Annotated in this window: 34 protein-coding genes and 1 pseudogene (2 of these 35 running past the window's edge); 12 read left to right on the forward strand and 23 right to left on the reverse strand. The window is 45.4% G+C overall.

Features of this window, described 5'->3' with window-relative positions:
• From yegS to J4N43_RS20580, 11 genes are all read right to left on the reverse strand, one after another.
• Positions 1-368, reverse strand: partial view of a lipid kinase YegS gene (gene yegS / locus J4N43_RS20530; RefSeq protein ID WP_053349168.1) — the 5' end (the start) only. It extends 535 nt beyond the left edge of the window; 368 of the gene's 903 nt are visible here — the first part of the coding sequence; it begins with the start codon at positions 366-368; the stop codon falls past the left edge of the window.
• A gap of 8 nt (positions 369-376) precedes the next feature.
• Positions 377-1,282, reverse strand: a complete 906-nt coding sequence (locus J4N43_RS20535) for a LysR family transcriptional regulator (RefSeq protein WP_053349403.1) — start codon at positions 1,280-1,282, stop codon at positions 377-379.
• Positions 1,283-1,454: 172 nt separating this feature from the next.
• Positions 1,455-1,880, reverse strand: coding sequence for a bifunctional diaminohydroxyphosphoribosylaminopyrimidine deaminase/5-amino-6-(5-phosphoribosylamino)uracil reductase RibD (locus J4N43_RS20540; protein ID WP_053349169.1), 426 nt, complete (start codon positions 1,878-1,880; stop codon positions 1,455-1,457).
• A 49-nt stretch (positions 1,881-1,929) separates the two neighbouring features.
• On the reverse strand, positions 1,930-3,231 hold the full coding sequence (locus J4N43_RS20545; protein ID WP_053349170.1) for a BatD family protein: 1,302 nt from the start codon (positions 3,229-3,231) through the stop codon (positions 1,930-1,932).
• Entirely contained in the window at positions 3,228-4,958 is a 1,731-nt protein-coding gene (locus tag J4N43_RS20550; RefSeq protein WP_033906483.1) for a vWA domain-containing protein, read from the reverse strand. Before J4N43_RS20550 ends, J4N43_RS20545 begins: the two co-directional genes overlap by 4 nt.
• A complete protein-coding gene (locus J4N43_RS20555; RefSeq protein WP_062731012.1) occupies positions 4,951-6,021 on the reverse strand; it encodes a vWA domain-containing protein in 1,071 nt (356 codons plus the stop codon). Before J4N43_RS20555 ends, J4N43_RS20550 begins: the two co-directional genes overlap by 8 nt.
• Complete coding sequence (locus tag J4N43_RS20560) at positions 6,014-6,592, reverse strand: DUF4381 domain-containing protein (RefSeq protein ID WP_053349172.1); 579 nt, start codon at positions 6,590-6,592, stop codon at positions 6,014-6,016. The genes J4N43_RS20555 and J4N43_RS20560 overlap by 8 nt, the downstream gene beginning before the upstream one ends.
• Positions 6,593-7,555 (reverse strand): DUF58 domain-containing protein, encoded by a 963-nt coding sequence (locus tag J4N43_RS20565; RefSeq protein WP_053349173.1) that lies wholly within the window; start codon positions 7,553-7,555, stop codon positions 6,593-6,595.
• A 12-nt stretch (positions 7,556-7,567) separates the two neighbouring features.
• Positions 7,568-8,551 (reverse strand): AAA family ATPase, encoded by a 984-nt coding sequence (locus tag J4N43_RS20570; RefSeq protein ID WP_005376549.1) that lies wholly within the window; start codon positions 8,549-8,551, stop codon positions 7,568-7,570.
• Positions 8,552-8,636: 85 nt separating this feature from the next.
• On the reverse strand, positions 8,637-9,938 hold the full coding sequence (locus J4N43_RS20575) for an anaerobic sulfatase maturase (protein ID WP_062731013.1): 1,302 nt from the start codon (positions 9,936-9,938) through the stop codon (positions 8,637-8,639).
• A 106-nt stretch (positions 9,939-10,044) separates the two neighbouring features.
• Complete coding sequence (locus J4N43_RS20580; protein WP_017635363.1) at positions 10,045-11,571, reverse strand: arylsulfatase; 1,527 nt, start codon at positions 11,569-11,571, stop codon at positions 10,045-10,047.
• Between the two features lie 140 nt (positions 11,572-11,711).
• On the opposite strand from J4N43_RS20580, the gene J4N43_RS20585 reads away from it, so the two are divergent.
• On the forward strand, positions 11,712-12,569 hold the full coding sequence (locus J4N43_RS20585; RefSeq protein ID WP_017635364.1) for a LysR family transcriptional regulator: 858 nt from the start codon (positions 11,712-11,714) through the stop codon (positions 12,567-12,569).
• A 134-nt stretch (positions 12,570-12,703) separates the two neighbouring features.
• On the opposite strand, the gene J4N43_RS20590 is transcribed toward J4N43_RS20585, so the two are convergent.
• The gene (locus tag J4N43_RS20590; protein WP_005376560.1) at positions 12,704-14,251 is read right to left on the reverse strand and encodes an arylsulfatase; all 1,548 of its coding nucleotides are present in this window, start codon (positions 14,249-14,251) and stop codon (positions 12,704-12,706) included.
• 306 nt (positions 14,252-14,557) lie between these two features.
• On the opposite strand from J4N43_RS20590, the gene J4N43_RS20595 reads away from it, so the two are divergent.
• From J4N43_RS20595 to J4N43_RS20605, 3 genes are all read left to right on the forward strand, one after another.
• A complete protein-coding gene (locus tag J4N43_RS20595) occupies positions 14,558-14,944 on the forward strand; it encodes a winged helix-turn-helix domain-containing protein (protein WP_053349174.1) in 387 nt (128 codons plus the stop codon).
• An 80-nt stretch (positions 14,945-15,024) separates the two neighbouring features.
• Positions 15,025-17,379, forward strand: a complete 2,355-nt coding sequence (locus tag J4N43_RS20600; RefSeq protein ID WP_005388128.1) for a fatty acid cis/trans isomerase — start codon at positions 15,025-15,027, stop codon at positions 17,377-17,379.
• Positions 17,380-17,397: 18 nt separating this feature from the next.
• Complete coding sequence (locus J4N43_RS20605) at positions 17,398-17,589, forward strand: hypothetical protein (RefSeq protein ID WP_005376565.1); 192 nt, start codon at positions 17,398-17,400, stop codon at positions 17,587-17,589.
• Positions 17,590-17,639: 50 nt separating this feature from the next.
• On the opposite strand, the gene torS is transcribed toward J4N43_RS20605, so the two are convergent.
• Positions 17,640-20,603: a TMAO reductase system sensor histidine kinase/response regulator TorS gene (torS, locus tag J4N43_RS20610; RefSeq protein ID WP_053349175.1), complete on the reverse strand. Its 2,964-nt coding sequence runs from the start codon at positions 20,601-20,603 to the stop codon at positions 17,640-17,642.
• Positions 20,604-20,646: 43 nt separating this feature from the next.
• Between torS and torT the strand changes: the two genes are divergently transcribed.
• Complete coding sequence (gene torT, locus J4N43_RS20615; protein ID WP_080960073.1) at positions 20,647-21,696, forward strand: TMAO reductase system periplasmic protein TorT; 1,050 nt, start codon at positions 20,647-20,649, stop codon at positions 21,694-21,696.
• 64 nt (positions 21,697-21,760) lie between these two features.
• Positions 21,761-22,216, forward strand: a complete 456-nt coding sequence (locus J4N43_RS20620) for a methylglyoxal synthase (protein WP_005376571.1) — start codon at positions 21,761-21,763, stop codon at positions 22,214-22,216.
• A 77-nt stretch (positions 22,217-22,293) separates the two neighbouring features.
• Here J4N43_RS20620 and helD read toward each other — a convergent pair whose 3' ends face one another.
• A complete protein-coding gene (helD, locus tag J4N43_RS20625) occupies positions 22,294-24,363 on the reverse strand; it encodes a DNA helicase IV (RefSeq protein WP_053349176.1) in 2,070 nt (689 codons plus the stop codon).
• Positions 24,364-24,687: 324 nt separating this feature from the next.
• Here helD and yccS point away from each other — a divergent pair, with 324 nt between their 5' ends.
• The 3 genes from yccS (at position 24,688) to J4N43_RS20640 (ending at position 27,644) form a co-directional block, all read left to right on the forward strand.
• On the forward strand, positions 24,688-26,841 hold the full coding sequence (gene yccS, locus J4N43_RS20630; RefSeq protein ID WP_005376573.1) for a YccS family putative transporter: 2,154 nt from the start codon (positions 24,688-24,690) through the stop codon (positions 26,839-26,841).
• A gap of 189 nt (positions 26,842-27,030) precedes the next feature.
• The gene (locus tag J4N43_RS20635; RefSeq protein WP_005376575.1) at positions 27,031-27,261 is read left to right on the forward strand and encodes a hypothetical protein; all 231 of its coding nucleotides are present in this window, start codon (positions 27,031-27,033) and stop codon (positions 27,259-27,261) included.
• Between the two features lie 80 nt (positions 27,262-27,341).
• Complete coding sequence (locus tag J4N43_RS20640) at positions 27,342-27,644, forward strand: hypothetical protein (protein ID WP_017635368.1); 303 nt, start codon at positions 27,342-27,344, stop codon at positions 27,642-27,644.
• Between the two features lie 184 nt (positions 27,645-27,828).
• Here the strand turns inward: J4N43_RS20640 and J4N43_RS20645 are convergent.
• From J4N43_RS20645 to J4N43_RS24680, 3 genes and pseudogenes are all read right to left on the reverse strand, one after another.
• Positions 27,829-42,146: pseudogene (locus tag J4N43_RS20645) on the reverse strand (T1SS-143 repeat domain-containing protein).
• A gap of 90 nt (positions 42,147-42,236) precedes the next feature.
• Entirely contained in the window at positions 42,237-42,608 is a 372-nt protein-coding gene (locus tag J4N43_RS24675) for a T1SS-143 repeat domain-containing protein (protein ID WP_503064187.1), read from the reverse strand.
• A 67-nt stretch (positions 42,609-42,675) separates the two neighbouring features.
• The gene (locus J4N43_RS24680) at positions 42,676-49,008 is read right to left on the reverse strand and encodes a retention module-containing protein (protein WP_503064188.1); all 6,333 of its coding nucleotides are present in this window, start codon (positions 49,006-49,008) and stop codon (positions 42,676-42,678) included.
• Between the two features lie 861 nt (positions 49,009-49,869).
• Between J4N43_RS24680 and J4N43_RS20650 the strand changes: the two genes are divergently transcribed.
• Positions 49,870-50,121, forward strand: a complete 252-nt coding sequence (locus J4N43_RS20650) for a YgjV family protein (protein ID WP_005376619.1) — start codon at positions 49,870-49,872, stop codon at positions 50,119-50,121.
• Positions 50,122-50,209: 88 nt separating this feature from the next.
• Here the strand turns inward: J4N43_RS20650 and J4N43_RS20655 are convergent, their stop codons facing one another.
• Entirely contained in the window at positions 50,210-50,491 is a 282-nt protein-coding gene (locus J4N43_RS20655; protein WP_005376622.1) for a DUF2218 domain-containing protein, read from the reverse strand.
• A gap of 41 nt (positions 50,492-50,532) precedes the next feature.
• Complete coding sequence (locus J4N43_RS20660; RefSeq protein WP_005382608.1) at positions 50,533-52,539, reverse strand: TonB-dependent siderophore receptor; 2,007 nt, start codon at positions 52,537-52,539, stop codon at positions 50,533-50,535.
• A 116-nt stretch (positions 52,540-52,655) separates the two neighbouring features.
• Here J4N43_RS20660 and J4N43_RS20665 point away from each other — a divergent pair, with 116 nt between their 5' ends.
• On the forward strand, positions 52,656-53,624 hold the full coding sequence (locus J4N43_RS20665; RefSeq protein WP_005382609.1) for a helix-turn-helix domain-containing protein: 969 nt from the start codon (positions 52,656-52,658) through the stop codon (positions 53,622-53,624).
• 87 nt (positions 53,625-53,711) lie between these two features.
• Positions 53,712-54,098, forward strand: coding sequence for a Cu(I)-responsive transcriptional regulator (cueR, locus tag J4N43_RS20670; protein WP_252094174.1), 387 nt, complete (start codon positions 53,712-53,714; stop codon positions 54,096-54,098).
• A 42-nt stretch (positions 54,099-54,140) separates the two neighbouring features.
• Here cueR and vctC read toward each other — a convergent pair whose 3' ends face one another.
• The 4 genes in view from vctC to J4N43_RS20690 are tightly spaced (at most 22 nt apart) and all read right to left on the reverse strand, a layout consistent with a single transcriptional unit that may run on beyond the window.
• Positions 54,141-54,896, reverse strand: coding sequence for an iron chelate ABC transporter ATP-binding protein VctC (gene vctC, locus J4N43_RS20675; protein ID WP_005376629.1), 756 nt, complete (start codon positions 54,894-54,896; stop codon positions 54,141-54,143).
• A 2-nt stretch (positions 54,897-54,898) separates the two neighbouring features.
• On the reverse strand, positions 54,899-55,849 hold the full coding sequence (gene vctG, locus J4N43_RS20680) for an iron chelate uptake ABC transporter permease subunit VctG (RefSeq protein ID WP_005376631.1): 951 nt from the start codon (positions 55,847-55,849) through the stop codon (positions 54,899-54,901).
• Positions 55,842-56,777: an iron chelate uptake ABC transporter permease subunit VctD gene (vctD, locus tag J4N43_RS20685; RefSeq protein WP_017820306.1), complete on the reverse strand. Its 936-nt coding sequence runs from the start codon at positions 56,775-56,777 to the stop codon at positions 55,842-55,844. The genes vctG and vctD overlap by 8 nt, the downstream gene beginning before the upstream one ends.
• Positions 56,778-56,799: 22 nt before the next feature.
• Positions 56,800-57,671 carry the 3' portion of a siderophore ABC transporter substrate-binding protein gene (locus tag J4N43_RS20690; RefSeq protein ID WP_005376635.1) on the reverse strand. 37 nt of this gene lie beyond the right edge of the window, so 872 of the gene's 909 nt are visible here — the last part of the coding sequence; the start codon falls outside the window, past its right edge; the stop codon is at positions 56,800-56,802.

Below are 57,671 nucleotides of genomic sequence, written 5' to 3' on the forward strand. Positions count from 1 at the left end.
TCGACCAAAGCGGACTGCCCCTCAACAGCAAGAGATAAAGACGCCTTAATGGAATTAGGTACTTGAATAGCGGTAGCAAAGTCATTGGCGGTACCAAGGGGAATAATGGCTAACTCAGGGCGTTTTTCTTCGTCAATTTGAATAATCGCAGAAGCCGCCTCATTGACGGTCCCATCGCCACCAGCGACAACAATACGTTCAATGCCTTCATCAACCGCTTCTTTCACTAGCCGCGGCATGTCTTGAGATTCCCACGTCACACGCACCTGTACGTCGATGCCTTTTTCTCTCATTTTCATGATTGCATCTCTTAACTCTGGATTCCCAGCTTTTTTTCCGTTAAGGATGGCACGTATTGTCTTTTTCATTGCACTTCCTATTGGTTGATGACTTTTCCTGCTTGCTTAATCTGTGAACGCAACCATTGATGGGCGCTGTCGTTTGTGCGACTAGGATGCCAGATTGTGCAAAGCTCATACATTTGTTCATCAAATGGCATTGATAAAGATTTAACATGATAGGTGTTATTGAACAAGTTGATCATCGACTCTGGCATTAAACCAATGTATTCACTACCACAAATAATTGGGAGCATTTCTAGTACGCCTGAGGCTCGATACTTAATCTTTCTCTTATCCAAGTCGACAATGTCATCGGCGTTTAACAAGCTCTTACGACTCTGCCACTGCGAAACCACTACGTGTTCTTCTTCAAAAAATTGTTCAGCCGTAATCTCGTCATTCAGGCGTGGATGCGTTTCGCTACATACCACCACCAAACGCTCTGTAAGTACAGTTTCCAGTTTTAGCACCGTTCTTGCTCTTGGTGTGATATCAATGATCAAATCGTATCGTTGTAACCGCAGATCACTTTCAAAATCTTCCGTAAAAAGCGGATGTACTTCTAATGCAACATTTGGCGCCGACACACGGATTTGTTTCATGACTTGAGGTAGCAACTCAAAGCTCGCAACGGACACACAGGCAATAGAAAACACTCTATTCGACACTTTAGGGTCAAACTCACTAGAGGCCGATAATGTCGAAGTGAAATTTTGTACTGAAGCTAGAAGAGCAGGATAAATATCCATCGCAAACGAGGTAGGCTCGACACCTTTAACGCAACGATGAAACAATGGATCATCGTAGATATCACGTAGCCTTGCTAGCGCTTTACTCACCGCAGGCTGGGTGATGTTTAAACGCGCCGCCGCCCGAGACAAGTTACGCTCTTCATAGATGGCAGTGAAAATGGGAATAAGATTAAGGTCGGTCGGTTTCATACTATTAAATTTTTCAAAAGTCACTTTCTCTATTTTAATCTAACAGCATGATCCTTCACGTAGCCAAGTGCAATAAATGGGCGGTATCGCTTGTTTTAATGAGTTTTAACTCAATTTTGACGCACTTCATTCACTACATAAACTGGCACCGTAGTGCAACGTAAAGCTTGACTTAGGCTTTGCCTAGGTAAGGGGTAAGAAACTCGCTGACTTCCTCGCCGCACAAACCAGTTTCTACCTCTACACCTGCTTGTTTTAGAATCTCGATACCTCGACCACTGTTGCGCGGGTCGGGGTCCAATATGGCTACGACGACTTTGCTTATGCCGGATTTGACTAATGTCACCGCGCAAGCTGGCGTGCGACCAACAAACGAACACGGTTCCAGCGTAACGTATGCCGTCACCGATTCTAACGAGCCTTGATACGCATTCAGCGCTTCCACTTCCGCGTGATTGCCACCAATCGCTTGAGTATGACCTTCAGAAACGATTTGATTGTCTTTCACTAACACGCAGCCAACCGGCGGGTTGGGTTGACATTCAGGAAGCGCATTTTTGGACACTTCCAATGCGCGGCGCATAAACTCTTGGCTCATTTGAACTCTATTCTCTAATAAAAACGAGGCGCTATATTAGCGCCCCGTTTTATTCATTGCCATCTCTTCCAATGACTTTGTCCAGTTCTGGTAACGCTCGCGGAATACGGAATTTAAAGCGTTTTTGTTTGGTCTGGATTTTGCGCCACATCGACTTCAGTAAATGAGCGCTATTTTCACCATTTTGCATTCGCGACGCACTTTTTTGCCACGATTCACTCGTATCGGCTTTGGTCATTTCTAGCTCGGCCGTATTTAAACGCAATTGTTTGTACAATATGGTCCTTGCTTCAGACCAACGTTTAGCCTTTAACAAACGGTGGAACGTCAGCCATGCTGGTGTCGGTCTGTTGCGGTAGTAACGTTTAATGGCTACCAATGAAATAATCACAAAACCCAGCAACACAAGCGTGGAAACAATCCATTCAAAGTACGTTCTGATGAAGGACTTCAACGTGTGCTTCGCGGCAAAAGTTTTGCCCTCTAACATCACCGTTTCCACTTGCTGAGTCTTACTGTTCCACCAACGGAACTCATAATCCGGCAGGGTTAATTCACCACCTTGTTGAATCACGTACACGCTCTGTTCTGTGCGTGTTGACTGGTAATCACCACGTGTTTGCGTATCTGTAAGACGATGTGGTTGAGGGTACGCTTGGTAACGGGTTGTTGATTCTCCTTTCAACAAGTCTGGTAGCAACACAGATAGTGAATCTTGAGCCGAAATGGTGATTTTACGCGTGATTGCATCCCCAACTTTGAGTGACTCAGTGGAGGTATCCCACTCTTGCTTTACCTCTACATCTGTTGCAGCAAACCAAGGTGTCTCACCACTCAGCAGGCCCGATGGCAAGACGGTTTTGAACTTAATCGGCTGCGTGTAAAGTGTGCCTGATACCTTCTCGCCGTCCGGCGCAGACACCTGAACGCCCACTGCGACAGGTGGAACCACAAAATCACCAGAAGCTTGAGGATACAAAGTCACTTCCCAGCGTTGACGCGACCAAGTTTGCCCCTCTTTTTGCTCAGTAAAGTTGGTTGCTAGTTGATTACGCTGTTTGGCGATAACATTGGGTATTTCAATATTGCCAATTCTCGTACCACCCGTAAACCAACGCGGCGTTGCCACTTCGATGGTTAAAATAACTTGCTCATTGACGCTAAAACTTGGTGTTTTACGCTTCTCTCCAGCCGTTGGTTGTTTACCAACCCACGCTTGTAACTCAACTCCATGCTTTCGTTGAACGTCACGAATATCTTGAGCCAACACACTACTGCTCAGGAGGAAGCCGAAACAGATAACTAACCACAAGGGTAAAGCAAAGTGCGTAAAACGGTGGCTTTTCATCATTGCACCGCCTCCTCTGTATTTTCGTTCGCAGTAGAGGTTGATTCTCCGGTTTCTATTGAACGCAATTGAATCTGAAACTTCGCATTTAAGAAGTATTTAGGATCCGCTTCGACTCGCTTTAACCATTTGTCGGCTAATTCTTGGCTACCTAAGATGTCGTCTGCACTTAACGTCTCTTTAATCATCAACTCCGCTGACGTTTTTTCATCCGCCCCTTCTGCGGTTTGAGGGTTATCGCCTAGCTCGGTTGATGCTTCTTGCTCCGTTCCTGCCTGACTCTCACTCATCCGGTTGATGTCCTCTACAATACCACCAATCACTTTCAAGTTATGCTCAACATCCGGTCTTAGCCTCTCGCTCAACGTTGGCTTGTTGGCTAGGGATTTTAACAAGTCACGTGCAGCCAAATATTCACGCTGACGCGCCAATGCACTCGCCGCATTATAAAGACCGTAATCTCGAACCTCTTCGGACGGGTCGTTTTGCATTTCCAAAAACGCGCTGTGCGCGAGCTCAAACTCGCTAGCGTAGTAGTACGCCGTGCCTTTGCGTAATGGATCGACAAAGTGTTTTGCAGCTTCTAAATACGCTTGTTGGTTGAACAAACGCTGTCCTTGTTGGTCTGGCGTCAGCCACAAATCCCACCACCATTGCGCCACCTTGTCGAAGGTCGTCACTTTTTGCACAACTTGTGGCTGCTCGGCTTTAACAGAAATGTTCTCCGCCATTGCACTGGTCGGCATCAACAGTGTACCGCTCATCATTACAATCACGCACCACTGCACTAACCACCCTTTTCTAAACCACAGCATCATGATCAACGCGATTGGAAACAGAAGTTGATAACCCATGTCTTTCCAAGGCATTGAAGATTCGCCATTAAGCTGCATATTGCGCTCAACGTATCGGTTCAGTTGCTCGATATCACTATTATCGACAGTCACTTCCACCAATCGACCGTTAGTCTGACTAGCCAGTTTTTGTAGAGAATCCAAATCCATTGGGTTGTTACTCACAATGTCAGCATTCCCTGCCGCAAGAATTAACAGTTGATAAGGTTTGCCCGAGAAATACGCTTGGTATTGCTCAATCGTGGCTGGATTAACGCCATCACTCACCAACAGAACGGTGGAGCCTGGTTGACCTTGCAATTGTTGATCAATTAACGGCAAGGCTTTTTCGGCAAGCTTACCTTGCACGGGCATAATTTCTGGCGTAATGGCCGCCAAAAATGGGTCAAATACTTTGCTGTCTTGAGTTATAGGCATTGCGACATGAGCACTGCCCGCGAACACGACTAAACCCGTTTTTCCGCCTTTTCGCACGGCTAGCAAATCGCGTACTTTCTGTTTGGAACGCTCAAGGCGGCTTGGTGGGAGATCTTTTTGCAGCATCGAGTCGCTGTTATCAAGCACCACAAGCATAGAGGCTTTATCTTCGCCAAAGGGAGAAGGTTCTCGTTGCCACGTTGGGCCTGCACAAATCACAATGGCGATGAACACAATCAGCATCAAGAGCTTAAGCGGCAGTTGCTTACGCCAGCCTCGCTCACCTATCGTCAAAGCATTGCGTAAATGTTCGGGCAGAATATCCTTCCAGCTTGGCTCGCTCTCTTCTCGCCAGCGTAACCACACCAAGAAAAACATGGGGATCAAAGCCAGTAACCACAGTGGTCGAATAAAATGAAACTGCGTAAAGAATTGCGTCCAACTAAGAGAATCAAACATCGCTCTCTCCTAATGATGATCGTGTAACAGCCCTTCTTTTAAGTGTTGCGACGCTGAACGCGAGCAAATGCATGACGACCACTAACGCCATCAAGTAATGGTGAAGGCTTTGTTTTGGGCGGTATGTGGTGCTTTCGTAAAGTTGAGGTTCCAGTTTGCCAATTTCGTCGTAGGCAGCCGATAGTTCATCACGGTTGAGTGCTTCAAACGCTTCACCGCCGGATTCTTTCGCAATGCGATGAATCGTGTCCATATCCAACGCGGTTTCACCTATCGTTTCCGGATCGCCCATCGCAATGACGTGTACTCTCACGCCTTTGGCTTTCGCAACTTTCGCCGCATCAATCGGTTCAACAAAACTGCCCGTGTCGTTACCATCGGTTAATACAATCGCGACTTTTTCACGGTTTTGGTCTTGTTCTAAAGCACTACGCGACTTATCGCTTTGCTCAAAAACTTTAATCGCTAAGCCAATCGCATCACCAAGATGGGTACTCTGCCCTGCCATTGCCACATCGGTTTGGTTAAGCAGTTCGAGCCACACTTTTTGGTCTGCGGTAAATGGCGTTTGCACGAAAGCAGCATCACCAAAAAGCACCAAGCCTAATCGGTCACCTTTACGAGACTGAACAAACTCCGACAGCACTTCTTTTGCCGCATCAAGACGAGAAATTTTTTCGCCTGTACGTGAGGTGAAATCTGGCTCGGCCATGGAGCCCGAAAGATCCACCACCACCATCACATCGCGGCCTAAACTCTCGCGAACTTGAGGCTCGCCTAACACGGTGGGTTTTGCCATCGCACACACCACCAAAAGCCATGAAAGAATTAACGTTGCTCGTTGCCACCAACTCGGGGTCAACTGGCTTGCACCTTCTGATGGCGTCTCGCCAATCGCTTCCACCAGCTGACTAAAAAACGGCACTTTGATCGCAATTTGCTTAGTGCGATATGCAGGCACCAAGTAGTACACCACCAACGGCAAGGGCAAAACCAGAAACCACATTGGGTGAGCAAATTCAAAACCAGACAAACCAGTTATCGATGCAAGAAGATCATTCATGTTGACCTCCCTGATGTGATTTGCGTTTCAATCGTGGTGATTTCTTTGCCGCGCTTTTTTGAGCATCACCACGGTGTTCACTCACCCAGTTTTTCGCACGAGCAATTAGCGTTACACGATCTTCGTTGGTTAGCATAACGCTTGGGTCGACAATACTTTGTAGCCAGCGCTTTGAAAGCTCATCGTTAAAGACCACAAGCGAGTTTGCTTGAGAATCTTCGGTTTGCGGATACAGCGCATCGAGCTTGCGCAGAAAGGCGGTATCAAACAATTTCGCGTTGCGGCTATCAATATGAATCAGCACTACTTTAAGCACAGAGAACAATACTTTTGGCATGTCTTTGTCGCTCGATTTGATTTGCGAAATCGCCAGTAGAGCTTCTTTTCGGTAACGATTATGCCACCATTGCCGAGCCAATCGATATACGACATACACCAATGCAATGAGCACAACCGCCGCTAAAATTTTCCAGCCAATAGTTTGCGGGTACCAACTCACGCTGGGTGGTACAGCCACATCATGCAGCTCTCTGAGTATGTAGGTACTTGGAGGTGCAGGAAGATCACTCATTTAACGCCCTCCTACCAGTTTTTGGAATTGTTTAATGTGCTCACCTGTCGTATCGAGTTCGATGTGCGGAAGGTGTTTCATCGCCATAAGTTGAGAGAGTGATTGACGCTGTAAGCTAGTTCGAGCCTCAAGCTTTGCGCTCGCAGCTTCTACCTTTGCTTTGCTGTCTAAATTGAGTTGATACTGCCCGTCACCAACCACCCATTTCGATTTTGCCAAATCGTCTGGTAGCGCTTGTTCTAATGGGTCACTGACCATCACTGCAAGAACATCGTTGTGCTGTTGTAGCTGTTTAAGGTGATCAAGGTGGTGCTCCTCGCAGTCGCTCCAGTCGCTGATAAAAATCAAAGTGGATTGCTTGAGCTTCATGCGTTTAATAAGCTCAATCCATTTACTGAACGTTACTTTTTCGGAATTGCAGGAGTCCACATTGAGCGATTGATTGGCTTTAGCGAGACGTTTAAGTTGCGCCAGAAGATCGTTTTGCGAACGCTGTGCCTTGCTGTGAAACAACGCCTGCGGGGATGCGATGACAAAACCGACTCGGTCGCCATCTTTTAATACTCGCCACCCACACATCGCTGCGATCTCTGCCGCGACAACTGATTTCATTACTTGCGTCGAAGCAAAAAACATTGTGCTTCTCTGGTCGACACACACGATTACGTTGCGATCTTTTTCTTCTGTATAGCTGCGCACGTGCGGCTTACCTGTACGCATCGTAACTTTCCAATCAAGGTTACGAATATCGTCACCCAATTGGTAATGGCGCAGCTCTTCGAAGTTCAATCCACGACCGCGAAACAACGAATTGTGTCGGCCAGAGAGTACGCTACCCGCTTTTAGATGAGGAAGTAAACTGAATGATTCTGCTTGTGCTTGCAGACGTACTAAACGAGCATAATCGCAGTACAAACGGGGATCCATCCCCTGTGATTTTGGCGCAAGAGTTGGCTTAGCCATAATGCCTCCCACTTACCCAATTTCTACACAATCTAGCAGCTCTTGTACGACTCGTTGATGATCGACCCCATCTGCCAGTGCATCGTAGGTCAAAGAAAAACGGTGGCCCAATACAGACGGAACCATGGCACGCACATCGTCAGGAGTCACATGGTCACGTCCTTGCATCCACGCATACGCACGAGCGCATTTGTCGAGTGCAATGGAAGCACGAGGACTAGAGCCAATCTCAATCCATTTTGCTAAGTTTGAATCGGCATAACGCTCTGGCTTACGAGTCGCCATCACTAACGCAACGATGTAGTTTTCCACTAGGTCCGATACCACGATGTTTGGTAACTGACGGCGCGCTTCTAGCACCACGTCTGGCTCAATGTGTTTTGGCGTAATAATTTCGCTGCTGGTTTCCGCACCCAATTCTTCACTGCGCACCAAACGAATGATGTCACGTTCGGCGTCATCTTCTGGATAATCGACGGTAACCTTCATGATAAAGCGGTCCATTTGCGCTTCTGGCAGTGGGTACGTGCCCTCTTGCTCTACTGGGTTTTGCGTTGCAAGCACCATAAATAAGTCCGGCAATACGTGAGTTTTATCGCCTACCGTGATTGTGCCTTCGGCCATGGCTTCAAGCAGTGCCGCTTGTACTTTGGCTGGTGCACGGTTGACCTCATCAGCAAGTACAATGCTGTTAAAAATGGGCCCAGGTTGAAAGTGGAGTTGCGGCTTACCATCCAGCTCTTGATAAACCTCAGTACCCGTCACGTCAGATGGTAAAAGGTCCGGCGTAAACTGGATTCGACCAAAACTGGTGTTTAACAAGTTCGCCAACGATTTTACGGAACGTGTTTTTGCCGTTCCCGGTAAACCTTCTAGCAGAATATGCCCATTTGTTAATAACCCGATGACTAAAGCTCGAACCACGTGGCTTTGTCCAATGACGCTTTTTTCTGTTTGTTCGATGAGTTCTTTTATCGCTTGTTGTGCGTGGTTCATAGGATACCTTTTCAATGGTTTAAGCCGTCTTTTCGATAGTTAAGTATAAGAACAAATGAAATAACTTAAGGTTATATTCACTATGTTATCTTTGCGGTTCTTGAGATTGGAGAAGTTGTGCAAGACCAACCAACATCGGTAACGCATAATCAAAGAACATTTTGATTCCCGAACACAAATAGTTTAGACCACTCTCACCATTCGGCGTTTTGATCAAACGGTTTTTTGGGCACTCACCCCAACAATAAGGCAAGTAAGGGCATTGCTTACAATACGTCGGCAATGAATCGCGTTTTGCCATGCCAAAAGTATATTGTCTTGTAGAGAAGGCCATTTCATTCAGTGAGTGTTCATGAGTGTTGGCGAGTTTGTATTCTGGATACACATAGTGGTCGCAACTGAACACGTCGCCATTGTGCTCAATCGCCAACCCTTTGCCACAAAACTCCGCCGTCACGCAAAGCTGAGACGGTTTCCCCATTACTTGCGCCACCGCGGTTTCAAACAGATTAACCAGCACACGGCCAAGATCGTTATTCACCCACTCTTCAAAGGTCGCCATTAAAAAGCGTCCCCAGTCTTCAGGATCGACTGACCAATCCGTTACAATCGACATTGGATGCCCCGGTTTAGCCAGATCACTGCCTTTAGTTGGGATCATCTGTTCGTTCCAAAACTGCGGCGCGGTTGTTTGGAAGTTGTTGGCTTCTACCACCGGCGCAAACTGAATATAAGTCACACCCAATTCTTGGGTTAAAAATCGATATACTTCAAGCGGGTATTTCGCATTGTGACGATTCACCGTGACCAACGCGTTGAATTTCACGCCATGCGCTTTGAGCTTATCTACCGCTTTCATCACGAGATCAAACGTTGGCTTACCGCTGCGGGTTTTGCGATATTTGTCGTGCAGCTCTCGTGGCCCATCAATCGACAAGCCAACTAGGAAGTTGTGCTCTTTTAAAAACGCACACCACTCATCGTTTAGCAAAATGCCGTTGGTCTGAAGGTCGTTTTCAATGCGAACGCCTTTCGGCTGATGTTTCTTTTGCAAAGCTACGACATTGCGGAAATAGTCCAACCCAAGCAGCGTCGGCTCCCCGCCCTGCCATGAGAATACAATTTCTTCGCCATCCTGACTTTCGATATAGCTTTTCACGAACGCTTCCAGTGTTGCGTCGTCCATTTTTGGCTGCTTTTCTTGGTGCAGTAGATTTTCTTTATGCAGATAAAAGCAGTACTGACAATCGATGTTGCACTTTGCTCCGCCTGGCTTTGCCATCACATGGAATCGACGGTCATACGCGCCCAGAACCGGCGCTTTAGACGCCGTTTTAAGAGGAACAATAGGCATAGTAGTAGAATGGCGAGGGGAAATCTTACTCATACGTTTCTCACTATTACATATACCCAAATAACCTCGTGAGCGCTGTACAGCAAAAGTGAAGCTATTTGGGTATATAGCGCTCCAAAAAGCGCTATATAATCTTAATTTACTTAGAAGACTTAGGTACGAACGAACCTGCTTCCATACGAGGCGGGAATTCTTTGAATGTACCCATCACCTCTTTCACTGTATCCATTGCTGGCATCATTAAGAATGAACGCTCGTACATCCAACGAGAATAACCCATGCCTTGATCGCCTCGTTCAAATGGATCAATGCTCAAGTCAAAGATCAGTGGCACACGAAGTTTAGTGAACGGCTTACGCCATACATCCATACCCGTTTCATTCTCTTGAATCATAAAGTGGAACTTGTACTTTCCTTGGCGCAATGCCACAAGATCGCCGTCGTCGCTCCAGTAAACGAACTCATTTCGTGCGGATTTGTCTGACTTACCCGTTAAATATGGCAATTGGTTGTAACCGTCTAGGTGAACTTTGTAGTCCATATCGCCAACTTTTTTGCCTTTTAGCAGTTCGTCTTTAACTTTGGTATCACCTGCCGCAGCAACTAGTGTCGGGAAAAAGTCCTCTAATGACATCATGCCGTTGAATGTTTTACCTGCCTCAATTTTTCCAGGCCATTTAATCAACATTGGCACACGGAAACTCCCTTCCCAGCCAGTGTTTTTCTCTGAGCGGAACGGTGTCATCCCTGCATCCGGCCACAAATCAACCATAGGGCCGTTGTCAGTGGTGTAAACAATGATTGTATTGTCATCCACACCTAACTCTTTGATCTTGTTAAGTAGCTGACCGATTTGGTCATCGTGCTGCTTAACACCATCCGCGTAGAAACCGGCACCTGTTTTACCTTGGTATTCTTCAGGAACATGTGTGAAGTTGTGCATGCGAGTGGTGTTAAACCAAGTAAAGAACGGCTTGTCCGCTTTTACTTGCTTTTCTATGAAGCTCTCTGCGGCATCAAGAAACTCACCATCAACATTTTCCATACGCTTACGCGTTAGTGGACCGGTATCTTCGATTTTGCCGTCAGCGTAAGAATGGATAACGCCACGAGGGCCAAATTTCTTCTTGAACTCCGGATCTTTAGGGTAATCCACGTTCTCTGGCTCTTCTTCTGCGTTCAAGTGGTATAGGTTGCCGAAGAATTCATCAAAACCGTGGTTGGTAGGAAGATGCTCGTCTCGGTCACCTAAATGGTTCTTACCAAATTGTCCGGTTGCGTAACCCATTTGTTTAAGCACGGTTGCAATCGTCGGATCTTTTTCCGAGATACCTTCCGGAGCGCCTGGTAAGCCCACTTTTGATAGACCTGTACGTTTTGGCATTTGACCAGTGATGAATGCAGAACGGCCTGCTGTCGAGCTTTGCTGTGCGTAGAAGTTAGTGAACTTCGCACCTTCTTTAGCAATGCTATCGATGTTTGGCGTGTTGTACGCCATCATGCCTTGGTTATAGGTACTAAGGTTCCAGTAACCAACATCATCACCAAAGATGACAAGAATGTTGGGTTTGTCCGCTGCATGTGCAACTGCAGATGCAGCGCCCAAAGCTAACGTACATGCGTTAAGTACGAGTTTTTTACTGCTCGTTTTGGTCGCATTTTTCATATTATCTCCAAGAGTTCGCTAGTGCGTAAAAATGGTATTCGCTTTTCAATACCATTGTTGATATAAGATAAAGCACTAATTTCAGGCGATAAATGCAGTCAAAATTAGTTAACCTATAAATTAAATTTATGAGTGACGTTATGGACTTGAATTTGATCCAAACTTTTCTTGTTGTTGCGGAGTTTCAATCTTATACAAAAGCCGCGGAACAATTAGGGCTTACACAACCTGCTGTGAGCGCTGCAATAAAGCGTTTAGAGCAAGTCGTCGATAAGCAATTATTCGTTAAAAAAGGGCGAGGTATCGCACTAACCTCCACCGCTTATCAATTACTGCCGCAATTCCAGCAAGCGGTTAATATTATTGACAATGCGATATCTGATAAAAATCATTTTGAAGTGTGTTGTTCGGAAATTTTGTTGCACATTATGGACCCGATAAAGAACACTATTTTTTATGAATCACCACCCGAAAAATTCCTATTATTTGAGCTGTTAAGACAACAAAAAGTCGATCTAGTAATCGATACGGTGATCACGAAAGATGCAGCGTTTATTATTGAAGATGCTTATGAGGAAGAAGCCGTGGTTATCTGTAGTGAGAACCATCCCCGTGTACACGGCACGCTCACAAAAGAGCAATTTTATGAGGAAACTCACTGTTTATTTTCAGGAAAATGGAACAACATGTCGGGGTTCGAGCAACTAGCAAAGGAAACAATTCAAGAAAGAAAAGTCGACTTGATCACATCTTCGCTAGCGGGCATGGCGCTGTATGTCGCCCAAAGAGACAGTTTAGGGATCGTGTCTCAATCTTTTGCAAACAAGTGGAGCAAAGCGCTCAAGCTTCAAATTTTGCCCTGCCCCATTTCGATACGCTCTATCCCTTACAAGTTCGTCTACCATAAGCGAGAGGTAAACAACCCAGCCCACATCGCTCTACGTGAAAAAATCAAAGCCAACTTAACGGCAGCCCACTACGAACCAATTTGTTTATAACTCTTGTCAATTGAAGCGTTAGGCGTTTTCGTCATCAAGCTTTCTACAAACCTGAATAGATAGAATTTTACAGATAAAAAAGAGGCTCATTTTAATGAGCCTCTTTCTATATGTGATACTTCACTTAGCTTTTCCTACTTATTTGGGTTCTCTTTTAGTTTCTCCATCACTTGATCGAGCGAGAAGCTTGCTGCTTTTTGCCTTGGTGGGAACTCTTTAAACGTTTCAAGGAATCTGCCTACGTAAGCTTGCGCAGGAACAAGCATGTAAGCACGGTCTAGCATCCAATCGTAGTAAGTGTTAGAAGTGATATCAGCCACTTCGTAAGGATCCATACGCAAGTTGAAGATCTTAGGAACACGAAGTGTGGTGAATGGTTCAGCCCAAATACGCAACGTACCTTTTGCTCGTTGCTCCATAAAGACCAGCTTCCATTTGTTATAGCGAAGTGCAGTTAAGTCTCCATCATCTGAGAAGTAAAAAATTTCTTCTCGTGGGGCCTTATCCTCTTTACCAGTCAAATATGGTAGGAAGTTATAGCCGTCTAGGTGAACTTTGAATTTCTTACCATTCGCACTATAACCTTTGAGCAATTTCTCTTTAATATTGTCATCACCCGCGGCAGCAACGAACGTTGGCATCCAGTCCATGTGATGCATGATATCATTCGAAACAGAGCCAGCTTTAATTTTACCCGGCCAACGTACCATCGCAGGAACTCGGTACGCACCTTCCCAGTTGGTATTTTTCTCTCCACGGAATGGCGTTGTACCTGCATCTGGCCACGAGTTCATGTGTGGGCCATTATCGGTGGAGTAAAAGACGATTGTGTTGTCTTTAATACCCAAATCATCCACTTTTTTCAGTAGCTGACCTACATGGTTATCATGCTCGACCATACCATCTGCATACTCGCTGATACCTGTTTTTCCAGAGTTCTCTTCTTTCACATGAGTACGGAAGTGCATACGAGTTGCGTTCCACCAGACAAAGAAAGGTTTTTCAGCCTTGACTGCACGATCCATAAAGTCGAGTGCCGCATCTAACGTCTCTTCATCCACGGTTTCCATGCGCTTGCGGGTTAGAGGTCCTGTATCCTCAATTTTGCCATCAGCGTACGAACGGATAACGCCGCGCGGACCGAACTTTTTACGAAACTCAGGATCTTTAGGATAATCGACGTTTTCTGGCTCCTCCTCGGCGTTCAAGTGATAAAGGTTGCCAAAAAATTCATCGAAGCCGTGATTAGTAGGAAGGTGCTCATCTTTATCACCTAAGTGGTTTTTACCAAATTGCCCTGTCATATAGCCCATCGGCTTCAGCATTTCGGCAATGGTTGCGTCCTCTTCCTTCAAGCCAAGATCAGCACCTGGAAGCCCCACTTTACTCAAACCTGTTCTAAGAACGGTTTGGCCCGTAATGAAAGTAGAACGGCCCGCTGTACAAGATTGCTCACCGTAATAGTCAGTGAACATCATGCCTTCTTTGGCGATACTGTCTATATTTGGTGTTTTGTACCCCATCAAGCCAAACGTGTAAGCACTGAGATTGGACTGGCCAATATCATCACCCCAAATGACGAGAATATTTGGTTTCTCTGCTGCGATACTGCTACTTGTCGCACCGATTAAAGCGGCGGCAAGAATCGCTAATCGGCGTTTAACGCCATATTTCGCTGTCATATAAACCTCTGTGTGTATTAGAAAAGTGCTTCCTGCAACAGAATGTATAGTTCACAAATAGCGGATAAGCGAATTTACTAAATGAGAATTCTTTCTATCTTCGCCTAACATTACACCGTTATTTGTAGCTAATACGCACTCCAATAGCACTTTAGTTCAGAGCGCCATCGCACCATTCATCACTACTGTTAATCTCAAATATTAAGATTGTCTACGCATATCACAGTGCCCATAAAGTACCTGATTGCTTTTATATAAATATTAATGATAATACGTTTTACTACCATTAATAATTAAGGTGCCCGCGTGCTTGACTCCAAGGTTTCAAATGGAAAAACTTACCAATGCCAACACAACGGCGTTCACCATAATGATGAGGAGCTATTACTAGATAAGCGCACTCACTCTGTGGTACTCAATTACTTGCCAAACAAGAAATCTGTTCAGTTAACAAGCATTCAATTTAAGCTGCTGCAAACTCTCACTCACCATCAAGATCAAGTACTTAGTAAGCCTTTTCTTTACGAAACAGTACTAAAACGTGAATTTACTGAACATGATCGAGCACTCGATATGCACATGAGCAGAATGAGAAAGCGTCTAGTTCACGAAGGCGTTCCGACAGACAGAATTCAGACAGTCCACCGCCAGGGTTACATTTTCAAGCGCTCAGACAATCAACAGAAAAATTAACGCTAATTGACCCAACTTTTGGTAATTGACCGCTTATTTTGCTTTAATTAATGCAAATTCTAATCACGTAAAATAACTCAATGAATTTGCGCTTAATTTTTACACTTTGCATTGCTACTTTGTTTGCCGGCTGTGCAACCTATGCTGGTCTTAACTATGATCAACTGTTTGGTCCACAGCTCGTGCGTGAACGCACTGTTGACGTGGAAACCCCTCAAGCAAACTTCTTCCAAAGCGAAGTTAAACCCATTATGGATAACCGCTGTGTCGTCTGCCACGCTTGCTACGATGCACCATGTCAACTTAAGCTCTCTTCTGTTGAGGGCATTGACCGTGGTGCGAGTAAAGCACTGGTATATGAAGGAACAAGACTCACAGCCGCAGCACCAACACGCTTATTCGAAGATGCAGAAACAACCCAAGAGTGGCGCGATGCGGGTTTTCATCCGGTTCTCAACGAACGTGATCAAAGCATGGCAGCCAACATTGATGCAGGCCTTATCGCACGTTTGCTACAACAAAAAGAGCGCCACCCATTGCCTGACCAAGTCCAGTTAGAAGGCTTTGACTTTTCGATAGACCGAGAGCAAACCTGTCCAACGATTGAAGAATACGAGCAATACGAAAAGGATAACCCGACCTGGGGAATGCCTTTTGGTATGCCAAACCTATCAAACAGTGAATACCACACACTCATGACTTGGTTGGAAAACGGCGCAATAATGAACGTTCACCGACCTGTTAGTGAGAAAGAGCAAGCGCAAATAGATAAGTACGAAGCATTACTTAACCACTCTGATTTGAAAAATCAGCTGATGGCTAGGTATATATATGAGCATTTATTTTTATCTCATCTCTACTTTTCGGAACTCGATGAAGATCCCCGATTCTTCACGCTCGTCCGCTCTGCTACACCACCAGGACAGCCCGTCAAACGTATTTCAACGCGTCGCCCGTACGATGATCCAGGGGTTGAACGTGTGTTTTATCGAATTATTCCAGAGCAAGGGACCATAGTAGATAAAACTCACATGCCATTCGCGTTAAACAAGCAACGCATAGAGAACTGGAAAACTTGGTTTATTGATGCTGATTACATGGTTAGTCAGCTACCGAGTTATGAACCAGAAGTTGCTGCAAACCCGATGACATCATTCATCGACCTTCCAGTGAAGTCGCGCTTTAAGTTCATGCTAGATAATGCACAAAATACAATAATGGCATACATAAAAGGCCCAGTTTGTCGTGGCCAACTGGCATTGAATGTTATCAATGATCGCTTTTGGGTGTTTTTCCTTGATCCAGATAAAGCAGACATCCCAGAAGTAAATGAGTTTTACCGATCTCAGGCTGATAATCTAAAACTACCGGCAGAACAAGAAAGTAACACGCTACCTGTTACCAACTGGGTCAAGTACGCGCGTCAACAAGCTCGCTACCTAGAGGCTAAATCTGAGTTCACTAATAACTGGTTTAAAGAAGGTGAAAACCTATCCACCGATGTAATTTGGGATGGTAATGGCACCAACCATAATGCGGCATTAACGATATTCCGCCATTTTGATAGTGCTTCTGTTGTTCAAGGGTTAGTTGGTGAGCAGCCTAAAACAGTGTGGATTCTTGACTACGCGCTACTAGAGCGTATCCACTATTTGCTTGTTGCTGGGTTTGACGTTTACGGTAACTTCGGCCATCAGCTCATGACACGAATGTTTATGGACTTCTTGCGTCTAGAAGGCGAAAGTAACTTTATCTCGTTGTTACCTGCCGATATGCGCCATGAACTTCAATCTAGCTGGTATAAAGATCAAAGCCCGCAGTTGAGTGACTTTTTACAACGAAATGTGAAGCCGTTTAACCAACCAACCAGCGTTCAGTATAAGAGTGACGATCCAAAAACGGAGTTGGTGGAGTTCTTGAGAGAACATGTTTCAGATGTGCTTCTGCCTCGCTACGAAATTCAAGACACGGCTCTTTCTGCGAGTAGTGAAAAGCAACTAAAACGTATTGACCACGTTCGTGGTGAAGGCCTGAAAACCGTTCCGCAAATCACTATGCTTATGGTGAGAAGTCAATCAGGGGAAGATGAACTGTTCACCTTACTTCACAACAATGCACACACAAACATCTCTAGCTTGTTTGATGAAGAAAGTAACCGTGACTTTGCTAACGATGACATGACCATTGTACGCGGCGTTGTGGGAAGCTACCCTGCGGCATTTTTCTCGATCAACGAAAACCAAGTAAAAGATTTTGTCGATCAATTTAGTGCCATCCAAAACGAGTCCGATTACGTTAAGTTATTGGATAATTTTGCGATTCGTAGAAGCTCAGAAAAATTCTGGTCATTTAGCGATCGTTTACACAATTGGTACCGTACAAAACAACCGATCGAATTTGGATTACTTGACTATAATCGTTTTGAGAATCGATGATGATTTAAGGGGGTTCTCATGGGTATCCGAGATAACATTGCCGCTCTTGAACAACAGATTTACGTTGCTTGTTCTGAGGGAGACTACGAAACGGTCAATATGCTTGAGCATCAACTCGAATACTTGCGTGGCAAAGTGGAACATCCTTTTGATGATGACCCTTATGCCCTAGACACTCGATTCGAGTGGGAAGATGACATGACCGAATAGAAAAAACCTCCGGAAAGCCGGAGGTTTTTTTATTTTCAATGCTCGATGGATTACTTCGCCATTAACTCATCCAGAGCTTGAATTGATGCAGACACTTGAGAAACTAAATCATCTTTAGTCGCATTATAGGTATCTAAAGGTTGAGCCGCGGCTTCAATTGCTTGGCAAGCGTTCATTAGCGCAGTTAGTCCTAAACTTCCTGCACTGCCCTTTAATTTATGGGCAAGGTTCTTTACTTCTTTACTATCATTGTCCTCAGCAGACGCTTGCAGCTTGCTTAATACATCGGTGCTGGTGGCTCTAAACAGATTAATAATGTGCAACATCTTATCTCTGCCCAAGATTTTCATATCGGACTCAATCACGCTCGGATTAATGATAACCACATCGGGTTCCTTTGTTTTAGGTGCTTGAACGACCTTTGATTGTAGCTCTTGTTCTTGAGGCGAAATTTGATCAAACGGGGTACAGTCGGCATTTTGTGGCAACAACAACGGCTTTCCGTCTAGCGCATCCTGAATCAATGCCGCGAGTGCCTCTTTTGCCAATGGCTTAGGCAAGTATCCGTCAAAACCAGCGGCTAGATAGCGCTCAACTTCTTCCGCAAAAACGTGCGCAGACACTGCAATCATTGGCGTGACGGCAAGCGCTTTATTGGCCGGCTTATCACACTCAATCCGCTTTAAGCGTTGGATCAACTCAGTTCCATCACAATCAGGGAGGTTGATGTCGACCAAAGCGATATCAAAATCTTGTGTGCTGATCAGTTGCTCTGCTTGTGAGCCGTTTTCTGCCATCACGACTTGATGCCCCATGCTTTCTAGAAAACCTTCCGCGACCACTCGGTTGACTTCATTATCTTCTACCAGCAAGACCTTTGCTTTCACTTTGCAACGTGCGGTTGCCACGGTTCCTGTTTCAATAGGTTCGCTTTCCTCTAACGGAATAGAGAACCAGAATCGGCTACCATTTCCCTCTTCGGAATCGACTTCTAAAACACCGCCCATCGCTTCAATGATTCGCTTACTGATGGCAAGTCCAAGCCCCGTACCTCCAGTTTGGCTCATCCCACCTTCAGCTTGCGTGAAGGCATCAAACAACGTTCTCTGGTATTTTTTGGCAATTCCTATTCCAGTGTCTGATACTTCAAACAGGACTTGCGACTCGTCCTCAGGGTTCAGGCTAACGTAGATATCAATTTCTCCTTCGTCAGTGAACTTAATCGCGTTACCAACAAGATTGTTCAGCACCTGACTGATTCTGGTGACATCCCCTTTCCAGTAGCGACTAACATCACTTTCAATATGGTAGGAGAACAGCAGCTTCTTCTCTTGTGCTCGACTGTTCATTAACTGGAAAGTGTCCTCCACCATTTGGTGTAAATCGAAGCCCATGTGACGAATTTCTAAATGCCCCGCTTCAATCTTGGAGTAATCCAGTACATCATTAAGGATCGCGAGCAACGTTTTACCACTACGATTAATGATTTCCGCATAGCGTTTTTGAATTGGGTTGAGGCCTGAGTCAATCAGCAAGCGTGCTGTCCCCAACACTCCGTTCATTGGCGTTCTTATCTCATGGCTCATCGTCGCCAAGAATGCCGATTTTGCTCGGCTCGCTTGCTCTGCTTGCTTGCGAGCTTTAGCGTGATTCAAAACCTCTTCATTTAAACGGCGGTTAGCTTGTTTTAACTGCGAAGTGCGTTGCTCAACAAGCTCTTCTAAATGCTCTTTATGTTCCTCAAGCTCTCGCTTGGCTTGAGCTTCACCCTCTGCTACCACTTTTAGTGCTTGCGCGGTATTACGAGCCGTGATGATGGCCTGCCCCATATGCGCCAACTCATCTTTGCCTTTCACTTCCAACTCAACCGCTAAGTTACCCTGTGCCACAGACAGCAACGCAGCGGAATATTCCGCTAACCGCTTCACAACAGAAAGGTACACCACACGCCATAAAATCAGCACCAATACAATCAAACCAACAATTGAAATAACGGTTAGAGACCACTGAGCGAATTTCAATGTGCTGGTCAATTGGTCTACAGCGACCGTAGTGGTTTTGTTTGAATCATCAACCAATTTGTTGACCGTGCCATTAAGCTCTGAGAACAACTCTAATGTCTTTTGCATCAGCTGTTGTGACTGTTCGTTATTCCCGTATTGCTGCATCAGTATAGAAAATACGACCTGACGCTTACCCAGCTCTATGAGCAGTTGGCTCATTTGCTTAGAGCGCGTAGGATCTTCCACAGCGAGTACACGGCGCTTCATGATTTTGAGGTTGCTATCAAAATCACTTTGAACCTGTTGAATTCGCTCAATATTCGTTAATGTCCGAGCCTCTTCAATCTGATTCAACATTTTAAAGGCCAACAAGTGCAGTTCATGCAATCGCTCTGTCAGATCAAGATCGACCTCCACCAGTGCATCTAGCGCCTGATAAACTTGCGATTTTTTATTCGATTCTAATAAGTCATAAATATGCGTGACGTTAGCAACAGCAATGGTGCTTGTATTCTGAACTTGCGTACGAGTTAGTTGTTCTAGCTCTGCACTGAGCAGACGCATTTCTTCAACACGAGTATCTACCTCTTTTGCAAGCCACAGTTTTTTTTCAACCGAAACACCGAGTTCAGCCAAATTGTCGATAACATTCTGAACGTTATTCTCTAAAGCTTCTAACAATTGAGAATCGAACGACTCGCTCCCGAGCTCCTTGATGTGAGTGAGTAAAGACTCGAGCTGTTCGAACAGCACTCGCCCTGACTCCTTTCTTTCCTGCTCGTTTCTTGCGTTCGACAACATTTGTACAGACGAAATAATACGAGTACTCAACTCAGAGACTTGTCTCGCCTCAATCATGGCGGGAATCGCAGAATCCACGACATTTCTTTCGGTTTTGGCAACCAAAGAAAATCCAGACACACCAATAAGTGCCGATAACATGACCAGTATTGCCATCGCAATGAAAGACAACAAAAGTTTACGACCGATGCTTGCAGTTGCTAGCAGCATATTTTCATGACCTTAATGTTCGTGTTCAGCGACATATTACGTTATATTTTGCAGTGTTTACTTAATCTATGCCAACGAACTTCATTTCATGGTTAAAAATCAACACGCATTTCGCACATTTTTCAAACATTCTGCAGCCACTTTAACCCTAGTTGCTTCTTTGCCAGCGGTTGCCGCAGAGAAAATATGTGCAATATACCCTCACCTAAAGGATTCATACTGGTTGTCAGTAAACTATGGAATGGTGTCCGAAGCGAAAAGAGAAGGTGTCGAGCTACGAGTCCTTGAAGCGGGCGGCTACCCAAACAAAACCCGTCAAGAACAACAACTCGCACTGTGTAACCAATGGGGAGCAGATGCGGTTATCCTTGGGACCGTGGACCCACAGGCTTACGAGCATTCACTTAAAAATTGGGTGGGGAATACTCCCGTTTTTGCTACTGTGAACCAACTCGACTTGGATGAAGAACAAAGTGAGTTGCTAAAAGGGACTGTCGGTGTTGACTGGCATTGGATGGGATACGAAGCGGGTCAATATTTGGCAGCTCGCCATCCAAAGGGGTCAGGAAAAACCAACATTGCCTTACTTTTGGGGCCGCGAACTCGTGGTGGTACGAAACCCGTTACTGCCGGATTTTATGAAGCGATACAAGGAAGTGATATCAACATTGTTGACTCATTTTGGGCAGACAACGACAAGGAGTTACAACGTAACCTAGTTCAACGTGTGATCGATATGGGAAATATAGATTACATTGTTGGCAGTGCAGTGGCGATTGAAGCGGCCATCAGTGAGCTGCGTAGTGCCGGCAAAGCTGAGGAGATCGGTTTAGTTTCTGTGTACTTAAGTCATGGTGTATATCGAGGCCTGTTACGTAACAAAGTACTCTTCGCACCAACAGATAAAATGGTGCAGCAAGGTCGGCTTTCCGTGATGCAAGCAACGCATTACTTAAGAGGTGAAGCTTATGACAAACATGCCTCACCAACCATCAAACCACTGACTCCGAAGACGCTTCATGACGACACGATCGAAGAATCGTTATCTCCGTCAGAATATAGGCCGACATTCCGTGTTAAGGCTGTTGATTGAAAGACCAAAAACGTGTTCTATTGAGTCACAACAATTTTAAAATCATACAAACGGAAACATCTTGATGCAAAAAACCATTCGTACCATGCCAACCCATAAACATGTGGCTTTGGTTGCTCACGACAACTGCAAACCTGAGCTACTTCGCTGGGTAAAAGAAAACAAAGAAAAGCTACAGAGTCACTTCCTTTACGCAACTGGCACGACAGGACACATGCTGAGTAAAGAAACTGGACTTGCGATCAAGAGCATGATCAGTGGTCCGATGGGCGGTGATCAACAACTAGGCGCTCTCATTTCAGAAGGCAAAATCGACGTTCTCGTTTTCTTTTGGGATCCACTGAATGCCGTACCTCACGACCCAGATGTTAAAGCGCTTCTTCGTATTGCTAGTGTTTGGAATATTCCTGTAGCAACGAACCGAGCCACCGCTAAGTTCCTGTTTAACTCCCCTCTTCTTGAGCAAGAAGTAGACATCGAAGTACCGGATTACGAAGCCTATCTTGCTGAGCGCATGTAAGCTTTGATGCCAACCAAATAAAGCAAGGGCGATACCAAGTATCGCCCTTGCTGTTTTTAACATTCTAAACGTTGCATTTAACGGGAAGTCACGATGGGATAGTCACCATTAACGAGCTCTTGAACGAATGCAGATCCCGCGCCAGTATGCGTGATCCAAACCTTCTCTTTCGCACGTGTAATCGCCACGTAAAATAGCCTGCGCTCTTCTGCGTAAGGGAATTTGTCTTTGGACTCCGTCAACGCACCATCAATGTGAATTTGCTTCTTCTTAGCGGGGAACTGCCCCTCATCCACAGAAAGAATAATCACAAAGTCAGCTTCGCGTCCTTTACTCGCATGGCAAGTCATAAAGCGAATATCGAGATTAGGGAAACGTCGCAACCAATCGTCGAACAAATCGGGCTTATGATAATGGTTACGTCCTAGCAATAAAACTGACTTGGTTTGCTTGGCTTGTTGATTCAAGTGATCCAAGATCTTTTCCACTTGATTGCTCGGCGCGGTATGTACGCTCTTCTGCTTGCGTTGTATGTGGCTGTTTAGTGTTTTCGGCAACTGCGATGGGTTTTGCTGCACGAATGTATTCGCTACATCACCAATCTGATTGTTGAAACGATAAGTTGTATCTAAGTGATGAACGGTTGAGTGAGCAAAGCGTTCTTTAAAACCAGTGATAAGATCGACATCCGCTCCTGCAAACTGATAGATAGCTTGCCAATCGTCGCCAACAGCAAATAACGTCGCACCTGCTTGTTTCTGAGTGGATTCACACAGTGCTTCAATCAATGCCAGACGGTCTGGAGAGATATCTTGATACTCATCGACCATAATAAAGCGCCATGGCGAGACAAACTTTCCTTTATTCACATAATCTGTCGCACGACTGATCATGGTTGGGAAATCCACTTGGTTGCTTTCTTTAAGCATTTTCTGCCACGCTGTAAAACATGGCCAGCATAAGGCGAGTTCACTATTTAAACGCGTATAGTCTTGGTGGTTTACGAGCTTTTCTTGTACTTGCTTTTTGGTCAACCCTACCGACGCTAAATGAGACAGCTGCGAATCTAGCCAAGCGATCAGTTTTGGATTTTCTGAATGGCTTCCTAACTCATCATCCCCTTTTAGGTACGCAATCGGCCATTTGTCTAAATGTTTTTGCCAACGTTTAAAGTTGGTGGGTGTCATCCAATGTTTTTTCAACCAGTCTACACACCATGCTGTTCGTTGATTTTCGTCCAACGCTAAAGGACTAATTTCGACAGGTTGCTCTTCGACTTGTTTAAGAATATACAAACCCAACTGATGGAATGTGTTTACGCGCACACCGTCTGCCGCCATGCCCACTTTATCTACTAAGCGTTCTTTCATTTCAGTCGCCGCATCACGACCGAACGCTAACATGAGAAGCTCTTCTGCTTGAGCTTGATGGCTTTGCAACAAATAGGCAACTCGTGCGGTTAAAACGCTGGTTTTGCCCGAGCCGGCCCCAGCAAGAACTAAGTTGTGGTCGTCGTTGAGCAATACCGCATATTGCTGGGATAAATTCAAAGGAGAGGATTCAATTTGATTAAACAGCACTTCCCAATTTGGACGTTCTGCTTCTAGCCAATCGCGATTACGCTCACCAAGCGCCTCAGAGGTATCAATGAGCCAAGGCTCTATTTGCGACATACGATTCGGCATTCGCATTTTGGCTTCTTCTAGGGTGGTTTTCATCTCGCTTAACTCTTGGTTAAGGCTTTCAACCCAGGAGACCACTTGAGAATGCGATAAGTAAGCAGGTAAGTGCTTTAGTTTGTAAAGCTCTTCTTCCCACTTAGGTAGATACTCAGCCAGTTTTCGGCACTGAGTGTTGTGCCACTCTTGATATTGACGAACGGCCTCAAGCGCGAACTTTCGGCATTGTGGCCACGGTAAACCTTGGACTAGCCAGCTTTGTTGTTTGCCTTCGTGTTCATGAGCAAAAAACTGTAAAGAGCTCCATAATAACCCACGCTTTACGCTAACTTTGCCATTCCAGATCGTAAAAGGAATATGTTCTTCACTGCCTATCGAGCTTAATAAAACACTGTTCTCTTTTATTTCGACGTGATGGTACTCATTTTGAATAAAAAACTGTGCTTTGCTAGTGGCAGTAAGCTGCATGAAACGTGCGCCTTTTAGTTTAGAAGTTGTCGATTTATATCATTTTAAGGCGCTAAATTGTAGCAACGGCGAGCTCCTAAGTAAGCTTCTTCTTCTATTCTTTAATAAAATTCACATTACTGTCGATTTAATAACCTAAAGCTGAGGTTATTTGAAGCTGGCTTTACAATCCTCAATACATGACCTGGCAGCTTTAATATAAGTCAATGACATCCCTGCTGATTTTATCAGCAACCACGAATTTTTCTTAAAGTAAATCATAAACGCGCTATAGTGGGTCTGGTAGTATTCCCCCTGTTCTTCATCGGAAACATAAGGCGCATTGTGCAAGCAACTTCTAAATTTCGGCTATATTGGGCAAACAAGACGATAAATTACAGCGTTCTTATCCTCATTACCTTACTGGGTGTGGTTATCCCAACTTGGTACTTCGAGCAAAACACGCTGATAACGCCATTAATATTAGGCGTTATAGCTGCTGCTTTGGCTGAAAGTGATGACAGTTTCACTGGACGCATCAAGGCTCTGATTCTCACCTTTCTCTGTTTTGCGCTTGCTGCTTTTTCAATTGAAATCTTGTTCGATACCCCTTGGGCTTTTGCGTTGGGATTATTTATCTCAACCTTCGGCTTCATCATTCTTGGGGCGATAGGTCCTAAGTACGCGAGTATTGCTTTTGGTTCGTTGCTGATCGCTATTTATACTATGCTTGGCGCACATGAAAGCACCAACATTTGGTTTCAGCCACTACTGCTTTTAACTGGTGCCGCCTGGTATTACTTCATGTCCATGATTTGGCAGATATTTTGGCCCCTTCAACCTGTGCAACAAAGCCTAGCCAATGTGTTCTTCCAAATGGCGAATTATCTTGATGCGAAAGCCAAGCTTTTTCATCCTGTGACCAACTTGACGCCACAACCACTACGGATTGAAGCTGCAAAATGCAATGCTGCCACGGTTACGGCACTAAACGCTTGTAAAACCACATTACTTAACCGATCGAAACGGGGTCACATTGATGGGCCTAGTGACCGATTTTTAAATATTTATTTCATCGCTCAAGACATTCACGAACGCGTCAGTTCTAGCCATTACCGCTATCAGGATTTAGCGACCGAATTTGAACGTTCTGATGTGCTGTTTCGTTTTAAATATCTTTTGGAGTCTCAAGCCCAAGCGTGTCGTGATATTGCACTAGCCATTCAGCTAGGAAATGAATACTCCCATACCGATCAATCTATTCTGGCATTAGCTGAAGTACAAAACTCTCTTGCTTATCTAGAAGAACAAAAGCAAGGGCACTGGAAACGTCTTCTGATGCAGTTAACATATTTATTCAATAACTTAGCGACGGTAGAAAAACAGCTTAATAACATTAACAACCCAGATGTTGAAGGCCTCGAAGAAGATACCCTCGCCGATACCAACCCACACACGCTAAAAGCGATGTGGCAGCGTATATCAGCAAATTTACACAAAGATTCGATGCTGTTTCGGCATGCATTACGTATGTCAATTGCCTTAACGATTGGCTATGGAATCATTCAAATATTCAACATCGACCGAGGTTACTGGATACTCTTAACCACTTTATTCGTATGCCAACCGAACTACAGTGCCACTCGCCAAAAATTGACGGCAAGAGTAATAGGTACATTAGCTGGTTTGTTGATTGGTGTACCATTGCTGACTTTTTTCCCTTCTCAAGAAAGCCAGTTAGTATTTATCGTTATCTCTGGTGTGATGTTTTTCGCCTTCCGGATGAACAACTATGGGTACGCGACTGGTTTTATTACACTGCTCGTCCTCTTCTTATTTAATCAACTAGGTGAAGGTTACGCAGTTGTCCTTCCTCGACTAGCAGATACCCTCATCGGGTGTGTACTTGCAGTAGGAGCTGTATTAGTTATTTTGCCCGACTGGCAGTCGAGAAGGCTTCACAAAGTTATGTCGGATGCGATAGAGGCAAACAAGCAGTATCTCGATCAGATCATTGGTCAGTATAGAATCGGCAAGAAAGACAATTTGAGTTACCGTATCGCTCGCCGCCAAGCCCACAATAATGATGCCTCACTCTCTTCTGCGATTAGTACGATGCTGGCGGAGCCTGGCAAATATCGCGCAGCTGTTGATGAAAGTTTTCGCTTCCTAACGTTAAATCACGCAATGTTGAACTATATTTCTGCATTAGGCGCGCACAGAACTCGCATCGAAGATGAGTCAATTCATAAACTCGTTTTAGATGCTCACCGTTGTATTCATCAGCATCTGGATGTACTTCATAAACAGCTTCACCAGCATTGTGAGGAGTGTGACCTATCTAATATTGATGATGCTGGACTCGAGCAACGCTTAAACGAATGGCGCGATGAAGACGACAGCTCTGCCCGCATGGTATTGCAGCAACTTCATCTTATCTATCGCATGCTCCCAGAGCTTCATTCACTTGCTAGTAAGTTTGCCGTCAGGGTAAGTTAGTAACATTCAAACCATATGTAAGAGGGAAGCGCTATATCGCTTCCCTTTTTCTTTTTACGCTTCCATCTACCCCAAAGTGGGTAATTATGTACCTTCTTAGGAAAAATCTGACGTATCACTTAACACACCTTGACAATATTCGGACAAAAAGCAATCGATCAAATTCTAATCTATTTTGGTTGAATAAATATGTTGTATCCAAAGGATGAAGAATTTCGGGCAACGACGGATAAACCGAATCACGACGAAGGTATTGAGATGAACGCACAACAATTTAATGAACTTAAACAAAAGCTCAGTGATTTAACGGCAAGTCAGTTAAAGTCATTACAAGGTGAGATCAGCGTGAAACTAAATAAAGCGCAAAAACCGGTTCTATCTGGTGAAGAAAGAGAAATGCTTGCCAAACTGTTTGCCTAATCAAGTCATTGATATAAAACACTTGAACGTTTTATAAACTCCACCTATGCTCTCACTATCATAATGTTGGGAGTAGTGATATGCCTGTATCAGGAATTCAATCTGGACACCACATCGTTCAGATGTCACAACAAATGGCCGAGAAAGCTGCACATGGCATTTACAATAATGTAAGTAAGGTAAAAGAAGAGCTTTCTGATCACAACATCGATTTAGCTGCGGTTGCGGATGTCGCAATAACAGCCTCAACACCTAGCCTTCCCTCTCAAAAAGTTGAATCTCTCATCAACCTAGCACAAGCCGCTGGTTATAACCGAGTTGGCGCGTCTGTCATAGAGAAAAACAATGAAATCATTGGCAGCTTGCTAGACATCCACGTTTAGGCGATTTAACGTCAAATTATCGCTATTTTAATTTCCAACTATCACTATAACGTCGTAACAAGATAACCCCTTTGCTTCGCTCTTTCTTTCTATTTCGATTCAAATATCTCCTGTTTAAAATCAAGCTTTCCCGAAAAAAATGGGCGGCTTATCAGAGCCGCCCATTTTTATGTTGCATACAGGTTTATCCGTTATCAATAACACCGTTGTTGAGCAATGACTCTACAATCTCGTTGGAGCTGAGACCGTTGAAGTCGATTGAAGTACCTAAGTTTTCCACGACAATAGTCTGTTGAACATTTGCATCCGTCGTAATGTTCAGAGAAACACTTTCCGTCGATGCATCGTAGTCTGCCGAAATGTGACCAAGCAGATCATCCATGTCGATCATTGAGTTATTGAGATCAGAGATAACTTCACGTAAATCGATACTGTCTTCGTTAACAGTGAAGTCAGTAATGGTATCCACTGCCCCTTCATCAACGGAATCTACCGTCCACTTGAAGATATCGCTGCCGTCTCCACCCGTTAAGATATCTGAGCCTAAGCCACCGATAAGAACGTCATCGCCATCGCCACCCAGAATAACGTCGTCACCGTCGCCACCAATCAAATTGATACCTGTGTCTCCACCGACTAAATAGCTGTCGTCCACTGCGGTTGACTGGTCAATATCGTCGCTATCACTACTCACATCCAAACTAATTTGGACAGGTGAAGACTGCGCCTCATCGCCATTAGATTCCGTTGATATCGCCGTAAGCGAAATATCGTAAGAACCGACATCAATACCACTGTTAGTATCTGTTGCGACAATTTCTAGCGTATCAATTTCATCGCTTGGTACTGTCCAAGTGGTACCATCGAAGCTAATGCCTGATGGAGAAACGCCACTTGTTACCTCAGCACTAGCTGGTACGCCCGTTAGCTCCAAAGACAGCACCTCGTCAATATCAGTAAGCGCCGCCATGATTCCGACAATCGCTAAACCTTGACTGCTCGCGGTTTGGCTAGCCGCAATTTGACGAATGTAATTAAACTGAGGATTGATACTCAATGTAGGTGCATCAGCTACAGGTGTCACATTGATAGTGAAATCTTGATTCGCTTCCAATGCGGTACCCGCATTTTCGAAGTACACGCCGTTGTCTTCGACTTTCACCGATAAAGTGATTGAAGCTGCGTTGACATCTCCTGCATCCACAAATACACCCTCAGAAGCGTCTGTTGCTCCAAGAACAGAGTTAATATTATCTGGTGTGCCCATTAGGGTGATTTCACCAGCCATCCCCGCCCCAACAGTCACACCACTACCTGCTGGCGGCTCGACACGAAGGTCGCCCTCGGTAACTGTAAGAGTCACGGTCATGCTTTCATTTGCTTGTGCGCCCGCAAAGTCGACGTCACTCACACTAATACCCGTTACTTTCTGGCCATCAGCTTCATTGATCGTATCCGTTACCGACGTTGCAGTGATTTCAGGTGCGTCATTGGTAGCTTCAACATTCAACACTGCTGTGCCCGAGATTGTAATTGGGTCTGGAGCGCCGTTAGTGGTTCCGTCATCTGTGATTTCATAAGTGAAATTAACGTCACCAAAGAAATCTGCTGCGGGTTCAAACGTCCACTCTGTCGCACTCACTTGAGTCAGCGTGCCGGAAGCTGGATCCACTAACACAACATTATCGACGGTCAAGTTGTCTGACTCAGGATCACTTGCGTTGCTCAGCAACTCAGTATCCGTAATAGTTACCGAACCACCATCTTCTTCGGTACTACTCAACGTTACCTCTGATGTTACCGGTGCATCGTTCACCTCAGTGACTTCGAAGGTCGCCGTTCCTGACACCGTTTGAGGATCTGAAACACCGTTCGTTGTACCGTTGTCGGTAATGTCGTAGGTTAGATCGACCTTGCCGTTGTAGCCAGGCGCAGGAGTAAATGACCATGTACCTGTTACGTTGTCGAAATCCAATGTGCCGCTGCTTGGATCAACCAACTGGACATTGCTCACCATCAAGGTGTCGTTTTCAATATCAGACGCATTCGCCAACAAATCAGCTTGGGTAATATCAACCGCCGTACTGTCTTCTGCGATATCAGAAAGTGTCACTTCAGACGTCGTTGGAGCATCATTGACTTCCGTTACGTTGAACGATGCGCTGCCGTTAACCGATTTAGGATCGGATGCACCATTTGTCGTGCCATCATCTGTAATGGTGTACGTGATTTCAACTGGACCGTTGTAATCTAGTGCTGGGGTAAATTCCCACTCTCCCGTGCCACTGTTGAAAGTAATGCTGCCCGAATTCGGATCCGTTAACTGAACATTGCTAACCGTGAGATTATCGTTCTCTACGTCTGTCGCATTCGCAATAAGATCCGCTTCAGAGATGGAGAACACACCACTGTCTTCTTCAATATCCGGTAGCGTCACTGGTGTAGTTTCTGGGGTATCATTCACCGCTGTTACTTCAATATTGAAGCTGCTGCTGTTGGTATTTAGGGTGTCATCTACCCCACCAATTACGATACCTTCATTACCTTGGTCATCGACTGTCACGTCCACCTGAACGTCACCAAAGAAGTTCAGCTCTGGGTTAAACTCAATCAGACCGTCTGCAATGGCATTGTTTAGGTCGGCCACTGTGCCTTTCAGTTCAACGGAGTCCGTACCATCACCGCTCACGGTTAGGTTGTAAGTAGCGATGAGCGTTGGATTAAGCTCCAAGATACCGCTGTCGACGTTCACATTGAGTACGTATTCAGCATTCGGATCATCGAGTACGGCATCAATATCGGTAATGCTGAAACCATCAAGCAGCATTGGCGTATCTTCTGGTGTTTCCACATCCACGGTATTGACGAACTCTGGACGATCGTTCACTGCTTCAACATCAACAGTGACATCAAACTCCTCTGCGGAGCCCAAGCTTTGACTGCCATCGAGCCCAGTATCAACGGCTTGCACTTTGAAATGCAGCGAACCATCCCATGAGTTATCGTTGCGATCACCAGAATTAAACACCACTTGATCCAAGTCTTGAGCATTGATTTCTAAGACAAAAACGCCGCCGCCTTGGTCAGTAAATACTGTCCCATCAGGTAATGAAACGCTCGCCCCACCAGGGACATTTGAGACCTCAACTCTCAGCGTCTCTGGATCATTTTCCTGGTAGTTTGCACCATCTCCGATGGACTCTTTGTTATCAACCACTAACGCATTTACATTAATAACAATGTCTTCGCCCTCATTACCTGCAGCCGAAGTGTCGGGATTCACATCAACATCATCACCAATAGGATTAACAATCAGCGTAAAGTTGTTGTTTCGTTCCGTTGGTACTTGTAGCAACTCCTCTTGAATGAAGACCGTAATACCTATCTCAGCCTCGCCACTAAAGTGTTTTGGCGGTTTAATTTGGATGTCACTCAGGTCAATGGACGTCTGAGTGAGATCTTTTAGTTGAATACTCCATTCGCCCCCACCGTTATTCTTAACAACATAATCAGAGGAATTGGATTTAACGATAAAGTCATCAGGAAGTCCCGTTAACTTGAGTGAAACGAAACTCTCAGAACCGTCATTATCGTTCAGGCTGATCGAAACACCAGAGCCCGATTGATTCAGCGAAATTAAAGTATCTTCGTCACCAATCACCGTGATTGGCTGCGTCGGATCGGCACCTGTAATGGTAATGTCATCAACGACTGGCGTAACTTCAAATGTGACATCGTCAGTGAAGGTTCTTACATCTATATTATCGCCAGAGTTATTCAAGATAGACTGATCAAACACAGCTTCATCAGTAATTTCTCCCTCGATATTAATCTTGACGGTATTTTGGCCACCACCTACGGGGTAATTTTCTTTTGGCTTAAACAGAACATTGTCAAGCGCACCAGCTAAAATCTCAGCTTCATTAAACTCAATACTGGTTCCTAAGCTGTTACCATTGGCATCAACAAACTCACCTAATGTTGTGTCATCAAGCTCTAACTTGATGTTCGTTAGTGTTTCTAGACCACCTTGAGTGTTGTTAAATTGATCGGCAAAATCAACACTCAAGTTAAGTTGGATTAAGCCATCTTCGTAACCAACACCATCCGCCGTGGAAACGTCGTTATTTAGATCAGTTACAGGTTGTTTGTTTGCATCCAAGCCGAAAGTACCAACGATATCTACTTTTACATTCGGTGTGACATCGCTATCCAACGGCTGATCCCCGGCTGAACTCGGAACGTCTGCAACCGGTAAAACCTGAACTGGAAACTGGACATTATTTTCTTTTTCATCACCGGACTCAGTGTCTTTAGTGACGAACCGAATTGGTAATTCGAAATCACCTGCGTAATCTTCTGCCAAGTGCATCGTCAAACCATCAAGGCCAGTAATATTTCCACTCGCATCGATATGGGCTTGGAACACGTATTTGCCATTGACAAAGTCGATATCCGTCCCCGTGATCACCAAACCAGGAGGAATGCCAGGAGCTGAAGGATCGACGATAATAGTCAAGACATCCTCCACGCCATCTGCATTAATCGCATCAACTTTCGACGTTAACTGAGCACCAAGGTTGATAGAATTATCTTCCAACGCTTGAATTTGGACATCATCAGCCACCTGAATCTCTGCCGCTACACTCATTTGTGGTGTGAGAACGGTAGGAAATTCAAGTGTCACATCCGTTTGGCGCATGACCGTCGCATCTTTTTCGTTGCCCAAATCTTCGCCCAAATCATTCACTTCTGCGTAAATGGTTAAGCCAATTTGAGAGAGACCACCGTTATCGCCATCGTCGCTGTCATCGTTTGGTGTTAAATCAAGACCAGACGGCGCTTTAATTGAGAAGTTATCTTCATTGGTTACTGTCCAACGACCTCCGCCTTCATTTAGTGCACCGACGATAACCAATTGGTTGAGGATCTCAGGGTCCACATTGTGAAATTGAACAACAAGTTGAGTCACCACTTCATCTGAGGACGCATCAAACTCTTGATATTTAATGATATGAGCACCAGATTCCCCCCCCATAGAAGTGTTGATCGTAAAGTCAATGTTACCTTGATCGTCTGACTTCACGATATCGGTAGCACCACCACCACTTTCAGTGACAAGCAGACGGGTTTGGTCATCTATTGCCCCCGTCTTATCCTCTGGCTCAACGATTGGATTAACTTGGACATTCACCGTACCATTGATGGTTTTCTCAGCGATACCTTCACCGGGATTCGAAGCGTCAACATATTCATGGTCAATCTCTTTCACAGTGACGGTCGTGGTCAAGTCAAAGTCAGTACTTGAATCCTGCTCCAACTGGACTTGAACATAGCCACTTTGAGAGATTTTAGCGGAAAAATCTTGCTCTGATTCACCGGCTTGCGGTGAAAGCGTTAGTGTTCCAGAAACAAGCGTTTGTGCCACACCATCTACATAGACCGTGCTGCCTGGAGGAAATCCAGAGATGGTTACATCACTAAAGAATTCATCGGTATCAGGGCTTTGTACGAGCGTCGGTTTCCAATCGATGTCAAAGCGCGTATCTTCATCTCCCTCCGATCGAACAACGTAGTTATCTTGAGCGTCAATAACGGGTTCGACCTTGATCCTTACCTCTCTTTCAATCACACGACTATGACCATCATTCTCGGTAACAATGATCGTCCCTGTAATCGCAATGTTTTCAGTTGAAGAGGCTTCCGGAATAATTTGAATACCGGAATTAAAATTCAGCCCAGTGATGTTTGCTTCGTAAATCGGTTGACCGTTACCATCATAGCCAACAAAGGTGAGGTCAACGCTTGAGCCGTCTGAATCTACGACACGAACACCGTCGGGGATGTTGGACAGGATAACAGTAATGGCTTCTGAATCATCCTGTGGTCTATCGGCAACTTCACCAGATACAACCGAGAAGTTAAGGTTTACAACACCATTCTCTTCGATAGTCGTCTCTATCCCGGCCACATCTCCGTCTACGAACCGGTTCCAAACGTTCCCCGCGTCAATTAATACCGTGTCTGGTATGTCAGCAACACCTTTTACACCAACGATGACGGTCTTACTGCCCAGTGACAACACATCTTCTGTCGTACCGGTAGACAATGATGCTGTGTCTTTCACAATGCCTTCGACATTGAAAGTAAAGTCATCATTGCTGTGCAACGGAGGAAGAACTTCGACGTTCGCTAATTCAGACTCTGGCACTTCGTAATAAAGTACATTGCCGCCTGAATCGGTCACTTCTACTATCTGACTTGGGTTTGCTGAGTCCAGCCACACCAAAGTAACCCCATCAATTGAGAAGTTAGAAATGCGCACAAATAACGCTTCAGAACCATCTAAGTCCGCTGATGGTTTCATGGTGATCACTTCACTTAATTGGAGTGGGTCGTGATCAGTGACAGGGTCTACCGTATTTTGAGTTCGAGCGTTATCCTCAAACACATTAATTCGATTTACAGTAAAACTACCTTTATCCGCAACTGGGTTTACATCAATAATGATGGTTTCGGTTTCTGAGCGAGCGGTATCTTTCCCAAGCAGTGGATTGTTGTTTTCCGTCGTAATAGCGGTGACATCAATTCTGATTTCGCCCGAGAAGTTATCTATCGGATCAACTTGAACTTCATCAATTCGGCTTGCATCCACCAGATAAACACCACCGGATTTTGGTATCGCACTACCATCTGAATAGACTAACTCTGCGTTACCTTCTCCTTGTGTAAAGACAAGCTCGAACACAATGCCTTCAGGGTTACTAGTGTCTTGGGTTTCAGCCGTGATGTTAAGTGCGACATTGTTTCCATCTTCATCAACCGAGTAGTGAAATTCACTGTTTGCCGTCCACGTTGCAATATCTGCAACGGCAGCAACTTCAATGTCTAAACGACCATTAATCGTATGATCTGGCGTACCATTGTTAAGAATTTCCACGCGGATACGAGGATCGATACCAGAAGCATCGGTTGATGTATGACGATCTGGTACGAAGTACAAGTTATCTAGCGAGACAAGCTCACCATTGAATGACTGCTCAACATTTGATGCGTCGAGAACAACCGTATTGCCCACAGATGTTAATTCAATGTAGTTGCCACTGCCGTCTCTGTAGTAGAACGTACCGTTGTGAGTATCAGCATCTCGAATAGTGATGTCACCTAAGCTCTCGTTACGGTCGATATCATGTAAATTGATAACCAAGTCGACTTTCGCAGGGCTAACATCCAGCGTCGACAAGTTGTCCTGAGTATTTGCAGAGTCAACGCCCACAACGACACCATCACGCCCTTGGTCTTCGAACGCAGTAACGGTAGACGTGTCAATTTGCGCATTGCGGTCTCTTATCGAGATATCCACATCGGCATCTGCGATATCGCCATCGCCATCGGTTGCAACAACGTTTATGGTGAAATCAATCGAGTCGGTTTCGGTATGGTCAAGATCGTCATTCGGACGGAATGACACACTGCCATCGGTTCGAACAACCAAACGACCGATTTCAGTATCCACTCCGTCAAGAACCTTGTGAACGAACACAACTTGGTTGCTGCCGTTTAAATCAACAGAATCGGAATCAACACCGTTTTGCTTGAAGTAAATGCCTGAATCATCAGCCGAGAATGAAGTCACTTGTGCGCCGTCAGCACCAAGGTCATCATCCCCCTCTACAGGGTCTCGGAATAAACGAACCGTGCGGCTGCCTTGTCCCTCAACACGCGAAATAGATGCATCGTGCAAGGTTGGAACATCATCGGTAATCGTCACTGGTAAGTTAATACCGGCCGTATCGCCATCGACATCGGTCGCAAAGACTGGGAGATCAAGTATGAGTGTATCTTCGCCTTGAGTTGAGTGATCTAGCGCACCCTCAAGCGTAAACTTGTAAGAGCCGTCAGCGTTCAAAACTAGCGTGAACACTGAGTTACCATCAGGTGTTTGACCTTGATAAGTAAAGTTGTTGTTGCTTACCGCGGTTTGAACTAACGTCACCGCAAGACCACCTGAAGTGACTCCTGGTATCGGGTTAGAAGTAAGATCCAGCTGATAAGAGACAACGGTATCTGCCCCTTCCACCGTATCGAAATTGCCCGTTGCTTCTAGGCTGTCTTTGTTGGCTGCCTGGGAGCCGTTGGCAAGGTCATCCTCATCTACAGCCAAAGCATCTGCTGATTTAATTTCGGGAATGTCATCAACTACGGTAATTGGAAGATTCAGTGATGATGACGTGTCACCATCAAAGTCTGTTACTGTAATTGGAATATCAATGACAAGGTTGTTTTCACCTTGAACAGCGTCATGGTCGATTGGTCCCAACAGCTCAAATTGGTAGCTGTCATTATTCGCATCAAGAGACAGCGTGAAGATCTTAGTTGATGTGCCAGTAATAACCGCTTCGTAACTGGTTACTCCACCATTGGTGCCTACTAGATTCAACTCGATGCTGCTGCCGTTCGACGTTAAGCCTGACACGACGGCATCGAGGTCTGAAACTTGGTAGCTGACAATCTTGTCTGCACCAGCAACGACCTCAAATCCGCCGTTCAATACCGTAGAATCATTACTTGTCGTGTCAGAGCCACCGGAAAGATCATCTTCATCAACGGTTTGTTGGCTAGAGTCTGTCACTTTCACAATCGCTGGAACATCGTCCACCACGGTGATCGGCAAGGTGATGTTATTGGACACATCGCCGTCAAAATCGGTCGCGTTGACTGGGAAGTTGATGACTAACGAGTTTTCATCGTTACCCGCAGGATGATCAAGTGCACCCAACAGTTCAAATTCATAACTGTCTGCTGAACCATTTAGCGTCAGTTTAAAGACGGTGTCCGTCGTACCTTGTACATAAGCTCGGTACTCAATCACACCATTTGAATTTGAAAACTCAACCAACTCAAGCGGTTGACCACCTGAGGTAAGTCCAGAAACAGGCGACGTTAAGCTATCCAACTGGAAGCTAACGATAGAGTCGGCACCATCAGTAACGTCAAAGTTGCCACCAATGATATTGGATTCTGGCGTGTCGTCCGAACCTTGGCTCGGAATATCATCCTCATCCACAGACAAGGTACTACCAGAGCTAATAGCATCAATGGTTGGCTTGTCATCTACGATGGTCACTGGCAAGGTCGCAGTGATGATATCGTTGTCGCCATCCGTGATCTTCACAGGTAGATTCAACAAAATCTCATCAGAGTTAACCGCGTGATCTAACTGACCAGATAACTCAAAGTCGTATTTACCATCTTGATGAAGTGTCAACGTGAAGACCGTCACTCCACCCGGAGTTTGTCCCACGTAAACACGCGCGTCAGCAGTTGAAGCACCAACGTCTTGAGAAAGTGTTACCTCTTCTCCACCCGATTTCAGATTCGGGATAGGATTTGAGCTCAGATCCAATTCGAAAGCATCAATACCATCTGCGCTAGTGACTTCGAACTCACCTGATACCGTTAATGGCTCTTTCGTTCCATCAGAACCAAGAGGTAAGTCATCTTCGTCGACACGTAGACTTTCAATATTGGTAACAACTGGAACATCATCCACAACGGTAATTGGCAATGTGAAGGCTGGTGAAGTATCACCATCATTATCTGTCGCCGTCACAGGGAGGTTAATAACAATCTCGTTTTGCTGATTACCATCGGGATGATCAAGCGGCTTCTGTAAATCGAACTCATAGGAGTTGTTCGTTGCATCCAGCGTCAGTTCGAAAACCACTTCAGCAGGATTGCCAGCAACACCTTGGTATACGTTCACGCCATTTGCGCTAGAAGACAGAACTAAGGTGATAGCTTCACCATCTGAAGTCAGTGACGCAACAGGCGTGGTCAGGTCACTCAGCTGAATAGAAGCAACTTGGTCAGCACCTTCGGTGATATCAAAAGTACCTGAAATAACAGTATCTTCTGCACTTGCAGCATCCGTACCTGCTGGTAGGTCATCTTCATCAACGGTTTGTTCGCTGCCTGCTAGCAAACCATCAATGGTCGGAACATCATCCACAACCGTAATTGGTAAGGTGATGTTGTTCGACACGTCTCCATCAAAGTCAGTCGCGTTTATCGGTAAATTGATGACCAGTTCATTTTGGCCATCAGCATTTGGATGATCGAGAGGAGCAAGCAAATCGAACGTGTAGCTGTCATCAGAGGCATCAAGGGTCACACGGAATACTGGTGTCGTCGTGCCATCAATACGAGCTTCGTAAACTGAAACGCCACCTGCGTTTGATACTTCAACCATAACCAGAGATTGACCACCAGAGGTCAGGCCTTGTACTGGCGTCGTCAGGTCAGAAACGCTGTACTCCAAAATGCCATCAGAACCATCAGTCGCGATGAAGTTACCTGCAATGCTGTTCGACTGCGTACCATCAGATCCGACTGTTGGGATATCGTCCTCGTCAACCGTTTGCACACTTGTTGCTTCGATGCCACCAAGTGTCGGTTTGTCATCAACGATCTTGACAGGAATTGTCTCAGCAGACGTGTCGCCATCAAAGTCGGTTGCGATGATTGGGAAGTTGAGTATCAACTCATCACTATCTACTGCGTGGTCGATTGGACCTTCTAGCGTGAAGTTATAAGAGCCATCGGTATTCACTGTCAGCGTAAAGACCGCTTCAGTCCCCGCTGTCGCCTCGTAAGTAAAGCTGCCATCACCGTTTGCGGTTTCAGTCAGCGTGACGGCCACGCCTTGTGATGTAAGGCCGTCAACTGGTGTTGCAGAAGCATCAAGCTGATAGCTCACCACTCGGTCCGAGCCTTGTGTGGTGGTGAAGTTGCCATCGATTGAAATCGGGTCAGTTTGATCTGAGCCAATCGTGCCTAAATCATCTTCATCAACGGTAATCGCATCGACATCGGTAATGGTCGGCTTATCATCCACGATGGTGACTGGGATCGTTTCTGTGGTGGTATCACCATCAAAATCCGTCGCGATGATTGGGAAGTTCAGTGTCAGCTCATCACTGTCTGTCGCATGGTCAATTGGCCCCTGAAGCGTGAAGTTGTATGAACCATCCGTATTCACGGTCAGCGTAAATACGGCTTCAGTTCCTGCTGTCGCTTCATAAGTGTAGCTACCGTCGCCGTTTGCAGTTTCCGTCAGCGTCACTGCCACACCTTGCGATGTTAGGCCATCAACTGGCGTTGCAGCAGTATCTAATTGGTAGCTTACTACCCCATCAGAGCCTTGCGTTGTAGTGAAGTTGCCATCGATTGAAATTGGATCTGAGCCGTCAGAGCCAATCGTCGCTAGGTCATCTTCATCCACACGGATTGCGTCTACGTCAGTGATGGTTGGTTTATCATCAACGATAGTGACAGGTAACGTCTCCGATGAGGTGTCGCCATCAAAGTCTGTTGCGATAATCGGGAAGTCGATTTGCAGACTGTCGCTATTCACCGCATGGTCTAGTGGACCTTGCAGTGTAAAGTTGTAGCTGCCATCTGGCTTCACAATCAATTCAAATACGGCATTGCCATCTGCCGTGGCTGTGTAAGTAAAACTACCGTCGCCGTTAGCAGTTTCAGCAAGCACGACAGGCTCACCATGAGAGGTCAACCCAGATACTGGATCTGCTGTTGCATCAAGCTGGTATTTAACAACGCTGTCTGAGCCTTCAGTTGTGGTGAAAGAACCCGACATAAACGCATCATCGTTTTGGTCTGAGCCAATTGAGGCGAGATCATCTTCGTCCACCGTGAGTGGAACAACGTTGTCGATAGTTGGAACGTCATCAGTAATCGTGACGGGAATGGTCGCGGTCGTCGTATCGCCGTCAAAGTCTGTTGCAATGATTGGGAAGTTCAGTACTAATTCATCGCTGTTTAACGCGTGATCTACCGGCCCTTCCAGACGGAAATTGTATGTGCCATCAGCATTCACGTTCATGGTGAAAACCGGATTGCCATCCGCGGTAGCCACGTAAGTAAAGCTGCCATCAGCATTCGCAGTCTCTACCAGAGTAACTGGCTCACCTTGGGAGGTTAGCCCCGAAACAGGATCAGAAGTTGAATCAAGTTGGTAGCTCACCACACGGTCTGAACCTTGGGTAGTGGTGAACGCGCCTTCAACAAACACAGCGTCAGTTTGGTCTGAGCCAATACCTGATAAATCATCTTCGTCTACAGCCAGAGGCAAAACATTATCGATGATTGGTGCATCATCCGTAATCGTGACTGGAATGGTTGCCGAAGTCGTATCACCATCAAAATCGGTGGCAATAATTGGGAAATCAATCGTCAGGCTGTCACTGTTAGCTGCATGGTCAATCGGGCCTTGCAGCGTAAAATCGTAAGTGCCATCTGTTGCTACGTTTAACGTGAATACCGGATTGCCGTCTGCGGTCGCCACATAAGTAAAGCTGCCATCACCGTTGGCGGTTTCCACCAAGGTAATCGCCTCACCTTGAGACGTTAGCCCCGCAACAGGATCAGCCGTTGAATCCAGTTGATAGCTCACCACTCGGTCAGAGCCTTGAATAGTGGTAAACGCGCCTTCAACGAACACAGCGTCAGTTTGGTCTGAGCCCACGCCGCTAAGGTCATCTTCATCGACACTCAACGCATCCACCGCTGTGATGGTCGGTACATCATCAACAATCGTGACTGGAATGGTTTCAGTAACGGTGTCGCCATCGAAGTCGGTTGCGATAATTGGGAAGTTGAGTGTCAGCTCATCACTATCCACCGCGTGATCAATTGGCCCTTCTAGCGTGAAGTTGTAAGAGCCATCAGTATCTACTGTCAGAGTAAATACTGGGTTGCCACCCGCAGTCGCTTCATAAGTGAAACTACCATCACCATTTGCGGTTTCTATCAGTGTGACAGCCACGCCTTGCGATGTTAAACCGTCCACTGGTGTTGCTGAAGCATCGAGTTGGTAGCTCACCACTCGGTCAGAGCCTTGTGTGGTAGTAAAGTTGCCATCAATAGAAATTGGATTGCTTTGGTCTGAGCCAATTGACGCTAGATCATCTTCATCAACCGTAATGGTGTCGACGTCGGTAATAACAGGCTTATCGTCCACGATTGTCACTGGGATAGTGGCATTTGTGGTGTCGCCATCAAAGTCTGTTGCGATGATTGGGAAGTTGAGTGTCAGCTCATCGCTATCTACCGCGTGGTCGATTGGACCTTCAAGCGTGAAGTTATAGCTACCATCAGTATTCACCGTCAGCGTAAAGACCGCTTCACTACCCGCTGTCGCCTCGTAAGTAAAGCTGCCATCAGCGTTTGCGGTTTCAGTCAGCGTAACTGCCACGCCTTGTGATGTAAGGCCGTCAACTGGTGTTGCAGAAGCATCAAGCTGATAACTTACCACTCGGTCAGAGCCTTGTGTGGTGGTGAAGTTGCCATCGATTGAAATCGGGCCAGTCTGATCTGACCAATCGTACCTAAGTCATCTTCATCAACGGTAATCGCATCAACATCGGTAATGGTCGGTTTATCATCCACGATGGTGACTGGGATCGTTTCTGTGGTGGTATCACCATCAAATCCGTTGCTATGATTGGGAAGTTCAGCGTCAGCTCATCACTGTCTGTCGCATGGTCGATTGGACCCTGCAGCGTGAAGTTGTATGAACCATCCGTATTCACGGTCAGCGTAAATACTGCTTCAGTTCCGCTGTCGCTTCATAAGTGTAGCTACCGTCGCCGTTTGCGTTTCAGCCAGCGGACGGCCACACCTTGTGATGTTAGACCATCAACTGGCGTTGCTGCAGTATCTAATTGGTAGCTTACTACCCCATCAGAACCTTGCGTTGTAGTGAAGTTGCCATCGATTGAAATTGGATCTGAGCCGTCAGAGCCAATCGTCGCTAGTCATCTTCATCCACACGGATTGCGTCTACGTCAGTGATGGTTGGTTTATCATCAACGATGGTGACAGGTAGTGTTTCTGTCGATGTATCGCCATCAAAGTCTGTTGCGATAATCGGAAGTCGATTTGCAGCTGTCGCTATTCACCGCATGGTCTAGTGGGCCCTGCAGAGTAAAGGTGTAGCTGCCGTCTGCTTCACCACAATTCAAATACGTCATTGCCATTTGCTGTGGCAGTGTAAGTAAAGCTGCCATCACCATTTGCTGTCTCAGCAAGCACGACAGGCTCACCATGAGAGGTCAACCCTGCTACTGGATCTGCCGTTGCATCAAGCTGGTATTTAACAACGCTGTCTGAGCCTTCAGTTGTGCTGAAAGAGCCCGACATAAACGCATCATCGTTTTGGTCTGAGCCAATTGTAGCGAGATCATCTTCGTCTACTGTCAGTGGAACAACGTTATTAATGGTTGGAACGTCATCAGTAATCGTGACTGGAATGGTCGCGGTCGTCGTATCGCCATCAAAGTCTGTTGCAATGATTGGGAAGTTCAGTACTAGCTCATCGCTGTTTAACGCGTGATCGATTGGCCCTTCCAGACGGAAGTCATATGTACCGTCTGCATTCACGTTCATGGTGAAGACAGGATTGCCATCCGCAGTTGCCACGTAAGTGAAGCTGCCATCGGGATTCGCAGTCTCTACCAAATAACAGGCTCACCTTGAGAAGTTAAACCTGAAACAGGATCAGAAGTTGAATCAAGTTGGTAGCTCACCACGGTCTGAACCTTGAGTGGTCGTAAATGCGCCTGCCACAAACACTGCGTCAGTTTGGTCTGAGCCAATACCTGATAAATCATCTTCGTCTACAGCCAGAGGCACGACATTATCAATGATTGGTGCATCATCCGTAATCGTGACTGGAATGGTTGCCGAAGTCGTATCACCATCAAAATCGGTGGCAATAATTGGGAAATCAATCGTCAGGCTGTCACTGTTAGCTGCATGGTCAATCGGGCCTTGCAGCGTAAAATCGTACGTACCATCTGTTGCGACATTCAACGTGAATACCGGATTGCCGTCTGCGGTCGCCACATAAGTAAAGCTGCCATCACCGTTGGCGGTTTCCACCAAGGTAATCGCCTCACCTTGAGACGTTAGCCCCGCAACGGATCAGCCGTTGAATCCAGTTGATAGCTCACCACTCTCGGTCAGAGCCTTGAATAGTGGTAAACGCGCCTTCAACGAACACAGCGTCAGTTTGGTCTGAGCCCACGCCGCTAAGGTCATCTTCATCGACACTCAACGCATCCACCGCTGTGATGGTCGGTACATCATCAACAATCGTGACTGGAATGGTTTCAGTAACGGTGTCGCCATCGAAGTCGGTTGCGATAATTGGGAAGTTGAGTGTCAGCTCATCACTATCCACCGCGTGATCAATTGGCCCTTCTAGCGTGAAGTTGTAAGAGCCATCAGTATCTACTGTCAGAGTAAATACTGGGTTGCCACCCGCAGTCGCTTCATAAGTGAAACTACCATCACCATTTGCGGTTTCTATCAGTGTGACAGCCACGCCTTGCGATGTTAAACCGTCCACTGGTGTTGCTGAAGCATCGAGTTGGTAGCTCACCACTCGGTCAGAGCCTTGTGTGGTAGTAAAGTTGCCATCAATAGAAATTGGATTGCTTTGGTCTGAGCCAATTGACGCTAGATCATCTTCATCAACCGTAATGGTGTCGACGTCGGTAATAACAGGCTTATCGTCCACGATTGTCACTGGGATAGTGGCATTTGTGGTGTCGCCATCAAAGTCTGTTGCGATGATTGGGAAGTTGAGTGTCAGCTCATCGCTATCTACCGCGTGGTCGATTGGACCTTCAAGCGTGAAGTTATAGCTACCATCAGTATTCACCGTCAGCGTAAAGACCGCTTCACTACCCGCTGTCGCCTCGTAAGTAAAGCTGCCATCAGCGTTTGCGGTTTCAGTCAGCGTAACTGCCACGCCTTGTGATGTAAGGCCGTCAACTGGTGTTGCAGAAGCATCAAGCTGATAACTTACCACTCGGTCAGAGCCTTGTGTGGTGGTGAAGTTGCCATCGATTGAAATCGGGCCAGTCTGATCTGAACCAATCGTACCTAAGTCATCTTCATCAACGGTAATCGCATCAACATCGGTAATGGTCGGTTTATCATCCACGATGGTGACTGGGATCGTTTCTGTGGTGGTATCACCATCAAAATCCGTTGCTATGATTGGGAAGTTCAGCGTCAGCTCATCACTGTCTGTCGCATGGTCGATTGGACCTTGCAGCGTGAAGTTGTATGAACCATCCGTATTAACGGTCAGCGTAAATACTGCTTCAGTTCCCGCTGTCGCTTCATAAGTGTAGCTACCGTCGCCGTTTGCGGTTTCAGCCAGCGTGACGGCCATACCTTGTGATGTTAGACCATCAACTGGCGTTGCTGCAGTATCTAATTGGTAGCTTACTACCCCATCAGAACCTTGCGTTGTAGTGAAGTTGCCATCGATTGAAATTGGATCTGAGCCGTCAGAGCCAATCGTCGCTAAGTCATCTTCATCCACACGGATTGCGTCTACGTCAGTGATGGTTGGTTTATCATCAACGATGGTGACAGGTAGTGTTTCTGTCGATGTATCGCCATCAAAGTCTGTTGCGATAATCGGGAAGTCGATTTGCAGGCTGTCGCTATTCACCGCATGGTCTAGTGGGCCCTGCAGAGTAAAGGTGTAGCTGCCGTCTGGCTTCACCACCAATTCAAATACGTCATTGCCATTTGCTGTGGCAGTGTAAGTAAAGCTGCCATCACCATTTGCTGTCTCAGCAAGCACGACAGGCTCACCATGAGAGGTCAACCCTGCTACTGGATCTGCCGTTGCATCAAGCTGGTATTTAACAACGCTGTCTGAGCCTTCAGTTGTGCTGAAAGAGCCCGACATAAACGCATCATCGTTTTGGTCTGAGCCAATTGTAGCGAGATCATCTTCGTCTACTGTCAGTGGAACAACGTTATTAATGGTTGGAACGTCATCAGTAATCGTGACTGGAATGGTCGCGGTCGTCGTATCGCCATCAAAGTCTGTTGCAATGATTGGGAAGTTCAGTACTAGCTCATCGCTGTTTAACGCGTGATCGATTGGCCCTTCCAGACGGAAGTCATATGTACCGTCTGCATTCACGTTCATGGTGAAGACAGGATTGCCATCCGCAGTTGCCACGTAAGTGAAGCTGCCATCGGGATTCGCAGTCTCTACCAAAATAACAGGCTCACCTTGAGAAGTTAAACCTGAAACAGGATCAGAAGTTGAATCAAGTTGGTAGCTCACCACTCGGTCTGAACCTTGAGTGGTCGTAAATGCGCCTGCCACAAACACTGCGTCAGTTTGGTCTGAGCCAATACCTGATAAATCATCTTCGTCTACAGCCAGAGGCACGACATTATCAATGATTGGTGCATCATCCGTAATCGTGACTGGAATGGTTGCCGAAGTCGTATCACCATCAAAATCGGTGGCAATAATTGGGAAATCAATCGTCAGGCTGTCACTGTTAGCTGCATGGTCAATCGGGCCTTGCAGCGTAAAATCGTACGTACCATCTGTTGCGACATTCAACGTGAAGACAGGATTGCCGTCAGCGGTCGCAACATAAGTAAAGCTGCCGTCGCCATTCGCGGTTTCCACCAAGATAATCGCCTCACCTTGAGAGGTCAGCCCCGCAACAGGATCTGCGGTTGAATCCAGTTGATAGCTCACCACTCGGTCAGAGCCTTGTGTGGTTGTAAACGCCCCTTCAACGAACAGATCGCCGCCTGGGTCTGAACCCACACCGCTAAGGTCGTCTTCGTCGACACTCAACGCATCCACCGCTGTGATAGTCGGTACATCATCAACAATTGTGACTGGAATCGTTTCTGTGACGGTGTCGCCATCAAAGTCGGTTGCGATAATTGGGAAGTTCAGTATCAGCTCGTCACTACCCACCGCGTGATCAATTGGCCCTTGTAGCGTGAAGTTATAAGAGCCATCAGTATTCACTGTTAGCGTAAAGACTGCTTCAGAGCCCGCTGTTGCTTCGTAGGTGAAGCTGCCATCACCGTTTGCAGTTTCAGTTAATGTGACAGCCACGCCTTGCGATGTTAAACCGTCAACTGGTGTTGATGTGCCATCGAGTTGGTAGCTCACCACTCGGTCTGAACCTTGTGTGGTGGTGAAGTTACCATCAATAGAAATCGGATTGCTTTGGTCTGAACCGATTGACGCTAGATCATCTTCATCAACCGTAATGGCATCCACGTCAGTAATAACTGGCTTATCGTCCACGATCGTCACAGGGATAGTGGCGTTTGTGGTGTCGCCATCAAAGTCGGTCGCGATGATTGGGAAGTTCAGTGTCAACTCATCGCTATCTACTGCATGGTCAATTGAACCTTCAAGCGTGAAGTTATAAGAGCCATCAGTGTTCACTGTAAGCGTAAAGACCGCTTCAGTACCCGCTGTCGCCTCGTAAGTAAAGCTTCCATCGCCGTTTGCGGTTTCAGTTAGCGTGACTGCCACGCCTTGTGATGTGAGGCCGTCAACTGGTGTCGAAGAAGCATCGAGCTGATAGCTCACTACTCGGTCCGAGCCTTGTGTGGTGGTGAAGTTGCCATCGATTGAAATCGGGTCAGTCTGATCTGACCCAATCGTGCCTAAGTCATCCTCATCAACGGTAATCGCATCGACATCGGTAATGGTCGGCTTATCATCCACGATGGTAACAGGCAGTACGATTTGGCTTGTGTCACCATCGAAATCAGTAGCAATAACATTAAAATCGAGGGTTAAGCTGTCGCTATTTGCCGCATGGTCGATTGGACCTTGCAGCTCAAAACTGTACGAGCCGTCGGTATTCAAAATTAATGTGAAAACTGCGCTGCCATTTGCCGTTGCGCTGTAGGTGTAACTGCCGTCTGCATTTTGCGTTTCGGCAATGGAGACGGTCTGACCTTGAGATTGCAGGCCTTTTAAAGGATCAGCGTTTACATCCAACTGATACTGTACGACGCCATCAGAACCCTGAGTCGTCGTGAACTGACCTTCAACCAGCGTTGGCTGTGATTGGTCAGAGCCTACCGAACTCAAGTCATCCTCATCGACGGTAAGAGCAACAACGTTGTTAATGGTTGGCACATCATCAGCAATGGTAACCGGTAGAACAAGTGAACTGGTGTCACCGTCAAAGTCCGTTGCGACAATATTGAAGTCTAGAGTTAAGCTATCACTACCCGCAGCATGATCGATTGGACCTTCAAGGGTAAATGAATAAGAACCGTCAGGGTTCACTTGTAAGGTGAAGATAGCATCCCCTTCAGCTGTTGCAGAATAGGTAAAGCTGCCATCTGAATTGGTTGTTTCCGTCAGAGAGATAGATCGACCCTGTGATTCCAACCCATTGAGTGGATCAGTGCCGCTCTCTAATTGATAACTTACGACACGGTCTGAGCCCTGAGTCGTCGTGAAGTTGCCTTGCGCGAGCACAGAGTCGCTTTGATCGGAGCCTATGCTTGATAAATCGTCTTCATCGACGGCTAGAGCCTCAACGCCATCAATCGTAGGAACGTCATCTTGAACTTGAATGACAATTTGCGCTGCTTCTGGTGTGTTCGAGCCGTCGGTAATCGAGGAGCGGTCACCATCCGCATCTACCGCGTAAACTGGCAGTGAGAAAGTGAGCGAGTCATCGTTAGCACCCGTATGGTCAAGTTGTTCATACAAGTTGAATTGGTATTCGCCCAATGCAGGTGCATCAATCGCCACATCAAATACGGTAATACGCACACCATCCAGCTCGATGAAGCCTTCGTAAGTACGTACGCCGTTACTCTCGGACGCTAGTTCTAGTTGAACAACCTGCCCTTGAGATTGGAGTTCTCCACCAACATTGAACTCTGTAGGTTCCAACTCATAGTGATCAATGATGTCACTTCCGACCGCTGTCGTGATCGACCCAGTACCACTTGTTACTGCCGCGCCTTCCTGTGAACCTTGGTCAACCCCCGCCTCGTCTAAAGACAAGCCCGTCACGTTCTCAATCACTGGATTATCGCCATCGAGGATGGTCATCGTAAAGGTGTTGCTTGCCGTATCTTGGTCGAAATCGACGATTGTGGTTGGCAAAGAGAGCTCAATCGTATCTTCACCGTTTGTTTGTTCTAACGGCTTAAATTGCTCAAATTGGTAGGTACCATCAGTATTCAAACTGATGGTTAAGACGGTTTCATTCGAGCCCGCAATGGACAAGGTGATAGTACTGCCGTCTTCAGAGAGTACCGCTTCTGTCGCCTGATTATCACTCAGTAGGCCATCGAACTGACTAAGTCCTTCTTGATTAAACGTGACCGTTGCCAATTGATCACTACCAATATCAACAAAAGTGCCAGTCATTGGTGTAGAAGAAGATTCAACGTTTTCAAAAGTAACGTTCTGCGGCGCAGGATCATCGCCATCAATAACGGTTGTCGTAAAATCGATAGGCGCTTGAATGCTATTACCACCAATATCTGCGCCTGTAATGTCAAAAGCGATATTGATTTGATCACCGACGATAGATACTTGGCCATCAGCGATGGACGCCACATGGTCAATACCCTGGCTAATCGTGGTAACGACCTCTAACTCTAAATCACGGCCTAAAGATGTCGCTTCGATCTCGATACGAAGCACTTCGTTACCACCTTGAGTGCCGATAATGGCATTTTGCGCTTCGTCGTAAACGAACGCTACTGGCTGACCACCAGAGGTAATGTCACTGTTTAACTCGGTTAACAAAGACTCTAATGAGGACGTTTCAGGCACAAATGAAGCAGTATCAAGTGCGAGATCCCCTGCTTCAACCAGCACACTAGAAGAAATGGTTTGCGGGTAGCTAGATAGAGAAATTGAGCCTTCTGTTACGCTAGATTGCAGTGACTGCCCACCATCAGCAAAGATCGTGACATTCAAACCGTCATCTTCGTCGCGATCATCTTCTCCGCTGCGAGTCGCAGACGTTTCAAAAAAAGTAGACGCGAGTACTTCCGGGTTATTATATTCAACCGTCACGTAGCCAGCATTAGCCGAGCCTTCAGCACCTGCGCCAGCAGCTGTTGCTTCTAAGATAGCGGTAGGGTCAGCTCCGTCTAAAATAGCTTGCTGGATAGCGGCAATATCGTTGGCGTCGAAGTCAGCACTTCCAATAGCCGTTGGGTCAAAAGTCACCAAGCCATTAACTGGAGATTGTACCAATACTGGTTCTAACGGTTCAGAAGAAGGCACAGGAAGACAAGCAACACAATTTGCATCGACCAGATAAAGCTCATTATTTATCTGTACGTCGAGAGAAGCATTATTTTCTGTGATAATAATCTCGCCAGGTCTTAACTCATCCCCCGCTTTTATGACCTTAACGTTTCCATCCAGGCCCAAAACCAAAACTTCACCTTTGACAGCATTTACAATCGCGCTCTGCGGTACCGTGTGCGTACTCATCTGACCTCCGCTAATGGCTTACGTTTCCCATTAACCTTTTTAGATAATTTCTTATTAATTTAGTGCGGCATACTGCACACCTTTATACGATTAAACTAAGTATTGAATCATTAAACAATCGATAAATACCCTACTACCAAGCAACATAAGTAAAACTTACTCGTAGTCACAGAAATGTGACACATGTGCTGACGCGTAGATATCGAATAATTATATGAAATTGATACCTTATTCTGATTAAGTGTAGTTGTTTTAAGAAAAGAAGAGAGATGAAATCATTCAGCTAAACGCCAGACTGCCGGTTGCGATCAATAATGGAAGAAAAGCAATGAGAATGTTGTATACACCGGAGCGTGATGACATCTTAATCAATATCGGTGACGAAAAAAACGTAACGATTAAATATTGAACAACATAAATTGCAGGACAAAATGCAACGATAAAAAAGTGGCTTACGATATGAATCCCCGCACACCACGAGTTCGGTTTTGTTCTGATATACAGCAAAAAAAACACGAGCAAGCTAATAATAAAATACATAAACACAGCACTTGAAAATAATTATCATTTTCAATCATATGTAAATATTCCCTTACTTTCAATGGTGTTTGAGCTATTAATGTCATCGTAATTATCAATCAACACAATAAGTAAAATTATCAGTAATTCCAGTCCTAAACGTTTGCGTAATCGCTAACCTTCTCTTAACCTTGATTTGAGGCTTTTATCACGGTTTTTCCATTGATATAGTGCGTCCATACAACAAAAAAAGACCATTCGAGGCATGGAGCTTCCTCATTAATCTCAAGATGAGAAGAATTGGTACCGACAAAATTCGGCAGATTTTAAGAGGGTCAAAAAATGGACATGAATATGGTTGAGATTTTAGGTTATGCAGCTTCAATCATGGTCGCTATTTCGCTAACTATGAAAGATATTGTTAAGCTTCGTATCCTTAACTTTATTGGTTGTGCGCTATTTACTGCTTACGGACTAATGATTGATTCTTGGCCTGTAGTACTAACTAACGGTTTTATTGCTTGCGTTAACATCTACTTCCTAGCAAAAATGCAGCAGGAAAAAAAAAGCCTAGAGCCTGAGAAAGCGCAATAGCATTCAAACAATAAAAGCCCGCAAATCATAAGATTGCGGGCTTTTGCTTTTAACATTCCCTTTCTATCACAGCATCCTTAAACGAGCGCTAACGAACCCAGCTAAGTGCTAGTGTTTCTCGACGAGAAAACATGTCCACATGCGATGAAATGATCGCCTTAACCGTATTCAGTTTCTCTTCTGAATCCGCCTCACAGGTTATAGTTAAGCTAGATGCACAAAGGTTAAACTCCGCTTTTCCCGTCGGAAATGTCACCAAACCGCTATTTTCATTCCAAGTAGCAGGAACTTTTCGTCCAAAATGCCGACAAAGCGTCACTAAGTATTTGTCAGCGTGTTCGCTATCTATTCGGGTGCTTTCTTTAATCATGAACTTACTCGTTACTTTGAAACGTCCTATGAAGAGCCTTGTTAGAATTGATAAGCTGCAGAGAGCTTGAAGTTGCGACCCGGCTCGTAGTCATCAAGCGTGAAGCCACGTGCAGTACCCGAACGAGACGCATGAGAGCTGTACAACTCGTCAAATACATTATCAATACCAAAGGTCACCGACAGCCCATCAATATCAGACGGCACCCATTGAGCGTATAGATTATGCACATCATAACTTGCTTTCTTTGGCTGACCATCAAAGACGTTGTCTTCCTCTAGAACAAACATTGAGTTCCACCCGAAGATCGTTTCTAAAGCGTCTGACTGGTAATCCAAAGTTAGAGCAATGCTATCACCCATATCAATGCTACGCCCATTGCCCCCAGCAACAGGACCACCAGTATTCTTGTTTTTGGTGTCCGACTTAGAGTAAGAAAGTTTGCTGTTAAACTTGTCGTAACCATAAGAAGCACTTGCTTCAAAGCCTTTAATCTCAACATCACCTAAGTTGTAAATCAGGTAAGTTTGAGTCGCGTTTTGGTACTGGTCTGCAATGTAATCATCAATTTCCGTTTGGAATACCGTAATATTCGCCCCAAAGAAATGCTTATCAAAGGTTTTATCAAAACGAACACCACCCTGCGTGTTCAATCCCGTTTCTGGCTTTAGCCCATCCTCTAAAAATGCAACGTCTTGGTAAGCAATAAAGGTTTCCATTAGCTCTGGACCTTTAAATAGAGAGCGTGCACTCGCAAACAACGTCCAATCTTGCGTCACCGCCCATTCTGCTGCTAGAGCCCAAGTCACATCATCATAATTACTGGTTCCTGTCTCAGCTTTGCGTTTGTAATCATCAAAGCGCATACCTGCAGTAATAAAGAAGGCATCAGAGAAGAAGAACTGATCTTCTACAAACAGTGCGGTTGAAATCGCCGATTCGTCCATAAACTTACGACTACCGTAGTAACTCGAAGACGTTTTATCCATGTAGTCGAAGCCATAAGTGACTCGATTATCAAACTCACCCAACATAACATCTGACTGGAATTTGCCATTCAAACCAAAGTTTTGGTTTTTGGCGGTGTTCTTTGATAAACGGTTCGAGGGCCAACGAGGGGCCATCACCGTTTCGTCACGTTTAATTTCTGTCTCGGTATTATAAAGAGTGACGTTTCCTTGGTGTTGTTCGCCTCGCAACTCGTAACTCAAGGTAACGGTATCGCGGTCATAATCCGTAGGGATAAGTAACTTGCTCGACAGGCTATTATTTGCACTACCCGACATATCAGGACGCGGACTGTAATCTCCACTGTCTCGGTACATGTCATAAGAGAGCTCAAAACGATGGATGTCATTTAGTTCATACCCCAGCTTAGCCAGAATGTTGTAAACATCACCTGCAGCACCATAGGTTTTATTGCCATCACCATCTTCAAAATCATCACGCGTAACGTAATGGCCATAGACCATCGCATCAATGTTTTCGGACAAAAGTCCGTACAGTGTCAACGAACCTTGTTGGTTGTCGTTGGATGCATAGCCGCCATAAACACGCGCACCAAACTTTTCATCGTAACGAAGTAAGTCACGAGCGTCTTTCGTTTCAAAGTAGACCGAACCGCCTAACCCGTTTTGAGTCACAGAGTTATTACCTACCTGAATGTCCGCAGATTTGAGAATGTCAGGGTTCAACGTCAAGTTACCAATATGATGGAACATGCTCGCATGCTGAGAAGCACCGTCAAGACGAATGTCCAAATCGGTTTCGCTCAAACCACGAATCGTAATACGTTGATTCACAGAGTGTGTGCCACCAACATCCACACCGGGAATATCGCGCAGTAAATCAGACATATGATCCGCTTGCTTCAGTGACATGTCGTCCGCAAACATCGACTCAGTGTTGCTGGAAACTTTCGTTCCCCATACAACGACCTCTTCAAAATGTGACTCAGTATCTTGAGCTAAAACAGGGGTTGATAGCGCCATTCCCACTGCAAGGCAAAGGCTTGAAAGCTTGATAGGTGAACAAGCAGGGCTTTCCATAACTTCATTCCTAAATATTAATGATAATAATTCTCAGGTATAATAAGCATGAGTTTTATAAATACAAAGGCGATTTGGTTATGCGAAATCGCACAAGTGTTATGAGGAAGTGTCAAATGCAGGAAGTCACAACAAAACGAACTAAAATTGCCAAGATAGCTTTAACCCAAAGACTAGAGGCGACAGAGAAACAATGGATTGTCACGCAAGGCCAACCTTGTCAAACTCAACTGGCCGAAGGTAAGTTCCTATCATATCAGTACAATGATCAAATTTTTGTTCATGGCGGGCGTTGTCTAGAACTTATTGATTCGAATATTGTTTCTACTGCACATGCCTCACTGCTGGTCACTATTCTTTTAGAAGGTAGACTCTCGTTTGGCTACGACGATTTGCAATTTGATTTAGACGCGAGCGACGGCCCTAAGGGTGTAGTGGTGAACTTACTCAAACCTGCAAATTTTCGTCGTTCACTGCTCAAAGATAACCTCATTAATAAGATCAACATATTGGTTAAGCCCCAATGGCTAGAGGCCCGCCTTGAGCAAAATTGTAGTCATCGAGCCTTTTTTAACTCTCATCAGGCGTTTCAACAGTTGGAGCCTAACCAGACGCTATGCGAGCTGGCCGAAACGTTAACAAATAGAGAAACACCGCAAGAGTTCCAAGAGAAGCTAGAGGTCGAAAGCTTGATCTATCAAATTTTACATCAAGCCACCAAGCAAATTCCTAAGAATTTCAGTGCTAAAAACAGCAGTATTGAACGACACATTGACGGTCGGATTGAGGATATTGTCAGCTATATTGAAACTCACCTTGATCAAGAACTACGCTTGGAAAAGTTGGCGAGCCAATTCTCAATGAGTGTTTCAAACCTGCAGCGCCGATTTAAACAATCACTTAATATGACCATAAACGGCTACATTCGTTTTCGACGTCTTGAGATTGCTAGGCAACATTTGGAACGTGGCCTAGTGACGATAACAGAAGCCGCCTATGAAGCCGGATACCACCACCCTTCTAACTTCACTTATGCCTTCAAAAAGGCATTTGGTGTGCCACCACATGAAGTGATTAAAGAGTAAGGGGACTCTAGGTAACTGACTGTTATTTAGGAGTGTCTTATCCACAACATCGGTATATACTCGCCTTAAACGTTATGGAGGTTAAACATGAATATTGGTGCTGTCGCGAAGCTCACAGGGCTTTCATCTAAGTCGATTCGATTATATGAAGACAAAGGGATCATATCTCCACCAGCGCGCAGCGACTCTGGCTATCGCGAATATTCAGATATTCATATTCAAGAGCTTAACTTGGTATCACGCGCAAAAAGCGCAGGCTTTTCGTTGCAAGAATGCAAAGAGTTCGTACAACTTGCTCATAACCCCAACCGCAAAAGTAGCGAAGTAAAAGCAAGAACCATGGACAAACTGAGAGAGGTTGAAGAAAAAATTGCACACCTCATGGAGATCAAAACGCAACTTGAAGGTTGGGTTTCTTCTTGTCCTGGAGATGCAGAGAGCCGATGCCCAATCATAGACGAGCTCACCAAGTAAGCCCGCCTATCTATTGATCTCGTTAAAAACGAACTAGCTCGCTTAATGATAAGTACACATACGCTTACCGTTTAACTCTATGATGTTAAATGGCGTTTCGTAGATGTCCTCTAGCGTAGACGCTTGAATAACCTCTTCAACCGCACCACTCGCCACAACTTTACCTTTCTTAAGCGCCAATATGACATCTGAGTAACACGCCGCGAAATTAATATCATGAATCACGACCACCATAGCTTTATTCATGTCATGGGCTAACTGCTGCACAACTTTCATGATCTGAAGAGAGTGTTTGATATCTAAGTTATTAAGAGGTTCATCAAGAAAGACATAATCTGTATCTTGTGCAATCACCATAGCAATAAATGCAAGCTGTCGCTGACCACCACTTAATTCATCCAAGTATTTGTCTTGAATATCTTGCAAATCTAAGTAGTCGATCGCTTTTTCTATGACCTCATGATCTTCTTTAGTCAGATTTCCTTTAGAGTATGGGAAACGACCAAAAGAGACTAACTCTTTTACGGTAAACCGCATTGTAATCGAGTTAGCTTGGCGAAGTACTGCCAGTTTTTTCGCTAGCTCTTTTGTGTCCCATTCCGCGATTTCCTTGCAATCAATGATAACACTACCGCCATCTCGCTCCGTTAAGCGCGAGGCCATAGATAACAGCGTGCTCTTTCCCGCGCCATTTGGACCGATAATCGATGTTACCTTGCCCTTTTCAAACTGAGTATTGGCCTCGTCTACGACTTTGTTTGAACCGAAAGCCTTCGTTAATTTGTCTATTACTATCATATTTATACAACTTTGTTTTTCAGCAGCAGGTATAAGAAATACGCACCGCCGATAAAGTTAATTACGACACTCAACGTCGTCTCAAAACTGAACACGTTTTCGATTATCCATTGCCCAGCAAGTAGTGAACTGATGGATAGAAACGAACATCCGACCAATAGCGTTTTATGTTGGTAACTTCGGAACATTTCTCGGCTTAAGTTGGTCACTAGTAAACCAAAGAACATGATTGGCCCTACCAAAGCCGTAGAAATAGCAATCAAAACCGCCGAGATAATAAACACATTTCTCGTCACTTTAGGTACATCAACACCCAAACTTTTCGCATTGTCTTGGTCGAGCCAAAACACATCTAAAGTGCGATGCATCCTAAACAACAACCAACATGCAAACATCAAAGCCGGAGCACTAAAGTAAACCAAGTTCACTTTGACATTATTGAAACTGGCGTACAGTTTCGACTGAACAATTGCATATGTGTTTGGGTCCATCAGCAAAGAAAAGAATGACGCCGCATTGGAAAATAGCTGACCAAAGATCAAGCCGACCAATAGCAACGTAATCAGGTTCTTGCTGCCTTTTGAAAAGTAAAACCCAAACAGTAGTAGCGAAAACGACACCATTACAATGACTGCAATCGCGAAATTGACGTACAAGTTAAGCACCAAGGTACTCAACCCACCAAAAATCAACACGATCAATATTTGGGTTAACACATACAGCGCATCAAAACCCATGATACTTGGCGTTAAAATTCGGTTGTGCGTAATGGTTTGAAATACAAGTGAAGACTGAGCAATGGCCACACCCGCTAGCACTATCGCCAATACTTTAGGAACTCTACGAGACAAAAAATATTGGTAGTTGTCAGCCGTTAGCCCAATACCAATAAACAGACACGCGAAAAGAATCGCAATGCCACCTAGCAGCAGGATCTTCGTTGAATCACGCATGTTGCTTACCTCGCAACAACATAGCAATGAATACCACGCCACCCAATATGCTGATCACGATAGAGATTGGCATTTCATGAGGGAAAATAATTAAACGACTCACCAAATCGCAACACAACACTAAAATGGCCCCATACATGGCCGTAAGCGGAATGTTCTTTTTGAGGTTATCGCCATAAAAGTGACTCACGAGATTCGGTACAATCAGCCCTAAGAATGGCAACTGGCCAACAATCATCACGACACTTGCTGACATGATGGACACCAATAGCACGCCAATCGTCACAACCTGCTGATAATTCAAACCCAAGTTAATCGCGAAATCTTTTCCGATACCTACGGCAGAGATCCTTGCGGCAAAAAGATAGCTGAGGATAACCATTGGTACCGCGATGTACAGCAGTTCAAAATCACCACGCAAGATGTTGGCGAAGTTTGCGACTGTCCAAGCATTCAGACTTTGAAGTGCATCATATTTGTACGCGATAAACGTAGTCATGGATTGGATGACATTGCCGAAAATAATCCCGACAAGTGGCACAAAAACCACGCTCTTAAATTGAATGCGCTGAATAAAGAAAACAAACGCCAGCGTCCCAAATACCGAGATGCCGAACACGAGCCAAAGGTGATTATCATTACCAAAGAAAACCACGCTCAGTACATAGCCCAGCATGGCACATTCGATCGTACCAGTTGTAGAAGGTGCAGCAAATCGGTTCTGGCTGATTTGCTGCATGACAAGACCCGCAATACTCAAGCCAGCACCAGCAAGCAATATGGCAAATAAACGTGGTATACGGCTGGTAAAGAAAAGTTCTAATGCTTTCTCATCACCTGAAAAGAGTTGTTGGGGCGTCATGTTTGCCACCCCAACAAATAACGAAACCGTGCTTAAAACCACAAGGGTTAGCAATAACTTCTTCAAAGTTAACCTCTGCTATCTTGGATTACAGTTCAACGGTTTGCTTTATCTCACTGACCATTTTTTCTGTTGCTGTCACACCAGACATCGACAAGTACCAAGCGTCCACATCTAAATAGGTGATTTTATGATTTTTATATGCCGCAGTCGCTTTGACTAAGTCGTTATCCATGGATTTACGAATATCGTTATCCGGCGTACCTGTCAGAGAATTTCGGTCAACCACGAGGATATTTTTCGGGTTAGCTTCACGAATAAACTCATAAGAAATGACATCTCCGTGAGTGCCCGTTTTCACGTGCTCAACCGTTTCCAAGAAGCCAAAGTCGTTATAAATGACGCCAAATCGCGACTGGGCACCAAACGCGCTGATGTTGTCACCCATGCTTAAAATCGTTAATGCATCATTTTTGTTCGATTGGTTGTAGTCGCGGATTGCTTTGAATTGAGCATCTAGCGCTTCAATTTTCTGCTCTACTTTTTCTTCGATATTGAAGATCTTACCAATATTGCGCCATTGCGCTTGCGTGCCTTCCCAATAGCCTTGGTTTTCTTTCGCCGCGAAAACAACTGTAGGGGCAATTTCACTCAGCTCTTCATATTTCGCAGACGCTCGCGGACCAACCAAAATCAAATCCGGTTTTTGCATGTAGATGGTTTCAAAATCAGGTTCAAACAAACTACCCGCAGAGGTGTAGTTATCTTTGCTGTATTTTGAAAGGTAACTAGGAAGATTAGACGAGTTAGATACTGCAACAGGATCGATACCAAAGTTGTCCAGCGCATCTAGCGGGCCAAAGCCAATCACAACCACACGCTCTGGGGATTGCTCTAGCTCTGTTTGACCCATGTAGTGGTCAATCACAACTTTAGCAGCGAAAGAAGGAGAAACAGTAA

The sequence above is a fragment of the Vibrio sp. SCSIO 43009 genome (genome assembly GCF_023716525.1).
In the GTDB taxonomy this organism is placed as follows: Bacteria; Pseudomonadota; Gammaproteobacteria; order Enterobacterales; family Vibrionaceae; genus Vibrio; species Vibrio alginolyticus.

Excerpts from the sequence above, each read along its gene's own strand:
- J4N43_RS20535 (WP_053349403.1), bottom strand. The coding sequence starts at position 1,282 with ATGAAACCGACCGACCTTAATCTTATTCCCATTTTCACTGCCATCTAT.
- J4N43_RS20540 (WP_053349169.1), bottom strand. The coding sequence starts at position 1,880 with ATGAGCCAAGAGTTTATGCGCCGCGCATTGGAAGTGTCCAAAAATGCG.
- J4N43_RS20545 (WP_053349170.1), bottom strand. The coding sequence starts at position 3,231 with ATGATGAAAAGCCACCGTTTTACGCACTTTGCTTTACCCTTGTGGTTA.
- J4N43_RS20550 (WP_033906483.1), bottom strand. The coding sequence starts at position 4,958 with ATGTTTGATTCTCTTAGTTGGACGCAATTCTTTACGCAGTTTCATTTT.
- J4N43_RS20555 (WP_062731012.1), bottom strand. The coding sequence starts at position 6,021 with ATGAATGATCTTCTTGCATCGATAACTGGTTTGTCTGGTTTTGAATTT.
- J4N43_RS20560 (WP_053349172.1), bottom strand. The coding sequence starts at position 6,592 with ATGAGTGATCTTCCTGCACCTCCAAGTACCTACATACTCAGAGAGCTG.
- J4N43_RS20565 (WP_053349173.1), bottom strand. The coding sequence starts at position 7,555 with ATGGCTAAGCCAACTCTTGCGCCAAAATCACAGGGGATGGATCCCCGT.
- J4N43_RS20570 (WP_005376549.1), bottom strand. The coding sequence starts at position 8,551 with ATGAACCACGCACAACAAGCGATAAAAGAACTCATCGAACAAACAGAA.
- J4N43_RS20575 (WP_062731013.1), bottom strand. The coding sequence starts at position 9,938 with ATGAGTAAGATTTCCCCTCGCCATTCTACTACTATGCCTATTGTTCCT.
- J4N43_RS20580 (WP_017635363.1), bottom strand. The coding sequence starts at position 11,571 with ATGAAAAATGCGACCAAAACGAGCAGTAAAAAACTCGTACTTAACGCA.
- J4N43_RS20585 (WP_017635364.1), top strand. The coding sequence starts at position 11,712 with ATGGACTTGAATTTGATCCAAACTTTTCTTGTTGTTGCGGAGTTTCAA.
- J4N43_RS20590 (WP_005376560.1), bottom strand. The coding sequence starts at position 14,251 with ATGACAGCGAAATATGGCGTTAAACGCCGATTAGCGATTCTTGCCGCC.
- J4N43_RS20600 (WP_005388128.1), top strand. The coding sequence starts at position 15,025 with ATGAATTTGCGCTTAATTTTTACACTTTGCATTGCTACTTTGTTTGCC.
- J4N43_RS20605 (WP_005376565.1), top strand. The coding sequence starts at position 17,398 with ATGGGTATCCGAGATAACATTGCCGCTCTTGAACAACAGATTTACGTT.
- torS (WP_053349175.1), bottom strand. The coding sequence starts at position 20,603 with ATGCTGCTAGCAACTGCAAGCATCGGTCGTAAACTTTTGTTGTCTTTC.
- J4N43_RS20620 (WP_005376571.1), top strand. The coding sequence starts at position 21,761 with ATGCAAAAAACCATTCGTACCATGCCAACCCATAAACATGTGGCTTTG.
- helD (WP_053349176.1), bottom strand. The coding sequence starts at position 24,363 with ATGCAGCTTACTGCCACTAGCAAAGCACAGTTTTTTATTCAAAATGAG.
- J4N43_RS20635 (WP_005376575.1), top strand. The coding sequence starts at position 27,031 with ATGTTGTATCCAAAGGATGAAGAATTTCGGGCAACGACGGATAAACCG.
- J4N43_RS20640 (WP_017635368.1), top strand. The coding sequence starts at position 27,342 with ATGCCTGTATCAGGAATTCAATCTGGACACCACATCGTTCAGATGTCA.
- J4N43_RS24680 (WP_503064188.1), bottom strand. The coding sequence starts at position 49,008 with ATGAGTACGCACACGGTACCGCAGAGCGCGATTGTAAATGCTGTCAAA.
- J4N43_RS20650 (WP_005376619.1), top strand. The coding sequence starts at position 49,870 with ATGGACATGAATATGGTTGAGATTTTAGGTTATGCAGCTTCAATCATG.
- J4N43_RS20655 (WP_005376622.1), bottom strand. The coding sequence starts at position 50,491 with ATGATTAAAGAAAGCACCCGAATAGATAGCGAACACGCTGACAAATAC.
- J4N43_RS20660 (WP_005382608.1), bottom strand. The coding sequence starts at position 52,539 with ATGGAAAGCCCTGCTTGTTCACCTATCAAGCTTTCAAGCCTTTGCCTT.
- J4N43_RS20665 (WP_005382609.1), top strand. The coding sequence starts at position 52,656 with ATGCAGGAAGTCACAACAAAACGAACTAAAATTGCCAAGATAGCTTTA.
- cueR (WP_252094174.1), top strand. The coding sequence starts at position 53,712 with ATGAATATTGGTGCTGTCGCGAAGCTCACAGGGCTTTCATCTAAGTCG.
- vctC (WP_005376629.1), bottom strand. The coding sequence starts at position 54,896 with ATGATAGTAATAGACAAATTAACGAAGGCTTTCGGTTCAAACAAAGTC.
- vctG (WP_005376631.1), bottom strand. The coding sequence starts at position 55,849 with ATGCGTGATTCAACGAAGATCCTGCTGCTAGGTGGCATTGCGATTCTT.